Origin of the sequence: Candidatus Protochlamydia sp. R18 (genome assembly GCF_000648255.1) — a bacterium.
Lineage (GTDB): Bacteria > Chlamydiota > Chlamydiia > Chlamydiales > Parachlamydiaceae > Protochlamydia > Protochlamydia amoebophila.
In genome coordinates this window covers 115,344-173,014 of the sequence record NZ_BASL01000611.1, presented here as the reverse complement: position 1 = coordinate 173,014, position 57,671 = coordinate 115,344, and the positions used below count along the sequence as shown (strand labels likewise).

Annotated in this window: 43 protein-coding genes, 1 tRNA gene and 1 pseudogene (1 of these 45 only partly in view); 25 read left to right on the top strand and 20 right to left on the bottom strand. The window is 35.5% G+C overall.

All coding sequences use genetic code 11. The features are described from left to right. Positions 1-252 carry the end of a class I SAM-dependent methyltransferase gene (locus tag TY19_RS01755; RefSeq protein WP_042279490.1) on the top strand. The gene continues 519 nt to the left of window position 1, outside the view, so only the last 252 of its 771 coding nucleotides appear in the window; the start codon falls outside the window, past its left edge; it ends in the stop codon at positions 250-252. 102 nt (positions 253-354) lie between these two features. On the opposite strand, the gene leuS is transcribed toward TY19_RS01755, so the two are convergent. Beyond that, positions 355-2,892 (bottom strand): leucine--tRNA ligase, encoded by a 2,538-nt coding sequence (gene leuS / locus TY19_RS01750; RefSeq protein WP_042279488.1) that lies wholly within the window; start codon positions 2,890-2,892, stop codon positions 355-357. 250 nt (positions 2,893-3,142) lie between these two features. Here leuS and rnr point away from each other — a divergent pair, with 250 nt between their 5' ends. The 4 genes from rnr (at position 3,143) to TY19_RS01730 (ending at position 7,358) form a co-directional block, all read left to right on the top strand. Further along, positions 3,143-5,458, top strand: coding sequence for a ribonuclease R (rnr, locus tag TY19_RS01745; protein WP_042279486.1), 2,316 nt, complete (start codon positions 3,143-3,145; stop codon positions 5,456-5,458). A 121-nt stretch (positions 5,459-5,579) separates the two neighbouring features. Next, positions 5,580-6,287, top strand: a complete 708-nt coding sequence (locus TY19_RS01740) for a DUF502 domain-containing protein (protein ID WP_042279484.1) — start codon at positions 5,580-5,582, stop codon at positions 6,285-6,287. A gap of 5 nt (positions 6,288-6,292) precedes the next feature. After that, positions 6,293-6,949 carry a DUF502 domain-containing protein gene (locus tag TY19_RS01735; protein ID WP_042279482.1) on the top strand — a complete coding sequence of 219 codons (657 nt, stop codon included), beginning with the start codon at positions 6,293-6,295 and terminating at the stop codon, positions 6,947-6,949. After that, complete coding sequence (locus tag TY19_RS01730) at positions 6,939-7,358, top strand: DNA polymerase III subunit chi (protein WP_158383101.1); 420 nt, start codon at positions 6,939-6,941, stop codon at positions 7,356-7,358. Before TY19_RS01735 ends, TY19_RS01730 begins: the two co-directional genes overlap by 11 nt. A gap of 9 nt (positions 7,359-7,367) precedes the next feature. Here the strand turns inward: TY19_RS01730 and TY19_RS01725 are convergent, their stop codons facing one another. Then, positions 7,368-8,873, bottom strand: a complete 1,506-nt coding sequence (locus TY19_RS01725; RefSeq protein ID WP_042279478.1) for a hypothetical protein — start codon at positions 8,871-8,873, stop codon at positions 7,368-7,370. A gap of 241 nt (positions 8,874-9,114) precedes the next feature. Between TY19_RS01725 and TY19_RS17780 the strand changes: the two genes are divergently transcribed. The 6 genes from TY19_RS17780 (at position 9,115) to TY19_RS01705 (ending at position 16,143) form a co-directional block, all read left to right on the top strand. Next, positions 9,115-9,288: a hypothetical protein gene (locus TY19_RS17780; RefSeq protein WP_162831831.1), complete on the top strand. Its 174-nt coding sequence runs from the start codon at positions 9,115-9,117 to the stop codon at positions 9,286-9,288. A gap of 33 nt (positions 9,289-9,321) precedes the next feature. Then, positions 9,322-9,480, top strand: a complete 159-nt coding sequence (locus tag TY19_RS12570; protein WP_011175603.1) for a small basic protein — start codon at positions 9,322-9,324, stop codon at positions 9,478-9,480. Between the two features lie 237 nt (positions 9,481-9,717). Beyond that, a complete protein-coding gene (ybeY, locus tag TY19_RS01720; RefSeq protein ID WP_042279539.1) occupies positions 9,718-10,164 on the top strand; it encodes an rRNA maturation RNase YbeY in 447 nt (148 codons plus the stop codon). Between the two features lie 373 nt (positions 10,165-10,537). Beyond that, complete coding sequence (locus TY19_RS01715; RefSeq protein ID WP_042279476.1) at positions 10,538-11,911, top strand: hemolysin family protein; 1,374 nt, start codon at positions 10,538-10,540, stop codon at positions 11,909-11,911. A 539-nt stretch (positions 11,912-12,450) separates the two neighbouring features. Next, positions 12,451-14,010 carry a ribonuclease Y gene (rny, locus tag TY19_RS01710; protein WP_042279473.1) on the top strand — a complete coding sequence of 520 codons (1,560 nt, stop codon included), beginning with the start codon at positions 12,451-12,453 and terminating at the stop codon, positions 14,008-14,010. Positions 14,011-14,145: 135 nt separating this feature from the next. Then, the gene (locus TY19_RS01705) at positions 14,146-16,143 is read left to right on the top strand and encodes a DUF3604 domain-containing protein (RefSeq protein WP_042279471.1); all 1,998 of its coding nucleotides are present in this window, start codon (positions 14,146-14,148) and stop codon (positions 16,141-16,143) included. A 90-nt stretch (positions 16,144-16,233) separates the two neighbouring features. Here TY19_RS01705 and TY19_RS01700 read toward each other — a convergent pair whose 3' ends face one another. Continuing rightward, positions 16,234-17,019 (bottom strand): carbonic anhydrase, encoded by a 786-nt coding sequence (locus tag TY19_RS01700; RefSeq protein WP_052354722.1) that lies wholly within the window; start codon positions 17,017-17,019, stop codon positions 16,234-16,236. 361 nt (positions 17,020-17,380) lie between these two features. Here TY19_RS01700 and TY19_RS01695 point away from each other — a divergent pair, with 361 nt between their 5' ends. Genes TY19_RS01695 through TY19_RS01685 form a run of 3 tightly spaced genes read left to right on the top strand, consistent with a single transcriptional unit; the run spans position 17,381 to position 18,870 of the window. Beyond that, positions 17,381-17,650, top strand: a complete 270-nt coding sequence (locus TY19_RS01695) for a hypothetical protein (RefSeq protein WP_011175609.1) — start codon at positions 17,381-17,383, stop codon at positions 17,648-17,650. Positions 17,651-17,694: 44 nt separating this feature from the next. Next, positions 17,695-18,423, top strand: coding sequence for a bifunctional demethylmenaquinone methyltransferase/2-methoxy-6-polyprenyl-1,4-benzoquinol methylase UbiE (ubiE, locus tag TY19_RS01690; protein ID WP_042279468.1), 729 nt, complete (start codon positions 17,695-17,697; stop codon positions 18,421-18,423). Between the two features lie 33 nt (positions 18,424-18,456). Further along, entirely contained in the window at positions 18,457-18,870 is a 414-nt protein-coding gene (locus TY19_RS01685) for an acyl-CoA thioesterase (RefSeq protein WP_042279466.1), read from the top strand. Positions 18,871-18,878: 8 nt separating this feature from the next. On the opposite strand, the gene TY19_RS01680 is transcribed toward TY19_RS01685, so the two are convergent. From TY19_RS01680 to menB, 3 genes are read right to left on the bottom strand one after another with little or no spacing between them, the layout of a single operon-like run. Continuing rightward, complete coding sequence (locus TY19_RS01680) at positions 18,879-20,012, bottom strand: AMP-binding protein (protein WP_042279464.1); 1,134 nt, start codon at positions 20,010-20,012, stop codon at positions 18,879-18,881. Between the two features lie 18 nt (positions 20,013-20,030). Continuing rightward, entirely contained in the window at positions 20,031-20,933 is a 903-nt protein-coding gene (menA, locus tag TY19_RS01675) for a 1,4-dihydroxy-2-naphthoate octaprenyltransferase (protein WP_042279460.1), read from the bottom strand. 20 nt (positions 20,934-20,953) lie between these two features. Further along, positions 20,954-21,781 (bottom strand): 1,4-dihydroxy-2-naphthoyl-CoA synthase, encoded by an 828-nt coding sequence (gene menB, locus TY19_RS01670; RefSeq protein ID WP_042279457.1) that lies wholly within the window; start codon positions 21,779-21,781, stop codon positions 20,954-20,956. Between the two features lie 1,433 nt (positions 21,782-23,214). Between menB and TY19_RS01665 the strand changes: the two genes are divergently transcribed. From TY19_RS01665 to TY19_RS12565, 3 genes and pseudogenes are all read left to right on the top strand, one after another. Then, positions 23,215-27,630 carry a DUF294 nucleotidyltransferase-like domain-containing protein gene (locus tag TY19_RS01665; RefSeq protein ID WP_042279455.1) on the top strand — a complete coding sequence of 1,472 codons (4,416 nt, stop codon included), beginning with the start codon at positions 23,215-23,217 and terminating at the stop codon, positions 27,628-27,630. Then, complete coding sequence (locus tag TY19_RS19460) at positions 27,620-27,805, top strand: hypothetical protein (RefSeq protein WP_042279452.1); 186 nt, start codon at positions 27,620-27,622, stop codon at positions 27,803-27,805. The genes TY19_RS01665 and TY19_RS19460 overlap by 11 nt, the downstream gene beginning before the upstream one ends. Positions 27,806-27,954: 149 nt before the next feature. Next, positions 27,955-28,686 (top strand): annotated as a pseudogene (locus tag TY19_RS12565) (transposase); the annotation flags it as partial. A 177-nt stretch (positions 28,687-28,863) separates the two neighbouring features. On the opposite strand, the gene TY19_RS01655 reads toward TY19_RS12565, so the two are convergent. The 14 genes from TY19_RS01655 to TY19_RS01590 form a co-directional block, all read right to left on the bottom strand. Next, the gene (locus tag TY19_RS01655) at positions 28,864-29,574 is read right to left on the bottom strand and encodes an alpha/beta fold hydrolase (protein ID WP_042279450.1); all 711 of its coding nucleotides are present in this window, start codon (positions 29,572-29,574) and stop codon (positions 28,864-28,866) included. Beyond that, entirely contained in the window at positions 29,574-31,139 is a 1,566-nt protein-coding gene (gene menD / locus TY19_RS01650; RefSeq protein WP_042279448.1) for a 2-succinyl-5-enolpyruvyl-6-hydroxy-3-cyclohexene-1-carboxylic-acid synthase, read from the bottom strand. Before menD ends, TY19_RS01655 begins: the two co-directional genes overlap by 1 nt. Next, a complete protein-coding gene (locus TY19_RS01645; protein ID WP_039358935.1) occupies positions 31,136-32,191 on the bottom strand; it encodes a chorismate-binding protein in 1,056 nt (351 codons plus the stop codon). The genes menD and TY19_RS01645 overlap by 4 nt, the downstream gene beginning before the upstream one ends. A 200-nt stretch (positions 32,192-32,391) precedes the next feature. Then, the gene (locus TY19_RS01640) at positions 32,392-33,486 is read right to left on the bottom strand and encodes a DUF7507 domain-containing protein (RefSeq protein ID WP_042279444.1); all 1,095 of its coding nucleotides are present in this window, start codon (positions 33,484-33,486) and stop codon (positions 32,392-32,394) included. 93 nt (positions 33,487-33,579) lie between these two features. Then, positions 33,580-35,007: a DUF7507 domain-containing protein gene (locus TY19_RS01635; RefSeq protein WP_042279443.1), complete on the bottom strand. Its 1,428-nt coding sequence runs from the start codon at positions 35,005-35,007 to the stop codon at positions 33,580-33,582. A gap of 605 nt (positions 35,008-35,612) precedes the next feature. Continuing rightward, the gene (locus TY19_RS01630; RefSeq protein ID WP_042279441.1) at positions 35,613-36,722 is read right to left on the bottom strand and encodes an AAA family ATPase; all 1,110 of its coding nucleotides are present in this window, start codon (positions 36,720-36,722) and stop codon (positions 35,613-35,615) included. Beyond that, positions 36,719-37,396, bottom strand: coding sequence for a dTMP kinase (tmk, locus tag TY19_RS01625; RefSeq protein ID WP_042279440.1), 678 nt, complete (start codon positions 37,394-37,396; stop codon positions 36,719-36,721). Before tmk ends, TY19_RS01630 begins: the two co-directional genes overlap by 4 nt. Positions 37,397-37,398: 2 nt before the next feature. Beyond that, complete coding sequence (gene gyrA / locus TY19_RS01620; protein WP_042279438.1) at positions 37,399-39,969, bottom strand: DNA topoisomerase (ATP-hydrolyzing) subunit A; 2,571 nt, start codon at positions 39,967-39,969, stop codon at positions 37,399-37,401. Positions 39,970-40,056: 87 nt separating this feature from the next. Next, a complete protein-coding gene (gene gyrB, locus TY19_RS01615) occupies positions 40,057-42,564 on the bottom strand; it encodes a DNA topoisomerase (ATP-hydrolyzing) subunit B (protein ID WP_042279436.1) in 2,508 nt (835 codons plus the stop codon). 35 nt (positions 42,565-42,599) lie between these two features. Continuing rightward, the gene (locus TY19_RS01610; protein WP_011175626.1) at positions 42,600-42,938 is read right to left on the bottom strand and encodes a DUF721 domain-containing protein; all 339 of its coding nucleotides are present in this window, start codon (positions 42,936-42,938) and stop codon (positions 42,600-42,602) included. A gap of 333 nt (positions 42,939-43,271) precedes the next feature. After that, a complete protein-coding gene (locus TY19_RS01605) occupies positions 43,272-44,312 on the bottom strand; it encodes a hypothetical protein (protein WP_042279433.1) in 1,041 nt (346 codons plus the stop codon). A 71-nt stretch (positions 44,313-44,383) separates the two neighbouring features. Next, positions 44,384-45,325, bottom strand: a complete 942-nt coding sequence (ispH, locus tag TY19_RS01600) for a 4-hydroxy-3-methylbut-2-enyl diphosphate reductase (protein ID WP_042279432.1) — start codon at positions 45,323-45,325, stop codon at positions 44,384-44,386. A gap of 70 nt (positions 45,326-45,395) precedes the next feature. After that, a complete protein-coding gene (locus TY19_RS01595; RefSeq protein WP_226988457.1) occupies positions 45,396-45,881 on the bottom strand; it encodes a low molecular weight protein-tyrosine-phosphatase in 486 nt (161 codons plus the stop codon). A 72-nt stretch (positions 45,882-45,953) separates the two neighbouring features. Further along, on the bottom strand, positions 45,954-47,921 hold the full coding sequence (locus TY19_RS01590; protein ID WP_042279430.1) for a bifunctional serine/threonine-protein kinase/formylglycine-generating enzyme family protein: 1,968 nt from the start codon (positions 47,919-47,921) through the stop codon (positions 45,954-45,956). 383 nt (positions 47,922-48,304) lie between these two features. On the opposite strand from TY19_RS01590, the gene yidC reads away from it, so the two are divergent. From yidC to TY19_RS01550, 8 genes are all read left to right on the top strand, one after another. Beyond that, positions 48,305-50,818 carry a membrane protein insertase YidC gene (yidC, locus tag TY19_RS01585; RefSeq protein ID WP_042279428.1) on the top strand — a complete coding sequence of 838 codons (2,514 nt, stop codon included), beginning with the start codon at positions 48,305-48,307 and terminating at the stop codon, positions 50,816-50,818. Positions 50,819-50,883: 65 nt separating this feature from the next. Continuing rightward, on the top strand, positions 50,884-52,239 hold the full coding sequence (gene dnaA / locus TY19_RS01580) for a chromosomal replication initiator protein DnaA (protein WP_042279426.1): 1,356 nt from the start codon (positions 50,884-50,886) through the stop codon (positions 52,237-52,239). Positions 52,240-52,371: 132 nt separating this feature from the next. Then, a tRNA-Pro gene (locus tag TY19_RS01575) sits at positions 52,372-52,446 on the top strand. A 64-nt stretch (positions 52,447-52,510) separates the two neighbouring features. Continuing rightward, on the top strand, positions 52,511-53,635 hold the full coding sequence (locus TY19_RS01570; RefSeq protein ID WP_042279424.1) for a prolipoprotein diacylglyceryl transferase: 1,125 nt from the start codon (positions 52,511-52,513) through the stop codon (positions 53,633-53,635). Between the two features lie 131 nt (positions 53,636-53,766). Further along, complete coding sequence (locus TY19_RS01565) at positions 53,767-54,033, top strand: 2Fe-2S iron-sulfur cluster-binding protein (RefSeq protein ID WP_011175634.1); 267 nt, start codon at positions 53,767-53,769, stop codon at positions 54,031-54,033. Positions 54,034-54,169: 136 nt separating this feature from the next. Further along, positions 54,170-54,874, top strand: a complete 705-nt coding sequence (locus tag TY19_RS01560) for an iron-sulfur cluster assembly accessory protein (protein WP_011175635.1) — start codon at positions 54,170-54,172, stop codon at positions 54,872-54,874. Positions 54,875-55,298: 424 nt separating this feature from the next. Then, the gene (locus tag TY19_RS01555) at positions 55,299-56,474 is read left to right on the top strand and encodes a hypothetical protein (RefSeq protein WP_042279422.1); all 1,176 of its coding nucleotides are present in this window, start codon (positions 55,299-55,301) and stop codon (positions 56,472-56,474) included. Between the two features lie 100 nt (positions 56,475-56,574). Beyond that, on the top strand, positions 56,575-57,639 hold the full coding sequence (locus tag TY19_RS01550; protein ID WP_042279420.1) for a hypothetical protein: 1,065 nt from the start codon (positions 56,575-56,577) through the stop codon (positions 57,637-57,639). The last annotated feature ends 32 nt before the right edge of the window (positions 57,640-57,671 follow it).

Sequence of the window (57,671 nt, the reverse complement as noted above, 5' to 3'; positions counted from 1 at the left end):
CGTTATATGAGTGAAATGAAAATTCCTATCCAAATGCATCCTGGCCAAGGAACCGAATCTCAACAAACATGGTCATTTCATCATCCCCTTTCTACTTATACATACTGGCTTCAAGAAGCTGGTTTTACACTAGATCGAATAGAAGAATGGTGTTCCAATAAAATCAGTGAAGGGAAAGCTGCAAAGATGGAAAATAGAGCTCGCGAAGAATTTCCCCTTTTTATGGCACTCATTGCAAGAAAAAAAGGATAATTTGTATTAAAATAATATTTTATCATTTAGCACCAATGAACTGATGTTGAATGAATTTTTTAAATTTAAAAATTCTTATTCATCCAACATCAGCTCATATTTTTATCTTAAAACAATGCTTAAGAGTTTATTAGGAACAAAAACAACTTTTCCAATTTCTTTTTTGTTAATGTATTGCTGAATATGAGGGTTATTTTTAGCCGCTTCTAAAACATTTTCTTGCGTTTGATCTTTAGGTAAATCAAATCGACCTCTTACCTTACCATTAATTTGCACAACATAAGTAATTACATTCTCTTGTAAGTATTTTTCTTCCACTTGCGGATATGGAGTAAAAGAAAGAGATCCTTCACATTTTAAATGTTCCCATACTTCCTCTGCAAGATGAGGTGCAAAGGGAGCTAATACTTGAGTTGCCATTTGAATAACTTGTTTTGGATAAGTAACCAACTTAGTAAAGTCATTTATAAATTCCATCATTTTAGCAATTGCCGTGTTAAACTGAAGCAATTCCATATCTTTCGTTACGCTATGAACAAGACGGTGTCCCAATTTAAGCCCTTCTTCAGATGTTTCGTTGGTAACTTTGTCGGAAAATGCCATTTCATAAAATCGATTAAGAAACCGCCTTGTTCCTGACACAGCATCTGTATTCCAAACTTTTTCTTTTTCAAGAGGGCCCATAAACATTTCGTATAAACGAAGTGCGTCAGCTCCATATTCCTGGATGATTTCATCTGGACTTTCCCCATTGAGTTTACTTTTAGACATTTTATCAATTTGGCTAGTTAACTCTTCCCCTGTTCGGCTATCAAAATATTTGCCATCTTTTTGTTCCACATAGCGAGGTTCAACATACGCATGCATCTTATTTTGATAGGAACGGGCAACAACGAGGCCTTGATTACGAAGGGTTTGAAAAGGTTCTAGAGTATGCACGTAACCGCAATCATACAGAACCTTATGCCAAAATCGTGCATAAAGAAGATGTAAGACAGCATGTTCTACTCCACCTATATACAAATCAACAGGTAACCAATATTTTTCTTTTTCTGGAGAAAATGCTTCTTCTGTATTGTGTGGGTCGCAAAAACGAAGATAATACCAGCAAGATCCTGCCCATTGTGGCATAATGTTTGTATCTCTAAAGGCTTTTTTTCCTGTTTTTGTATCAATGATCTCTACCCATTCTTTAATTTGCGTTAATGGTCCTTTTCCATCGCCAGTGGGTTTGTAATTTGTAATTGCAGGTGGACATAGGGGAAGCTCATCTTCATCAAGAAGTCGGATCGATCCGTCCTCAAATTTGAGTAAGGGAAAAGGCTCTCCCCAGTACCGCTGGCGAGAAAACAACCAATCGCGTAATTTATAAGTCGTGGCAGACTTTCCTTTATGGTTAATTTCCAACCAGTTGATAACAATTTTCTTTGCTTGGTCTAGATTTAAACCATTGAGGGATAGATCGTCACAAGCACTATTGACACAAACACCATGGCCCGGCCAACATTGCTGTCCAGCCAAGACTTGATTTCGAATGGTTATTTCTTCACAAACAGGATCATAGACAGGAATGATTGGAAGCTTAAAAGTCGTCGCAAATTCAAAATCTCTCTCATCATGAGCGGGAACAGCCATGATAGCCCCTGTTCCGACATTCATCAATACATAATCAGAAATCCAAATGGGTATTTCCTTATGATTAACGGGATTGACTGCATAAGCTCCTGTAAACACCCCTGTTTTATCCCGATTAAGCTCGGTTCGATCCAAATCACTTTTACTTGCTATTTGCGCTTGATAAGCGCGAACTGCTTGCTGCTGGCTAGAAGCAGTAATGTGAGATACCAAAGGATGCTCGGGAGCTAAAACTAAATAAGAGACTCCAAATAAAGTATCTGGTCTCGTTGTAAAGACAGAAAAAGCTTCTTGGGTTGTTTTTTCGATAAATTGAACATAAGCTCCTTCGCTTTTTCCAATCCAATTAATCTGCAATTTTTTTAAACTTTCAGGCCAATCTAATAAGTCTAAATCTTGAAGCAAACGATCTGCATAAGCCGTAATTTTTAAAATCCATTGTTTAAGAGGCCTTCTTTCAACAGGATGGCCTCCATCTTTTGTTTTTCCATTTTCAATTTCTTCATTTGCTAATACAGTTCCCAAAGCTGGACAATAATTAACAAGCATTTCAGCTTCGTAGGCCAGTCCTTTTTCATAGAGCTTTGTGAAAATCCATTGCGTCCATTTATAATAATTTGGGTCACTTGTTGCCAGTTCTCTATTCCAGTCATAGCTAAATCCTAGAGCTCGAAGTTGGCGACGATAATTATTAATATTTTCTTGTGTAGATTCGGCAGGATGTGTTCCTGTTCGAATTGCGTATTGCTCTGCTGGAAGACCAAAACTATCCCATCCCATTGGATGCATCACATTATAGCCTTTAGTTCGCATATAACGGGCAATAATATCGGTTGCGGTATACCCTACAACATGACCTACGTGTAACCCAGCTCCCGAAGGATAAGGGAACATATCTAAAACATAGTATTTGGGTTTCTGAAAATTATCGTCTGAACGATAGGTTTGATTATCTTGCCAAAACTTTTGCCATTTTGCTTCAATTTGTTGATGATCGTATTTCATTTTGTTCCATAAGTTAATTAAGTTTTCTAGCGAAGATTAGGTATCTGTGTTATACACAAAATACCGAAAATGAGTATTTTAACTGCTAAACATGAAATGATGAATAAAAAAACAAAAAACATCTTAAGCAATTTAAGCTTAAAATATTTAGTTTTTATCATGAGGATATGTTTAAGAAAGAGTTTAAAAGCTCAGAATCTATATTTTCTCGCGTTTTTTAAATCACATCGTAAGGTATTTGATTAATTCTATGGTAAAAACCAGCAAAAAGTCAAAACAAAAGGCTCCCACAACACGGAGTGCAAAAGAAGAAAAACTATTCAATAATTTATTAAAAATTACAGAACAGTTTATGCGCGGTAAAAGCTTTATGCCTTTATCCCTAGAAGTTTTGATGCAACGTCTCGCCCTTCCTCCTCAACACAAGGAAATTTTTCAAGAAGTTCTTAATAAATTACAGCAACAGGGATTAATTGAATCGAAAGAAGAGAAATATGAATGGAAAAAATCCCAAGCAGATGTGGTGACGGGAATTTTAAAAATGCATCCTCGAGGATTTGGTTTCGTTCAAGTTACGATTCCTAAAAATTTTGAACAAGACATTTTTATTCCCAAACATTTAACAAAAAATGGTGTAGACGGAGACGTTGTCGAAGTTATCCTTAACCAAGAAGTTATCTCTGATAAGGGACCTGAAGGGAAAATTGTTGCTATTCTTTCTCGTGGAAGAACTCATATGGCTGGAATCATCCGCCAGCTTGATAAAGATAGGATGTTCATTGCTCATGTTCCGCTACTTGGTACTCAACAACGAGTTGTCGTTCATCCAACCGAAGAACATCAATTGCAAATTGGTGATCGCATTGTCATGGAAGTCATCGATTGGGGGTCAAAAGAAACAGAAACAATCTGTCGATTTTCTCATTATTTAGGTCACATTTCAGATCCTTCATGTGATGTCTATGCAGCAATTGAAGAATTTGAGTTAAGGTCTGACTTTCAAACAGCTGCGATTGAAGAAGCTAATAACCTGGGAAAGAGTGTTTCTAAAAAAGATATTCAAAATAGAGAAGATTTAAGAGAACTGATTTCACTGACTATTGACCCAGATACAGCAAAAGACTTTGATGATGCTCTTAGTTTAACACGTGACGCAGAAGGTATCTATAATTTAGCCGTTCACATTGCCGATGTTTCTCATTATGTGCAGCCTGGAACAGCTCTCGATGAAGAAGCTAAAGCACGATGTAACTCTACTTATTTTCCAGGATATTGCGTCCCCATGCTTCCTGGGGCATTATCTGAAAATTTATGTAGCTTAAAACCAAATGTAAACCGGTTAGCTGTTTCTGTTTTAATGCGCATTGACAGTTCGGGAAATTTACTTGACTATCGTTTTACTCGTTCTGTGATTAAAAGCGCGAAACGCTTTACCTATAAAGAAGCCAAAAAAGTCTTAGATGGGCAAAAAAACAGCCCTTATAAACCGCACTTAGAACTAATGGTTGAATTATGTCGTTTATTAAAACAAAAACGTTACGAACGCGGTAGTATTGAATTTTCTCTACCGGAACTCGTTATTTTAGTAGATGAAAAAGGAAAGCCTTATTCAACTGAATATATTACTTATGATATTACACATCAAATGGTTGAAGAATTCATGTTGAAGGCTAATGAAATCGTTGCATGGGATTTAAGCCAAAAAGGGAAAAATTTGACTTATCGTATTCACGATGAACCTTCAGAAGAAAATCTTCGTGATTTTTCCACGTTAGCTGCCGCTTTTGGATTCAAATTACCTGATCTTCCAACTCCTCAAGATCTTCAAAATTTGTTTGAAAAAGCTGCAGAGACAGCTTACAGTAATTATTTAGCATCAAGCTATATTAGGCGAATGCGTTTAGCTGCTTATTCAGCAGAAAATATTGGTCATTATGGATTAAGCTTAACCCATTACTGCCATTTTACCAGCCCCATTAGACGCTACGTTGATTTAGTTGTTCACCGTATTTTATTTGGCGAAAGTGACCATTTTGATGATCTTCAAGAAATTGCTAATTATTGTTCGGAGCAAGAAAGAATCAGCGCAAAAGCTGAAAATAGCGTTGTGATATTAAAAAAACTTCGACTCCTAGAAGAAAGACATCAAAAGGCCCCGGAACATGAGTATCAAGCTATCATTACTCGAGTCAAAAATTTCGGCATTTATTTTGAGATCATTGATCTTCTTTTGGAAGGGTTTATTCATATTTCCGATTTGGGTGAAGATTATTTTGTCTATGAAGAAGAAAAAATGCTTTTGAGAGGTGCTAAACACGGAGCAAGATATTCTCCTGGTGATAATCTCATTGTTATGTTAGAAAAAATCGATTTTATTTCTCAGGAAACAAAATGGTATGTTTTACCTTCCGTTTCTACACCTAAGGAATCCATTGCACGTAAAAGATCTGCGTCCAAAGAATATCAAAAACATTTAAATAAGAAATGCTCAACTGGCAAATATAATCTCAAAAAAAAACAAGCGGCTTCTATGACTAAACTTGGGAAGAAAAAACGGAAAAGATAAAAAATTAAAAGTGAAGCAAGATGATGAAAGCTCAAGCATTTGATAACAAATGTTTTAAACTATTCGATTATCTCATTATTGTTTACAATGATTTTATCCAAGTATTTAATATATAGGACTCATGAAAAAATATTTTATCACGGGACTAGTCATTCTCCTTCCTGCCGCTCTAACCCTAGGTGTCGTTATTTTTATCTTTAATCTATTGACGACGCCATTTTTAGGGATTGTTAAAATAGTATTTGAACAATATGGTCTATTCGAGAGAGGTTTTTTATTCCTGAATTCTGAGCAACTCCAAAATATTTTGGCACAAATATTAATCTTAACAAGTCTATTTTTTATCACAATTTTGCTTGGATTAATTGGAAGGTGGTTTTTCTTTCGTAGTGTAATAAAATTTGCCGAATATCTTTTTAAAAATATTCCTTTAGTTAATACAATTTATAATACCTGTAAAGACGTGATTAAAACGCTCTTTAATTCAAAGGCTAATTCCTTTAAACAAGTCGTTCTTGTCCGCTTTCCTAATCCTTCTACTTATTCGATTGGATTTATCACGAAAGAAGGTTTGCTAGGCCTTCACAACACTCCTTTTGAAAATTCCTCTATAGTTTTCATTCCAACAACACCTAATCCTACATCTGGTTTTCTTTTAGTCTATCGCCAGGAGGACATCCTTTATTTAGACATGAAAGTTGAAGAAGCATTTAAATATATTATTTCTTGCGGAATGATTACCCCTTCATTCCATCCTATTCAAAAAAAGACCGATAGCGCTCCTTCTTACGAATTAAATTCTCCTCCAATTTCTTTTCAAGAAACATAAGAGATATGAAAAAAAGTTTCTTGACTGGTTTTGCTATTTTATTTCCCGTGATACTCACTATCACTATCATTGGCTTTTTCATCAACTTTTTGACTTATCCTTTTTTGAACCTTACTAAATTTTGGTTAAATCAATTTAATTGGTATGAAAACTCTTCTATTCTATTTGTAAATTTAGGGATCACTCATTTTATCAGTCAATTATTAATTTTAGGATTACTAATAGGTATTATTTTTGTCGTTGGATTACTAGGACAACTTTTTTTAATTAATTACATTTTAAAATTAGGGAATAAATTAATTTTAGCCATCCCCTACATCAATAAAATTTATAAGTTTTCTCAAGAATTTGTCTTCAGTTTGTTTTCCTCCCACTCTAAATCCTTTGCTTATGTAGTACTAGCTCCCTATCCCTCAGTAAACCATTTAAGCTTAGGATTTATCTCGAAAAGTCTTTTAAATTTTCAAGAGCATGAACGTTTAATCTCTGTCTTCATTCCCGGAACACCTAATCCTTCTATTGGATATACGTTAAAATTTAAAAAGAAGGATCTTCTTTTTCTCGATATGAAGATTGATGAAGCAATGAAATTTGTGATATCTTTTGGAACTATAACGCATGATTTTAAACTTCTCGACCCAAATAAATGCCATGAAATCTAAAGTTTATTTTTTTAATGTTAAAGATAACCAAGCTAAAATTCATTTGATTTGCTCAAAAGCAAAGGAATCTTTTGAGCAAGAGAAACGACTACAAATCCTCGTCCCAACAATAGAAGCGGGCCAATATATTGATTCGCTTCTTTGGCGTTATCCCGAAGACAGCTTTTTAACTCATACATTGACTACAAATTTATCTCCTGAATGGATTGTAATTACAACAGAGGAAACTGTGAATCTTAATTTAGCTGCTTGTTTGCTTAACCTTTGTCCTCACCCCGTCAAATATTTTTCTTTATTCGCAGAAATTTACGAATTATACGACGAAAGCCACCCTCAAAAATTAGAAAATTCTAAATTACGTTTTAAGAATTACCAAGATTGGGGGCTGGCTTTATCCCTTCTCAAATAAACTTTAAATTTAGCAATCGGCACTTGATTTTGTGGCGCGTGGAAATAATTTGACTAAAGAAGACATTTGCTCACCTAATAAACTAATCCCCCAAATTGTCACAATGCTGAGCATCATAAAAACAAGCAAACATGAGTAAACGAATTTTCCTAGGTATTTTCTTCCATGATTGAGGAGTAGTATTAAACAACGAGAGAGAAGAATGTAAATTTTATAAAGAAAATTGAAAATATAATTAATTATCCGAGATAAAGTTCCTAATCCTTTACTGATAATCTGAATTCCTTTACTGATAACTTTAATAAAATAGCGACTCCCCTTTAAAGAGAGGTAGATTCCATAAGCAATGCTTCTGAATAAACTCCTTAGAATAAATTCAATGAATTTATTCTTGGCGAAGCGTTGAAAATTTCTTCGCAAAAAATGGGGCCAAAAATTAAACTCTAAATGCAGTAAAATATAATTTCTAACCTGTTCAAATGTTAAATTTTTTAATTGCTCTTGTTGATCTGCTAGATATTGCAAAATTTTTTGATGATGTTCTTTCGTCCAATTCAATAATTGTTGTTTTTTCTTGAAATAACTTACTTTCAAAGTATCCCAAAAAGGTTTGATAGATTGCAAATAAATTTTTTTGATCGGATAAAACTGATAAGCAATCTTTTGAAAGCCCATTTTTAATAAATTCTCTGATGCACTTAACCATTTTTGAGCAAAAGTTTGAGCCAACTCATATTTACTGTGCCATTTTTCCTTCCATGCAGAAGCTTGTTTATTCACGAAATGAAATGTATGCGCACTTAATTTTGAAATTTGGAGCATTGATAATAAAGTTTGGAAAGTGTTAACTGATTGTAATTTCCAATTTTGTGCTTTTTTTATTCCTTTTATTATCATTTCATAAGTTGTTGTTAAGAAATGCTCCGCTTTCTTTTTTAAAGGGTTTAATACTCGTCTTGGAGTTATTTTTTTTAATTGATGATTCCACAGCTTTACCTGAGCAAGTATTTTTAATCGTAAACGTTGAAGCGCTTGATTGATATCTAAACTTAAACGAGTAATCGGGCTAATCAATTTTTGTAGAGCTTGTTGCATAACTAAAACAACTTCTTTTATTTTCTGCTTTAAAGCAGAAACTTGCTTTTGTATTTTTTGTTTAGTTTTTTTCAAGAATGTGGATAAGGTATGCACAAGGGCGGGGATTCCTTCTACAAAGATCCATTTAGGTAGACCATAAATCACAAGATAAGGAGGAAAAGCTACTGCTAAAAATAAATATTTTCCAATCCGCATAAATCCAGTGTGAATAATCGTATATTTTGAATGATGGCGTAATCGATTCAGTGCCTCTTTTTTTAAATTTTTACGACTCAGTTCCCACGTGTCTTTACAAATGAATTCAGTACTTTGAATCGATGAATGTCGAAGATCTATTCTTTTAGAAGCATCATAGAAATTGGAATAAATTTGAGGATCACACTGCGTTAAACGATCAGATGTCTTATAAATTCCCACCGTAGCTCCCTTTTTTTAAAAATAATAACATATTTAATTGATTTTTTAAACTATGTAATTAAATTTTATCAAAAATTAATTTGCTAGATTCAAAAATAACATAAAATAAAAAAATTCACAAACAGAAAAGGGGAAACGGAAAGTTCAAATGATTCGATTATTCGGATTATTAAGAAAAATATCTTGCGCATTTCAATCACCTTCCTTATAATATAGCCTTGTATTTATAAGGAGAATTCACATGACCCGCATGAGTAAACAAGGCGAAAGACGAAATCGTTTTCCTCGCAAACATCGTCAGCCCAGCACTAAAACAGGCCCAGTTAAAGACAATTTGCCAAATGGTTTTAAAGATCATACTAATGCAATCGAAGGTGATCTTGCTGCAGCCGTTTTTATTCCAAAAATTAAATAATTGACTGCTTAAAAACAGAAATAAGGTTTAACAATGTCTAGACACCCAAGTTTTGGTAAGGCAGGAAAAACTGCCACAAAGCGAAATGTACTTAAACGCTTTGAAAGAATTGATGTTTTGAAGAAAATTGGCCGTTGGAAAGATTCAGAAAACAAGCGAATTACAGGCCTTCCTAAAACACCTGTTCTATAATTGTCTATCTTTCTCGATTTTTAGAAACCAGAGTTTTGTTTTTCTTTTTGAACCCAATTCGCTATGAAAACTTAAAAAATAGTTTTTATTAAGTTGATTTTTCGATTTGCCAAAAGAAAATATGGAACATCAAAAAGAAATACAAAACTCTGGTTAAACTTCTCGCCTGGTTATTGATATTTTTCTACACATAAACTTAAATTAATTTTTTTATAAACTAACAAATCTTTTTTGATTGTGATTATTAACGCCTCCAACGAACAGCATGATTTAAAATTTTCGCTTGCAAATTTAGATGCTATTGTTAAAGAAGTTATTCAAAAAGAGCAGCAAACATGTGATGAAGTCAATATTTACTTTGTCGATACTGCTACTATCTGTAAGCTTCATCTAGATTATTTTAATGACGACACACCCACAGACTGCATTTCATTTCCCATGGATAAAGACGAAAATTCTCCCTATAAGATCTTAGGGGAAATTTTTGTTTGCCCTCAAACCGCAATTGAATACGCTCTTTCCCATGAACTAGACCCGTACGAAGAAACAACGCTATATCTTGTTCATGGCCTATTGCATTTAATGGGATATGATGATTTAGAAGAAAATGATTTCCTCATAATGAAAGAAGCGGAGATAAGACATATGACCCATTTAAAAAAACTTGAGTTATATATAAAATAATTGATTTTTAACTTGCGAAATTTAATTTTTGCCATTACTTTAAAAGAACTAGTTTTTGAAAAATTAACTATAAATTCTCCCTCTTTTTATCTTCTTCACAAAACAACTAATTTAAAGAAAAAAGCATCTCTTTTGACTGGCTTATATTTTCTAAAATTTTAAATGTTTTATATTAGGAAACAGGTTAAAGTGATCCGAATATCACAAAATAAACTTTGTATACTTTGAACGAAATAAAATAATAACTGCAATATTAAAAACTGAAGTTTTTTTAATCTACTGTATCTCATTCTTTTACATAAATGAACTTTTAAAAAACTTTTAGATTTTTATTAAACTTCATAACAAGGTTCCTTTTAACAGGAGAATCGATTTGCCTCTCAATCTCACCCTTTTCTTACTTATTATATTAATCATCGGACTGTTTTGTCTTACAGCGATTAATACAGCTCTCCGTAGACTTCATAAAAAGAACTCAAAAAAACAACTGAGTTTAAGTGGTAAACTTTTCTTCTATCGACGTTTTCACGCTATTTTCTTCCGTAATCAAGAAGCTGAAGAATTATTTTTTATAACCACCCTTGCGCAAAATATTTTGCGCTTTATTTACGTCATATTTTCATTAACAATTTTAATCCAATTAAATTTGATTTCTTGGTTAGTCAATCCTATAACACACAGCTCATCTTTGATCATTAATTGGCCTGCCGGCTTGTTGTGCTTAATAAGTTTATTTTTCCTTTTTTTTATTGTAGGAGACTATCTCGCACGTATTCTTGGTGGACGTTATCCTGAAATAGCTATTCAGGTCTGTGCTCTAGTGTCCTCTCTATTTATGGCTCTTATTTTTCCACTAACTTTCTTGTTTTTGAAATTTTCTCAAGCATTTGCACGAACTATTTATTTTAATCCTTTATCTGAAACTGCTTCTAAGGCCAAACAAGAAATTATAGAAATCATTGAAGAATCCAATTTTACAGCAAGCCTGGACCCCCATGACAAAAAATTAATTGAAGGGGTCATGGATTTTAAAGATCGCATTGCTCGAGAAGTGATGGTTCCTCGCGTTGATATTTTTAGCTTAGCTCACGACACAACAATAGAACAGGCCGCAGTTCTAATATATAATGAAGGCTATAGCCGCATACCAGTTTTTAAACATACTCTTGATAACATCATTGGTGTCCTAATGTATAAAGATGTTTTAGCTAAATATATGGAATTTTCTCGCACACAAGATACTAAAATCTTACAAGCACCTATTTCAGGTTTAGTTAAAAATGTTTTATATACGCCTGAAACAAAGAAAATTTCCCATCTTTTACAAGAATTTCGCAAAAAACAAGTTCACCTTGCAATCATTGTTGATGAATACGGAGGGACAGAAGGAATTGTCACTATTGAGGATATTTTAGAAGAAATTGTTGGGGATATCGCAGATGAATATGATGAAAGTGAAGAATCTCTTTTTGTTGCTTTACCTGAAGGAGGATGGTTAATTGATGCCAGAATGACTATTTTTGATATCGAAGAGCAATTTGATATTGAAATTCCTCAAGATGGTGACTACGATACAATTGGAGGATATATTTTTCATGAAACAGGAAATATTCCTTCTAAAGGATTTGTTTTAACAAAACCCAATTTTGAATTAAAAGTAATTCGCTCAAATGATAGGCGTGTAGAAAAACTTAAAATCAGATCAATTCGATTAGATTCGGAAGAAAAGGATGAATTTTCATCATAGCTATTGGTTTTCCCTCTTCCAAAAAAAAAATTTTTTTTGCTTAGCAAAATCTCAAAAAGTTCAGATTAATCCCTTTAGGTTTAAACTAGATTTGGAAATCAAAATTATTTATGCTGCATCTAACTTGAATCACGATAAATCCAAGACTTAATAGAGATAAATCCAATTAATTATTTAAATTTAAACAATCGAATCATTTGTAAATGTTTGTGTCTAGTTTGTGTGATAGTGCCTCTCATATAAATGAGAGGTGGTAGATTTAGTTGTTGAAGTGAAAAAAAATAGATTTTTCTTCTAAATATGGTCTATACCAGCTAAAGACAAATCTTTTTTCTGACTAAATAGGGCCTAATTTCGCATCAATTAGTTGATTTATTCTCATACATATTTGATGAATAACAGAATTTTGAGCTAAACGACCTAACGAATACGGGTCTAATCACAATTACTTTTAATTTAGACGGCTTTTTGCATCGCCTATAACATAAGACATGAATTGCCCATTCAAATTGATTTGATGATTAAGGACACAACAATCAATGATTGAAAATCAAGTCCCTTTTTATCTCCTGATTTTTCTGGTTGGAATTGGTTTGGGAGTATTAACCTTTTGGGCTTATCATCGATTTGCCTTAGGAGGATTTAAACGCATATCAAAAGACATAATCAGTCGAGCCGAGCAAGAAACATCTGAGCTGAGGAAAACAAACGAGTTAAGCCTAAAACAAAAACAAGTGGAATATCAACGTGAACTTGAACATATGTGGCAGCAAGAAAGAAAAAAACTTCAACAAGAAGAAGAGCGTTTAAAGCAACGAGAAGATAAGCTTGAAAGTCGCATGAATCTCGTAGAAAAAAAATTGTCGGACACTGAAAAAAGAGAGGCCATATTAATTGGGCGCAAAGCTCAATTGGATGAGGAAAAGAAACAAACAATTGAATCTCACTCAAAACTACTTTCTATTTTAGAAAAAGCTTCTGGCTTAACTTCTTCTGAAGCTAAGGAAATACTTTTATCACGTTTAAATAATGAAGTTAAAACTGAATCTGCTAATTTAATTCGTAGAATTCGAAAGGAAGCTGAAGAAGAAGCTGAGAAAATAGCTTCAACAATTATTGCAACATCCATTAATCGATTGGCTGTTTCTTGTGCCTCTGAATCTACTGTTTGTACAGTCACTATTCCAAATGAAGACATGAAAGGTCGTATTATTGGACGTGAAGGACGTAATATTCGAGCTTTAGAAAGAGAAACAGGCGTTAACTTTATTATCGACGATACACCAGGTGCAGTTGTCTTGTCAGGTTTCGATCCGGTTAGAAAACATATTGCTAAAATGGCTTTAACAGAACTTGTTCAAGATGGGCGGATTCATCCAACAAGAATTGAAGAAGTCGTGGAAAAAGCGACTATTAATGTTCATAAACAAATTAAGCAATATGGTGAAGACGCGGCTTTAAGAGCCGGGGCGATGAACTTACATCCCGACCTTATTAATTTATTAGGAAAATTAAAATTCCGTTTTAGTTATGGTCAGAATGTTTTAGATCATTCCCTTGAAGTATCCCATTTAATGGGTTTAATGGCAGCGGAACTCGGATTAGATATTCGACTTGCAAAAAGAATTGGTTTATTACATGACTTAGGAAAAGCTGTTACTCATGAAATTGAAGGATCTCATGCAATTATTGGACATGATTTGGCTCTTAAATTAGGTGAAAATAAAGAAGTTGCTAACGGGATAGGTTGTCACCATCATGAAATGGCGCCCTTAACCATTGAAGCGGATTTATGTAGCGCTGCCGATGCTATTTCAGCTTCCCGGGAAGGGGCTCGAATAGAGGCGGTTGAAGAATACATTAAACGATTGAGAAAACTGGAAGAAATCGCTCTTGAATTTGCAGGTGTTGATAAAGCCTATGCGATGCAGGCAGGCCGAGAAATACGCATTGTTGTCCTACCGGACCAAGTTGATGATGCAGGCGTTGTCAATTTAGCTCGCGATCTTACAAAACGAATAGAGCAAGAATTAAGTTATCCAGGAAAAATTAAAGTGACAGTTATTAGGGAAAAAAGAGTTGTTGAATACGCTGTGTAATCTAAATATGATGACCGAATAAAAAATTTATTTTCAAACAATTAATTCAGCATCAACTAATCGGTATTACTTGAAAAACAATTAGTTTTGAGGCAAAATACCTTCAATTTAAGATCTAAAGGGAGTTCATCTTTCATGCGTCGATCGATCTGTTATTGCGAACCCGCACATGCATCTGCAGGTGAAACTAGAACATGGAAATTTATCTATACACCTTCCATTAAATTGCCTAAAGGAACCCGCTTTAAGTTTGATCTCCAATCCAAAGGAAGAGAAATAGACTGGGAAATTCCTAGCGCAAATATGAAAAAGAATGGCAGCGTTATCTATGCAAAGATGGAGAATGGCAAAATTCTTCAAGCCACAGAAATTGAGGTTCCTGATAGTTTTGCACCTCATTATGAATTTATTCTCCCTACTATTCTAGAAGCGGGTGAACACCTTACTATTATACTGGGAGCGAAAGATGGCGAAGTTGGAAAAAAAGGGCAAGGAACAATTCGTGCTCAAACAAGTGCGCAACGAAGAAAGCCTTTTTTCCTGTACGTAGATTCCACTGGTAAAGGCAATTATGATGAACCCGAAACTTTTTCACTGGACATTCGAGGAGGAGATTTAGCTAATATACGTGTTTTAACACCTTCATTTGTAGTTAAAAATAAACGCTTCGATGTTGTTGTTCGATTTGAAGATCAATATGGAAATCTGACTAATAATGCTCCTGAAGACACTTTAATTGAATTATCTCATGAACATTTGCGTGAAAATTTAAATTGGAAATTATTTATTCCTGAAACGGGATTTATCACTCTCCCCAATCTTTATTTTAATGAAGAAGGAATCTATACAATCCAACTATTGAATACAAAAACTAATCAAATTTTTCGCTCTGCGCCTATTAGATGTTTTTCAGAAAATAATAAACATCTATTCTGGGGCCTTCTACATGGAGAATCTGATCGCTTTGATTCGACTGAAAACATAGAAAACTGTATGCGACATTTTCGTGACGATAAAGCATTTAACTATTTCGGAGTATCTCCATTTGAAAGTCAAGAAGAGACTTCTAACGATATGTGGAAATTGATTTCTCAAAACGTTTCAGAATTTGATGAAGACGAACGGTTTTCCACACTATTAGGCTTTCAATGGAGTGGGGAAAACAAGTCAGAAGGGATAAGGTTACTTGTTTACTCAAAAGAAAATAAGCCTATTCTTCGAAAAAAAGATTTAAAATATAATACTCTCAAAAAAATCTACAAAAGTTTTTCTCCAAAAGAATTAATTTCAATTCCTTGTTTTACAATGGCAAAAGGAATGGAGTATAATTTTGAGAATTTCGATCCAGATTATGAGCGAGTGGTTGAAATTTATAACGCCTGGGGTTCTTCAGAAACCACTAAAAAAGAAGGAAATACTCGCCCTATTAAGTCGAATTCAAACGGAGTACAAGAGACAGCTGAAGGATCGATTCAAAAAGCTCTTTTAAAGAATTGTCGTTTTGGATTTACAGCAGGTGGATTAGATGATAGAGGCATTTATAGCGGATTATACGAAAGCGATCAAGAGCAGTACTCTCCTGGTTTGACAGCTATCATTGCTTCTTCTCATTCTCGAGAAGCTTTAGCCGAAGCTCTCTACCAACGCTCATGTTACGCCACAACTGGGGAAAGAATGATTGTTGGTCTTTATTTAGCCGGAATTCCAATGGGTAAAGAGATTAGTACGATGGAAAAACCTGGTTTAGCAGTCAACCGTCATTTATCAGGATATGTAGCCGGAACCACAAAATTGAAAACAGTAGAAATTATTCGTAATGGTAAAGCTTTAAAACAATACGAGCCTGATGATTATCATTTTGAATTTACTTTTGATGATTTATCTTCATTGGAAAAAATTTGCGTTGACGCAAAAGATAAAAAACCACCGTTTGTTTATTATTACCTCAGAGCAATACAAGAAGACGGTCATATCGCTTGGAGCTCTCCTATTTGGGTTGATTACATTCCCTTGTCTGCTATCCCTAAAGCAGCAAAAAAAATAAACCAAAAAATAGCTCAAAAAAAACCTCTTATAGAAGAGAATTTTGATGTAGATGATGAGGATGACGATTTTGATGATTACGAAGAATAAAAGCTAAGTTATCTCTCAACTTTAATTATTCAAATATAACTCTGCTTAGATTTAATTGAATCTAAACAGAGTTTTTTTGATAAAATGAAATTAATTCAATATCGACTGAAGAGCTTGAGTTTTTAACTTTTTTAAAGGTTTGAAAACAAAAGTTTCTGGGTCATAATATGAAACTTCTCCTGTTTCTATTTTGTAATACCAACCATGCAAGTCTAAAGTTTTTTCATCTACTTTTTTCTTAATAGCGGGAAATGTCATAAGGTGTGCTAGTTGATACACAACTGAAATTTGTTCTGCAACAGTATACAAATCTTTTTCAGACGTTTCTGGTTTAACAATTTTCATTGTAGCCTCTTTAGCTTCATTACCAAATTGAAGCCATCGCTTTAAAATGCCAAGCTGAGTTGAATTAATCGTCTGAAATAAACCTTTAATAGCTCCACAATGCGAATGACCACAAATAATGATATGCTTAACATCTAAAGCTTCAAGAGCATATTGAATAGTGGCAGAAACGCCATCCCAACCATTTTGATCATAAGGAGGCACAAAATTTCCTGCCGTACGAATAACAAATAATTCTCCAGGCTTTGTCCCTAAAATCAAATCTGGTACCATGCGAGAATCGCTACAACCAATAAATAACGTATGGGGATTTTGCCCTTGTTCAGCTAAACGAATAAATTCATGCTCATGTTCTTTAAAATAAAGATTTTTAAAGTCTTGATGATTTCTTGCAAATGTAAGGACTTGATTAACCAGATCTTGGGTTTGTGGTATTTCACTATTGGCAGGCTTTTTTTCTTCAGTTGCGGGCACATCAACTAGCGGCAAAATATTCAAAATAGTTGCAAATAAAAATAGCTGAAGTTTCATAACTTTCCTCTGTTTGGGGATAATAAAATTTGATAGTCATCATCTTATACTTATTGCTATCTATTCAAAACAAATTCGAACTAAATTTATGCTATTCAACACACCTATTAAATCGAAATAAAATATTTCTAAAACCAATTTATTAAATAAAAAAATTTTATTAAGTATGCAAGCTAAAACATTCTATCTATGCCTCAATTGTATTTTACAATGTCAGAAAAAACTAAATTTTAGCAAAAAAATTTAAGCATAGATTGCTAAAGCAAAAAGAATTCCTAAGAAATGGCCAAGCTATAAGATTCAAGATTGCACACTATCCCCTCCTTTGCTATCTTATCTTCAAATTTACCAGGAGATTTGAGTGTCCAATTTATTTGTTACTTTAGTCATTGCTTTTGTAGTGATTGTTATCGCAATTGCTTGTTTAGCTATTGGTTGGTTGATTACAGGCAAGACAAAAATTGAAAGAGGAGCTTGCGGTAGAGATCCTCATCAAAAACGAGAGGATACTTGTGGATCAGTACTTTCGTGCGATCTTTGTTCAAATTCCCTCGAACAAAACATTCTTGAAACGAAGGAAAACTTACAAGAAACCTCCGATGAATTAAATAATCCTTTATCCAAACAATAAAAAAATGATTGTTTCCTAGATTTTTTAAATACGAGGCTATTTTCATGTCGAACTACAATAAAAATCGCCCTCAGACGATCCAAATCATGTTTAATAGTATTGCTAAACAGTACGATCGGACAAATGCTGTTCTTTCCTTCTGTCTTCATAGACGATGGAATCTAGAACTTGTCAAAAAAGTTCAATCCCAACAAACTTCTCATACCTTGCTTGATCTTTGTGCAGGGACAGGAGATGTAGCTTTTAGCTATCTCAACCAAATTTCAGCCCCTTGTCAAGCCTATTTAGTTGATTTTTCTTCTGAAATGTTAGCTTGTGCTGAAGAAAAAGCAAAAAGTTTTGGGAAAACACCTCACTCATTTCAATACGTTTTAGCAGATGTTCAGCGCCTTCCTTTTTCGAATCAAACGATGGATTGTGCAACGATGGCTTATGGAATTCGTAATATTCACCACCCTCTTCAATCTCTTCAAGAAACTTATCGAGTTTTAAAGCCCGGTGGTTGCCTGGGAATTTTAGAATTAACACGCCCTGAAAATAAATTTCTTCAAATAGGACATCAACTTTATTTAAAGACATTACTTCCATTATTAGGAAAATGGCTAACGGCCAATGAAAATGCTTATCAATATTTAAGAAAAAGCATCCATACTTTCATTCCCCCAGGTGAATTGGAAGAACTTGTAAAAACAGCGGGATTCATTAATACGGGTCGTTATTCATTAGCAGGAGGTATTGCAACGATCATTACTGGTTTTAAACCCATGAAATAAACGATATATAAACATATTCCATGTTGAGAAAAGATGCCTTCTGTTAGTTTTAAACAAGAAATTTTCATTCCTTTTCATTATGTAGACGCCGCAGGGATTCTATTTTTTGGACATACATTTACTTTAGCTCACCAAGTTTTTGAAAGCTTCGTCGTACAAGCACTTTGTTGCTCGTGGGCACAATGGTTTCAAAATCCTTCTTGGATTGTCCCTATCAAAAACGCTGAAGCTTCTTTCCAAGCTCCTTTATTAGCAGGACTTTCGTGTCAAGTTCAACTAAGTATTGAAGAAATTAAACAAAGCTCTTTTTCTATTCATTATGAATTTATTCAAAATGATCGACTTTGTTGCATGGTCAAAACCATTCACGTATTTTGTAATCGACAAAGTAAGGATAAACTTCTAATCCCCAATGAAATTAAAAGCCAATTAGAATTATATTTTTGAGGATTTGTTTATTCGCTCAAAGTTATTAATTTAATCAGCTCGCTTTTTAATATTTTCCCTAGAGGTGAACGGGGAATATTTTCAACAGCAATAACGTTTCGAATCCGCTCAAAAGGAAGAACTGTTTGCTGATAAAGGTCTATTAATGGCTTTAATATCTCCCGCTTATTTTGTTCAACAGCTAAATATAAAATATTTCCTAATCTTTCATCTGGTACCGCCACTAAGACAGCCATTCCAGCAGAAGAATTTTTTAGTAAAATTGATTCCAAATGAGCCTCTAATTGACTCAAATCAACACTTTCCCCCCCAATTTTAAGCAAATGATCAGAGCGACCTTTCACATTCAATATATTCCCTTGTAGATGGCCTAGATCCCCACATCTAAACCACCCCTCAACTTTTGGGTCGTGTAAATAAATTTGATCTTGCTCAAAATAGGCATAACAGGTAAGTAAAGAAGGGCTTTTATATTCCAAATGTCCATCCCTTTCTCTCACACTAATGTGAGTTAGAATTTGCAAAGAGGGATAAGTGGAAAACTGCCAGCTTCCAAGGTTAGCTGTCGCGACTTGAGAACAGCATTCTGTCAAACCATAACTTGGCATTAAAGGCCACCCTAATTCAACAGCTTTCTTATATAAGTCAGGTAACAACCTTCCCCCTCCTACTATAACGGCCCTTAAACTATTGGGAGCTGGTAAAGCTAATTGCACTAAATCATAAATTTGAGTCGGGACTAAAGCCGTTAAAGTTCCTTTCATTTCCCTTACAAAACTCCAGAAAATTTTAGGATCCCACTTCCCATTTTGAATTGTTTTAAAATCAAAAACCTGAGAATCACTCAAAAAGGCTCTAGCCCAAATTCCAAGTCCTCCGACATGAAAATCGGGTAAGGCAGTCACCCAGCGATCACAAAAGTTGGCTTCAATATGTTTATTCACAGATTCAGCGGAAGCTAAAATTGCTTTTTTGGATAAACCAACCCATTTTTGGCTAGTGGAACCCGACGTAGAAAGCCAAAAGTGACTATCAAGATTTTCGGTTTTCTTGAGTATTTTTAAGTAAAATTGTTGTTTCTCAACGCCATAACTGGGATTTAAAAAAACTCTTGATTCGGAACTTATCCAATCAATTTTCATACAAATTATTTCCAACGTTCATTCGGCTATACGCATCAAACAAGCTACGGTCAATAATAAACCAAAACTAAAAATTAACAAAATACTTTGCGCAAAACTAGCTTGATAAGAAGTTCCTTGTTTAGTTTCCCAAATTGTTTTAATTAATCGAAAAGCGAGAGGTGATGATCCTAAAGGAAATAGTGTTAAATAAGGCTGGTTAACAAACCACCAAGCAATGCCGATAATGAAAGGAATAATTGCAAAGAAAGTAATTTCCCAACATGCAAATGTTGTTCCAAAACGAACCGCAAGCGTTTTTTTATCAACTTTCGCATCGCTTTGTCTATCTCTTAAGTTATTCACGGCATTAGGAATCATGGCTAAAAATCCCATTTGAATCGCACCAATAAATACTGTTTGATTGACAAACTTTGTTTGCAAATAAAAAGCAGAGGGAATGGCAACGAGTCCATAGAAAATAAAAATAAAAAGCTCCCCAAGGCCATGATAAGCTAATGGAACGGGGCCTCCTGTATAAAGATAACCACACAGAATAGAAAAAAATAAAATAGCGGCAAAGGGCCATCCCCCTGTTATCATTAAAGGAGTACCAATCAAGATGGCTACTCCAAAACATATCAATCCACCTCTAAAAGTTTGTTTAAATGACAGTAAGCCCGCTTGAGTCATTCTTTTCGGCCCTAAACGCTCTTTTGTATCCGCTCCTTTTGGAAAATCAAGGGCATCATTGACTAAATTCGTTCCAATTTGTAAGAATAATACACTTAAAAATGAGGAAGTTGCTAAAAACCAGTCGATTCTCTGCACAATAGCAAACGCCAAAAAAGTTCCTACCATGATAGGCGCTAAACAAATCGGTAAAGTTCTTGGCCTGCTTGCCAACATCCATGGCTTTAGCCTTGTCAATTGATCAATCATTAGAAACACCTTTACCTTTTTTAAGGTAACCGAGGAAATTGATTAAAATTAGGCTTCCGTTTTTCTAAAAATGCTTGTTTCCCTTCTTGAGCTTCTTCAGTCATGTAATAAAGCATGGTCGCATTACCTGCTAAGTCAAGAAGACCTACTTGTCCATCACAATCAGCATTCAAACAAGCTTTTAAACAACGAAGAGCTAAGGGAGAATGCTGTAAAATTTCACGACACCATTTTAAAGTCTCTTTTTCAAGCTGCTCTAAAGGGACAACACAGTTGACAAGTCCCATTTCTAAAGCTTCTTTAGCATCATATTGACGGCATAAATACCAAATTTCTCGCGCTTTTTTTTGCCCTACAATACGAGCTAAATAACTGCTTCCCAATCCACCGTCAAATGATCCAACTTTTGGCCCAACTTGCCCAAAACGTGCATTATTTGCTGCAATTGTTAAATCACAAACGATGTGTAAGACATGCCCACCTCCAATTGCATAACCAGCCACCATGGCAATGATAGGTTTTGGCAAAGAGCGAATTTGTTTTTGCAAGTCTAAGACATTTAAACGTGGAACACCGTCTTGTCCAATGTAGCCTTCTTCTGCACGAACTCTTTGATCACCTCCTGAACAAAACGCGTGAGGCCCTTCTCCCGTCAATATAATCACGCCAATTGTTGAGTCATTACGACAGATATCAAAAGCTTCTTGCATTTCTTGAATCGTTTCAGGACGAAAAGCATTTCGCACCTCAGGTCTATTAATAGTAATTTTTGCTATTCCATCTTCTGTTTTTTCTAACTTAATATCCTGATAAGTTTTAACTTTTTCCCAACTTACTGTCATTAACATATCCCCTCATATTCTTAAAATGCTGAAAATGAAATTACAATTCCTATGGAATTATCTGTGATTGAAAAGATCTATATCATTTTATGTATTTATACACAAAATACTTGAATTTGTTTTCCAATATAAAAATTATAAGTAATTTTATATATTTTAAATATATTAATGTATTATTTTATAAAATAATAACCAAACAATCTGAATTTATATAACTAAATTTTAATATTATCCTGTTTACATAGAATCAAAAAAGATAAAATGGACATAATTAAATCTAGTCTAATTTAAAAATCGATAAAAAAAGGCATTTTCTCCCCTAACGCATTTATAATACAGCTGAAAAGCTGATTGGCTGCTGTTTGCCTAGAGAAAGCAATAAATTTATCAGCCAACATAGCGCTTGTATTTTATGTATAAGTACTGTTTTTTTAAGGGTGTTAAAAACATTTTGACGAAGATTTTCTCATAAGTAGAATAAAACATTTGTTTTAGTGCGAAGGAACTTTTTAGGATTTATGCTCAGGTCAATAATCAATTTAAAGTTTGACAGTTTATTCAGTTGCGCAAGCTGGGACAGAAATGTTCTAGATAATAGAAGAAGCCAATCGAGAATTTTTAAAGAAGATTAATGATAATTTCATGCTTATGGTTCCGAGTGTGGACAAGTTAAGAGCGCAACTTTTTGATATTTAATTATTAGTATCTGAAAGTGGATGTGAATTTGAATCACAAAAAAATAAAACTTCTAAACTTTATGAAGAAGCGCAAAAATTATTTGCTCAAGCTCAGCAAGCGTTTAATAAAACTCGGGAAGAAATTGTATTAGTTCAAATCCATAGTTTACGTAAGCTCTTAAACAATTTGGATGATTGGTTGAAAAAACTCAATTAAATATGACTACTGAAAAAGAGAAATTGGAAATCAACATCAACTGTTAAGGTGGAAAGCGTGTAGATAATGCCAGAAATTTGCTAGAGTTTTTCCCAGTTTTTGAAGCAAATAAGGGTGATGTGATGATACTGAGCACTTTAAAGACAAGTTATTAAAGGGTAAAATTTATCCCTGGATGTATAGGCGTAAAAAGCCCAGATAGGTAATTGAGAAAAGTGTTTCAGCTATAAAAGCGTAGGTGGAAAGTTGAAAGAGCCATCTCTTAGCTGCGAAGGAATTTCAGAAGATTTGTCACAAGTTGGAATTGAAAAGTAAAATATTGAATAAAATTTCTATTTTTTAGCTTGATAGGATTTTGGGTCGATCGATTAGGGGTCTAGATTCACAAGCTTTAACAATTGAACGAAATTTTAGCAACCTAATTTTTTTCATTCTTTGGTTAAATCTTCATAGTAAATTTTTCAAATTTTAAATTGTTTTGGGGTGTTTTTTTCTGATAATATACTCCTAGCGCGAATTTTTCTTAACCAAAGGATAGTCAAATCATGCAAAGCACTCATTCTATCCCCTCTCTATTCTCCTCCCCATCATTTAGTGAACAGCCATCGAAATTTCGATACTTAGATATCCTCGATGCGATTGCGGCGACTATCATAAAGAAAAAATATTCCCAAGCCATCGAGCAGTTTAATGTTTTCATGGCCTATTTACCACTTCATGTAGAAAAAGAAGTGCTTGAAAAGGCTTTTGACTGCCTCTGCACGCTCATCCCTGTTATAAATGCTCCTCAAGAGGTGGAAGAGAGTTTACGTTTACTACTCTATATGACATCAAGCTCTTGTTTTACACAACACCAACAGCTACTAGCTATCGAGCTGGCCAAGTGGCACTATAAAAAAGGAAAAGAAGAGGAGCAAGAGAATAAACAAATTAAATATTTCATCGATGCCATTCACTATGTAGGAAAGGCTCAGATTATCTCGAAGGATTCCTCAGATCTCCAATATTTAGCTTCGCGCCTTTTTAAAGCCGCTTCAACGTCTCTTGGTATTTTTAAGCAGCGTTTAGAACAAGCGGTGGGGAAAAATGATAGCCAGCAAGTCGTGCAACTCGTCACAAATCTTGAAACGCGCTTTGAACCTATCTGCTGTACGAGTGAAAAGTATGCTTTTATTAAATTATTCTATAAGCAAGTGCATGCAGTTGTCTCGCATACGTTAGTAACACGGGGACCAGAACGGATAGAGACAAGTGGGCTGCGTACTCTGCATGAAACGATGCGCCATTACTTAACAAGTGACTCTCTTCCCACTAATTGTTTTGTCACGGCTAGATATCGAAAAGAACTAGATACTTATCGCGAAGATTTTCACACGCTCTATCAGACGATTGATCTGCAAAAGTTCAAGATAGAAGAGGTGCGTGCTTTTCAAAGAAAAGTTTCCGCACACTTGCTCTCTTTTCTGCACGCTTTAGTCGAGGATGCCATCGCCATTTTAGGAGATCCCCCTTGCTTATATGATTTACGGGCGATGGGATCTTTAGCCAAAGAAGAGGTTTGTCCCCGCTCAGACTTGGAATGGTGCATTCTCATTGAAGGGATTGAGCATCGATCTTACTTTGTGAAATTGGCCCGTCTGTTAGAACTACAGATGATAGGCTTAGGAGAAGATCCAGCACAAGGGTTGCCCGTTTTTACTTGCATCGCAGCTAAACACCGCTCCGGTTTGCATATCGATTCTGGCGGTAATCCAGCTATAGTCACCGATCTTATCAACACGCCCGATGGATTGGCTCAGATGCAAAAAATGGAGGACTATTCATCTAATTCGCCTAGTAATACGCTGCGTAAGACAATTTCCTTTCATCAAAATACCCCTACGCTCTTTAACCTCTACCAAACGAAAATGCGTACCTATCTCGATGAAGAGTTGCCACAAGTAAGAGAAATCAGGCGCAAGAGCCAGGCGCTACAGCTGCTGACAGACCGATTAAAAACTTATGAAGAGATATGGCATGATCCTTTTCAAGACAAGGTCATTGATCTAAAAAAACACTATACGGAACTGCTCAATCATCTTTTAAATGATTTATCTCTTTATTTCGGCATGGAAGAATCCAATACACTCGATCTCATCGACGCACTTGTAAAAAAAGAAATTTTCACGGTCGAAAGTGGCTTCTTATTGCAAGAAGCGGCCGCGGCCATTTACCTAAAAAGAGTGGGCCTGCATTTTATTTATGAGGAACAAAAAGAAGAAGTTAGCATAGGAGATTTTGGTAGTGAAAAAGGAATCCTTGTAAAAATTTATTGGCTTGTGCTGCGCCCTCTTTACCGCAAATTAAAGCATTGTATTTCCGATCTGGGCTCTCATTTCCAGCAAATCGATCTACTTCAAGAGGCTTATTATGAAGAAGAGCTACACCCCGATAAAATAGAAAATCTAAAGCCCTGGATCGCTCATTTCGTGCATCACCTAGTTTCCAAACAGCGAGCTAATGCGTTTGATCAGGCTTGGCATTGGCATGAAGTTTACTATCAAAGGCTTTCCCAGATGACATTTACAGAACCTCTAAGAGAAATCTATCTTAATGTTTTGAATAGTTATGCAGAGGAGGGAAACTTGGCTGCGTTAAGCGCTCATCTAGCCTCTATCCCTAATCCAAGCGGAGTTAGACAAAGCCAGCGCTTGGAAGAAGAGCAATTTCAACAAGCGATTCTCGCGATGACAAGCGACCAACCGGACGGTCCTTTTCAAGTAAAAATCCGCTGTCCAACATTGCCTGATGCCCGGTATCTTAGACAAGCAGTAAGCGAGCAAATTTTAGAAGAAACAGGCAATCTCAAACGTCAATACAAAAATAGCGCTCACCCCGTTGCGAGTGCCTCCTATGGCGGATACCAGCTGCATTTTAAACAAAAACCGACGCATCCTCTGCTGGAATATGCCATCCATGCGCTGACGGCACGCATTGCGGGGCACTTAAGTCCTCCAACTGAGCTAACACGCTTTGAGGTCGAAGTAAAAGGAAAAAAACGGATGTATCCCGTCTTAATTTCAAAAACAATTCAAGGGCAAACGTTAGAAAACGTTGACCAGCTAGAAATCAAGCAACTGACCTGGGCTTGCCTTGTTGCCTTATTGACACGTCCTGGGGATGGTCGCTTCTCGAACTATGTCGTCGAAGAAGGGACGTGGCGTATTTTCTGCGTGGATAACGATATTTCTTTTGTCGAACCCGTCATCCACCACTTCGTCGGACATAAGGTACATTTTTCCTCAGCTCTTTTTTGCTTACCTTCTAACTACCACCTAGATCCTGAAGTGTTGCAGGCTTTTCTTCGTTTAGAGCCTAACCTCATCCTCAATAGTTGGCTCGAAAACTTAATCAAAAAAGACGAGACTTATCGCACTCTTCACCTTTTTACCTCCGAAGAGGAAAAAAATTTATACGAGGAAGATCGTGAAGATCGCTTTAAAGGAACGCTTCTTTTACGCAGCGGGACGGTGACGAATCTACTTATTCAATTTTACCATTTGCAAGACTGCTTGAACCAAGCCTTAAAAGACAAAAAGGATCTCATCCCTCTCGATCTTTTACACTATCTCGTCAACTTACGGGGCAGTCAAAAGCAAACTTTAGACCGCTGGGTTTACTCTAAATATAGGCAAGCTAACGCAAGCAGCTTAAATCCCAAACAAAGGCTACAGCAAGCGATCAATCGTCAGGTAGACATTTCTCTCACTTCCGCCCAAGCCGACGCAGCCAGCTTTGGGAAGCCCCCAACGTTTGAAGAAATTCAACAGCGCGAAGAATACTCTCCCGAGAAAGCCCAGAGCGAGCTTTTTGCTTTTACCTTAAGTCGGTGCTCTTCCCATGTTCTGTTTGGGGAAAACAAAGAGGGGGAATGGATTGAAGCAGATTTTAAACACATGGCCAAAGGGAAAACTCTCGATCGAGAGCGGCAGCGCCTCGTTTTAAATGCCTTAATCTTTTTAATGAAAAATAAAGGTCTTCGACTCAGAAAAGTCACTTTGATGAACTGTGCTGTTTTAGATCACACCACTTTAAAATCTTTTTTGCATGTTGAGCTTGAATATTTAAATTTAAACGGTTGCCCTTTTGTTAAAGAAGAGACCATTCAGGAAATTGAAAAGAGCTGTCCTAACCTTAAAACGCTTTATTTAAACCGTTGTGCGCAGTTACGTGCGTTTGAAAAATCACGCTTTCCCCTCGCACCTACTTATTTGCAGTTTGCCAAATTAGAAGAATTACAACTCATAAGGTGTGAAGCGCTTGCCTCGATTCATTTAGATGCTCCTCTTTTGCATACCCTAAAAGCCGATAAAAATCCCCACTTAAAAACGCTCTTTTTCAAAACAGGTGCTCCCTATCTCAAAGGAAGTTTTACAAGATGCCCGGCTTTAGATTTAGAAATAACCAAAAAAGAAGGGATCAGTAAAATTTTAAAAGAAATAAAAAATCCAGAAATTGACTTCAAACTATTATTTCAACTTTATATGAATGAGTCTGGGCTCACCTCGCTTGATCTTTCTGGCATGGGAATAAGCGATAAGGAAGCAGAAGTTATTGCTAATGGACTTGTTTCCAATACTGCTCTTGAGATACTCTGGCTTAACAATAATCAAATAGGCGATAGGGGATTAGAAGCACTTGCACAGGCTTTTGCTTCCAATACTACCGTTAGGATGCTCTATCTCAATGATAATCAAATAAGTGATAGAGGAGCGGAAGCGCTTGCTCAAGCTCTTGCTTCCAATACGGCTATTAGGGAGCTCTATCTCAATGATAATCAAATAAGCGACAGGGGCGCGAAAGCTCTTACTTCCAATACGGCTCTTCAAATACATCATCTTAGATATAAGGAAATAAAAAATAGGGAAACGGAAATATCTGTTCTGGTTCTTCTTTCTGAATACCATCCTTATGGTCCTTAAGCTTGGTGGTAATCAAATAAGCGATGATCAGGGAGCAGAAGCGCTTGCTCAGGCTCATGCTTCCAATAATACTCTTAAGGCGCCCTACATTGCAACCAACCAACTAGAAGTGAAACAAGGACGCATTAACAATTCATATCAGTTTAAGGTTATTGAGGATCTTCGATGGTCTTAGCCCTTCCAAAACCCCTTTTCATTACGATGAGCTCTAGTGATAAAATTTGGATCTATATCTTTAATGAATAAAAGAAGTAAAATTTAAATGACAAAAGATTTCTACATTATTTAAATTATTTATTTTCAACAACCAATATTTAAATAAGGATTATTATTTTATTTTATCAATCGCATTATTGAATATTTAAGTCCTTTTATGAATAGGTTATAAGTACTTAGACAAAAATTTTCTAAGCTTAATGAGCTATAGTCGCTTTGTTTATTTAAAGAAGAATCTCTTTATTCTTTTATTTGCTTACCTTCTAGGCAAAAGAGGCGAAATAACAGGGATTGCTTTTAAAGAATGCTTTTATTGATTCTACAGCAATAGTTGTTTGCCATCATAAACAAACACCTTGAAAGGAATAAGGTCTTCAAAGGTTTGATAAAGAGAGGGAAAATAACCTCAAGACGGTTTTTTCGGATTTAAATTACAACTAATTATCAATGAGATTGGAAATGTTTCTGATGTAGCTGTTGCCGAAACCTTATCGAAAAGAATTTTTAGGAAGCTATTTGATGATAAGGGATATACTTCGGCAGAACTTGCAAAGAAGCTTTTAAAACAAAGTCTTGAACTATTGACGACCATAAGATCGAATAGGAAACAGAAGGTGATGATGAAGTTGACAGACAAAATTATTCTTGGAAAACTAGCTGTAGTTAAAACGGTAAATGATCAATTAAAAAATATTTCTTAAATTGAACAGAGATGCCACAGAAATGCCGGAAATTTTTTAATTAAACTTTTAGCCGGGATTTTCCACTTATACTCAATAATCTAAACAGCCATTTATAAGATTATCAGAACAACAGCGTCTATTGTTAATGGCTGCCTAAAAACCAAAAATTCAGGTTATTTATTTGGATAAATTGAGGTAGTGCAGCAAATAATTTGGCTACTCATTACTATTTCCTTCATCTTTGCCTTCTTCATTTTTTCTGCACTTGATCGCTCAGAAAAATGGAAAGAAATTTTCTACTTACACAACAATTGATTAAAACCTATAAATAAAATCAAATTGTCACTGCTTCAATAAAAATTGATAACTGCGATTTAAAGATATCAGGACAGAGCCAAGGAACTCTATGCCCCGCTCCTTTAACAGATAAGTGGGAAGATAACGGATGTTTAAAATAAAGCTGTTGGCCTAATTGAGAAAATTTTTTATCTTTCTCACCAGTCATCCATAAAATGGGAAAAGGAAGTAGACCTATTTTTTCTTTTAAATCTTCTTGTTTCCCCAATGAGAAATTTTTTAGGTGCATAGCTAGATTCGACCGTTGATAATCATGATGGAAACGATAAAAAATGAGGTCTTTCGCAAATATATCTTGTGCATTCCATTGCTTTATTAAAGATTCCCATTCTTCAGTTTCAAAAAGACCGGCCCATTTTTCATCCTGATCCAACCGTTTTTCTTTTTCGTTTTCTTGAGATAAACCTGGATGGGTAGAAATCAGAATTCCTCCTTTCCATAAAAATGGATCTTGACACAACGCATGTAATCCCAATCTTCCCCCCATCGAATAGCCGAGCAAAATAGGAAAATGAGGAGGTTGTTTTCTAACAAATGCATTAAAATGTTCTGCCCAACTTGATAAATCTGTACACGAAAAAGAGTTCACATCGATTTTTTTTATTTGTGTAAATTTAAACAGGTCCCAATCCGATGGGAGGCCTAAAAAGCCGGGAATTGCCCATAAAATATAAGGAAGATTCCCCATTACATCCTCTGCATTTTCTTTCTTAATCGATCTGTAGCAGAGGGATCAGGGATAAGTTCAATTAATCGACTTGTTTGACTACCAAGAATAGTTGTAGGAATTTCATGCCAACAATCGTATTCCCAACCCCAAAAATCTGCGAAAGCTTTAAAATTTAATTGATGGGAGTTAAGAAAGGACAGATGAGCAAATTTAGGTGCAAAAATTTGTCCACCACTATTATTGACAACCACAACATTCACTTTTAGTGGCTGAATTTGGTGGATCACCCAAGGGGCAATCATGTCATAAAGAGTGGTTAAATCTCCCAAAATTGCCCAATTGTTTTGCTCAGGACTTGCCAATCCAAGAAATGTTGATAACTGTCCCTCAATTCCATTGGCACCTCGATTAGCAAAAACTTGGAAGTGCTTATTTGTCCAGTCTGCAGCTTGATCCCATTCTCGAATCGGAAGGCTATTACCTACATATATTTTCGATTCTTCCGAAATTTTTTTAGATAGTAAATGAAAAAGGCTTAGCTCAGCAAGCGGCTCTTCTTCAAAAAGTTTCAATAATTCCAATTGATACGATCGATTAGCATCTTTCCAAGCTTGAAAAGAATAAATAGGTTTGGAACTGAGTCTATAATTTTTAAAAAATTCTCTTAAAGAGGTATGAATAATATTTCCGTTCGTTAATCCAGCAAACGGATTTTCACTAATAGAGCAAACCTTCACGTTATTTGTCTCTTCCAAATCTCTCCATAATCTCGCTGTTGGAATTCCTCCAATCCGAAGAATTCCATCAATAGGATAACCATGCTGACTCGAACAATTCCAGACATCTTCCACCGATTCGATTCTCAAATTTTCTAACAAAGAGTTTTCTCTTAAACCTGATTGTGCCTCTAAATACACTGGTGCTTTTAAATGGCGTAAAAACGAGAGAATGGGTGTTGTTTCATTTTGATTTAAAGCCCCAACAATCACCAATGGAAACTGACACTTTTGAATAAATTCATCGAGTAAATGACTATCATCACATAAAATAGGTTTTGGTGTAAAAATTCCCATCGAAAAACTTCGAGCACATTCCAGGTTATCATTTTTGGAGGGTTCTTCAAAACAGACATTTAAATGACAAGGGCCTCTACCTGACCATTGATCAAGTTGAAAAAACTCATTTTCTGCTAAGTCTTTCTCTAAAATTGTATAACAACTAAAAATTCCTACTTGCTCAATGGATTGAGGTGCTCCAGACAATCGAAATCGCCTTGGACGATCAGCTGTGATCAACAGCAAAGGTAGGCTTGTATAATACGCTTCAATGGTTGCTGGAAGGAGCTCCGCAACAGCTGTTCCTGAAGTTGTCACGACAGCAATAGGTTGATGAGTGGCTTTAATTCGACCCACAGCGAAAAATGCCGCTGATCTTTCCTCACTCCAATAATAAACTTTAATAGTTGGAATTTGCGCTAAAAGATAAACGAAAGCTGCATTACGAGCCCCGGGCGCTACACAAAATTCTTTGATTCCATATTGAAGGGCTTGTTCAATAACGTTTAAAGCCAACTCATGATTCATAAATCCAATCCATTTTTAACAGCTTGTAATTTTAAACAAAGCTCCTCCCACTCTTGATCTAACCGACTTTCTGATACCACACCACAACCAGCTCCTATTTTCATTCCTTGATCATTCCATTGGACATTGCGTATAGCGACATAACAATTTTTAATCCCTTTTTCTGGAAAACTGAGCCCGACTGGCGCTCCAAACGAATTCCGATCCAATTGGTTTTGATAGTGGCACAACCACTCCTCTCCTTTTTGTCTTGGAAAAGCTCCAAGAGCAGGTGTCGGATGCAAAGCTCTAACTAGAACTTCAAAAGAAGTCGGTTGATACAGAGACATTTCAATAGGGGTCATTAAATGAGTTAATATAGGAAGTTGTAAAAGCTGTCGCTGTCCTATAGAAACCTTCCCAAGCGATGCTAAACTTTCACAAATTCCTTCAACAACTACCTGATGTTCAAACAACTCTTTTCTATCTAATGAAAAAGGGTTTGCATTTTCCAATTTTTTAGTCCCTGCCAAAGCCATTGTTTTGACTAAATGGGTATTTTGGTTATTCCATTCAAATAATATTTCCGGAGTTAGACCTAAGATGCCTTTTTCGTTATCCCAATATCCATATAAATGAACGGATGATATAGAGAGCTGTTCTAATGCTTTTTTAAGAGATGTTTTTAATTGATTTAGTGTCATCTTTGTATGAGAGTGAGCAAAAATATAGGGAACGGCTTTTTCTAATTGTTTTTGTTCAAATAATTGCTTTAATTGATAAAAGTTTTCTTGAAATAAGAATTGATTTTCAATCATCCATTCCGGCCGTAAAATAGCGGGTGGATTCAAAAGTTTGATTAAGTATTTAGTTTCAATTATTTTCCAATCAGAAAATTGAATCCAAGGAAAAGAAGACTTCAAAAAAAAATCGGGATAATAGAAAGCCGGCATAGTCAGATCCAAATCTTTAGAAGAAGCGTATGATTGCCGAGAGCCAAAAGCCAGCAAAATCAAATCTGGACTCAGACTTGCGATAGCTCCTGACTTCAAAAACCGTTGATCTATTATCACAAAATTCCTCTGAAGAATCAATTTAAAGATCATAACCCAAAGGATTATTCAGGTTATGAATCAATCACTATTTTTAAAAGTTGATTCTATCAAAATATCAGCATAAATACTGAATTTCAACGAGGAAAAATATTCCTAATTCTACCTAACGACATATTTTTTATGTTTTACCAATTAATTTAAGCATCAATCAACTAATTTTAAGGTTTTATCTTTACTGAAATAGGTAACGATACCCTTCCAAATTGATCGACGGAAACAATATAATAGGTATAAGAACTCTGTTTACGGCGATGATGAATATAATACTCAGTTGTATTATAAGGAATTTTCGCGACCAATTTTTTCAGATTTTCGTCAGAAAAAATTTTATATCCAATAGGACTTTCGCCACTTAAAGGAAGTTTCCATTGTAACACGTCAATATAATCTGTTTGATTAACAAATCGATTAGAAGTTCGATAACCATGTAAACTTCTTGGCGGTAAAATTACTTGGTTTTGATTGACCGTCACAGCTGCTGATACTTCATTAGAATTGACCAAATTTAAGTTCAAATTAATTCCCTGGGCAATGGCTGTGTTCGTAATAGTCCCTTGCAAAATATCACTTTCAGTGACTACATAAGAGGCTGTAGTTGTCAACGATTGATTAGGGAATAATGTCGTGCTAGGAAGACTGACAAAGGGAATTTTATTATCCTCAATTTTTATAGATTCAATCTCTTCATCTCCTAAATTAGTTACTTGATAAGTATAAGTGATTAGCTCACCAACTGCAGAAAATAGCGTAGGGTTAGCTTTCTTTGTCAAATTAAGAGGAAGAAATGGCAAAGTAATTGAAGAGTTTGCAACCGCTGTATTATCATTACTTGTGTCCCCCCCTGCTATTGCACCACAAACAATTTCTTTTAGATCAATATCATATTGTGTCACGACATATTCGCCCATTCCTGTTGCAGGTTGATCTATTTTGACTGTTGTTTGGTCAAGAAGAATGTCTCCTTCCAGCAATGGACAACTTACAGTGACATTTGTATACGTCTGTGTTGATGATGTCGTAGATACAATAAATGTATACTCAATGACTTGGCCCACTTTTACAAAAGAAGAGATATCAGCATTAATCGTTAAATTGAAAGGCTCTTCTTGCTCAAGATAGGATTTGGAGTCTAATAAAGGGTGCTTTCCCTCAATTGCAGATGTTGAAGCACTCAAATATTGATTAAGAAATAGACTTATCCAAAATAATAAAAATGTTAATGATTTGGTTGGATAGATGAAATAGGTTTTCATTGTTCACCTTTGTGATATGGATTTTTTAGCTCAGCGAAACATACGAACTTTTGAAAATCCATATCAAATTTCACCTTTAATTTCTTCGTTTAATTATTTTTTGCTATAAATTTTTATTGAAATCGGCGCCGACATTTTTCCAAATTGGTCCTCTGAAACCATGTAATAAGTATAAGACCGATGTTTGTGGCGATTATGAATACGATACTCTGTTATATGATAACCAGAAACTTTGGCAACAAGTTTCTTTAACCCAACATCGGAAAAAATTTTATATCCAGTTGGAACTTCTCCTGCAGAGGGAATTTGCCATTGCAACACGTCAATATAATCCGTTTGATTGATAAATTGATTAGAAGTTCGATAACCTCGTAAATCTCTAGGTGGTAATATTGTCTGAATTTCATCAACCATCACAGTCGTTGTTGCTGAATTAGATTGAATCGGGTTTAAACGCATATTAGTTCCTCTAGCAATTGTCGTATTCGTGATGCTTCCTTGCAAAATATCACTTTCAGTGACTACATAAGAGGCAGTAGTTGTCAAAGATTGTCTAGGGAGTAATGTTGTAGCAGGAAGATTGACAAATGAGATTTTATCGTCTTCAATTACAATATTTTCAAGGGTCACATTCCCCTGATTGGTTAAATCATATCGATAATTAATAATCTCTCCTATGGTGCTGATAACTGCCGGAACAGCTGTCTTAGCTAATGCAAAATCAAACGTTTCTTGAGCATTGACAACGCATGTCACGTTGTTAGAAAATACTTCATCCTCAAATTGATTCTTACCCGATGCTCGGGCAATATTAACGATTTCTCCAGCATCTAAATCTGATTGAGTCACATGATAAGTTTGCGTTAAAGTCGCTAATTTACCTGCTTCTAAGAGTGCGGCGATTTTCATAGTTCCTAATTTATCATCTTCAATTTCAACGGATTGAAAGTTCTCATCTCCTAAATTCGTGACTTGATAAGTATAAGTAATTTTCTCGTCAATAGTAGAAAATAGCATAGGACTAGCCTCCTTTGTCAAATTAAGCGGAAGATAGGGTAAAGTGAGAGAAGCCGACGCAGTAAATGTCTCACCAGACTCTGTAGAACCTACCGCTAGTGCGGTGATGACAATTTTTTGTTGGCTGATATCCTCTGCCGAGGCAAGATAGAGGCCAGAACCTGTTGCTGATTGGTTAAGGCTAACTGTCTTTTGGTCGAGCAGAACAACCCATCCCAACAACTGACAAGTGACGTTGACATCTTTGAAAGTCAAAGTAGGTGAAGTTGTTGATACAACAAAAGTAAAATTAATGACCTGACCCGTTTTTACAAAAGTGGAATGATCGGCAGTGATCGTTAAATTGAAAGGCTCTTCTTGCTCAAGATAGGATTTGGAGTCTAATAAAGGGTGGTTTGTCTCAAGCGCAGATGTTGAAGCACTCAAATATTGATTAAGAAATAGACTTACCCAAAACAATAAAAAAGTCGATAATCTGGTTGGATAGATGAAATAGGTTTTCATTGTTCTCCTTTGCTATGGATTTTTTAGCTTCGCGAAGTATACGGAACTTTTGAAAACCCATATCAAATTTCATCTTTAATTTCTTCGTTTAATTATTTTTTGCTATAAATTTTTATTGAAATCGGCGCCGACATTTTTCCAAATTGGTCCTCTGAAGCCATGTAATAAGTATAAGGCCGGTGTTTGTGGCGATTATGAATGCGATACTCTGTTATATGATAACCAGAAACTTTGGCAACAAGTTTCTTCAATCTAAACATTGAAAAAAAAATTTATATTCAGTTGGAATTTCTCCTGCAGAGGGAATTTTTTTTCATTTCAATACATCTGTATTATCCAGTTTGTTCTAGAAAACTATTAGAAGTACAATAACCTCGTAAATCTCTATCCGTGAAAAACTGCTTGGCCAAAACCATCGGAGTAGCAACGAGGCTATTAGAAATAGTCAGTTTCCCTGTGATTATACTCCATCTACAAAGGTGATATTAAAGTTTGTTTTTCTAATTTAAAATAAATTTTAACAACAAATATTAAAGATCTATAATCAAACTTTTAACTTAAAAACTTTCTCTAGGTACGAAATGATGGAAAAAAGGTCAAAGATTTTAAATCCAGGCCAATTTTAAGAATAAATTTTCCAGACAAATATTTAAAGATGTCGAACGTTGAAGTGATAGACGGGCTTCTTCAATACTTTTTTGAACTATTTCTAAGGGTAAAAGATTTCCTCTTTGTAATATCTGCTCAATATTTTCAGCATAATCGCTGTGAATTAACAATGATTTGTTTTGAGTCAGTTGTAAGAGATGCAAATCCCGATACCAAGCAAAAAGTTGATCAAACAGAGATTCTACGTCTTGTAGAAAAATCTGCGTGCACCTTCCCTCGATTTCTTTTTCAAGATGTTGTTGATGCGCTGTGGATAATTGCTCACTAAATAACTTTAGAAATTCCTCTTTGGCTTTTTCTTCAACGAGTTTTTTAGAAAGTTCAATTTGTGCCACCAATTCTCCAACAATTTGAGTAAATTCTTTATAACTCGTTAAAGGCAACTGGGAAAGTGTATTCAATAGAAAAATACGACTTTCATCCCCTTTTTTTTGAATCAATTGAACAGCTCTTCCTAAAGATCCTTGTGATAAGCTTGCTATGTTTTGAGCAAATTCAGTTTCTAAATACATTCGTTCGACTAATACTTTTTCAATTTCACTTGCATGAATTGGTTGAAAATGAAGGGTTCGACAACGAGAGACAATTGTTGGTAAAAGCGCTGCTTGTGATTGACTTAGTAGAATGATCACCGTTTTTGGTGGAGGCTCTTCAAAAGTTTTTAATAGCGTGTTAGCGCTAACACTCAACATGCGTTCAGCATCATGAATAATAAAAATCTTCCAAGAGGCTTCATAAGGAAGTAAGTGAACTTCTTCACTTAATTCTCTAAGCGATTGAATACTATGTAGGCCTAACTTTCCTTCAGGACGATAAATATGAATATCAGGATGCAACCCATTTTCTATTTTATACTTATTTTTTTCTTCTTGTTCACAGATTAATTGACTCGCCAATGCATAGGCAAACAGCCCTTTCCCAACTCCATTTGGTCCAGCAAAAAGTAAAGAATTTCCGATAGCTTTTTTTATAAGCATTCTTTGCAGATAAATTTTAATAGGATCATTACCAACGAGAAAAGAAAAAGAAGAGGGAAATTTGTTCAAGTTTTCAACTCCGAGTCAAACCATTGCTCTTCTAAAAATTCAAGCGCTTTTTGTAAAACTTTTGATTGACTTTCATTAGCATCAATACGATATATTCGCTGAGGTTCTTGCTGGACAAGAGATAAAAAAGCCTGACGAACACGTTCGTGAAATTCAATTTTTTCGGATTCGATGCGATCTAATTGCCCCATTTGCGCATGATCTTTTTGAATTTTTTGAGTACGTGCTAAGCCAATCTCTGGAGACACATCTAGAAATAATGTCCAATCAGGAAGTATCTCTCCGCAAACAAGTTGGCAAAAATCTTGTATTTTTTTAGCATTTAATCTTCGTGCTGCTCCTTGATAAGCAATCGTAGAATCATTAAAACGATCACAAAGCACAATTTTTCCAGCTTTAAGCGCTGGTTGGATTAACTCTTCAATGTGTTGAGCTCTTGCAGCCAAAAATAATAATAATTCTGCTTGGTGTCCAATAGAGATGCTATCCTCATGATTCAACAACAAATGTCGAATTGATTCACCAAGCTTTGTTCCTCCAGGTTCACGTGTTTGAATGACTTCAAACCCTTTATTCCGAAAATAGTCTCCTAATTGGTTGAGAAGGGTCGATTTACCAGATCCCTCTCCCCCTTCGATTGTGATAAAATACCCCTTAAATTTCGTTGAAGACATGACTATTCCGATTGATCAGTAATTTCTTCTGAGCTGGGCTCTACTGACATTTTAATTTCTGGTGGTTCAAAAGAAACGTTGTTTTCGTTAGGTTCAATTGTTTCTGAAGCTAATAACTCTTCACTTTGATTTTCACTACCTTGTAATTTCTGAATAGCGACAAGATAATCATTCTCTTTTAAATTTGCTAATTTGACGCCTTGCGTATTGCGCCCCATGACCCGAAGATCATTCATATTAATACGAACTGTTTGCCCAGTTGCAGACATCATAACCATGCCATCTTCATCTGTGACACAGAGAGCTCCGATTACCTTCCCATTACGTTCACTTGTAATAATAGAGCGAACTCCTACACCACCTCGATTTGTTTGGCGGAAATCATCTACCTGAGAACGTTTACCGAAGCCATTTTCACAGACGACTAAGATAGACTCATCACCGTTAACAACTTCACATCCTACGATATAATCATTTTCACCACGTAAGGTTGCCCCTTTGACTCCGCGTGCTGTTCTTCCCATTGGACGAACGTTGCTTTCTTCAAAACGGACTGCCATCCCCTGATGAGTAAAAAGCATTACTTGCTGCTCAGGTTTAACAAGGCGAGCGGCAACAAGTTCGTCTCCTTCATCGATGTCAAGAGCCCAAATCCCTTTTCTTCTGGGGTTGCTAAATTCATTGAGAAGCGATTTTTTAACAACAGCACGCTTAGTAGCCATCAAAATGCACGCTTCTTCTTCAAAAGAAGAGACGCGTTGAATAGTCGCAATTTTTTCTTCCGGACGAATATCTTCTAAAAGATTGATAAGAGGTTTTCCTTTGGATTTGCGTCCCGTTTCTGGAATTTGCCATACCTTTAACCAATAACAACGACCTAGATTAGTGAAAATGAGCAAATAATCGTGCGTTGTTGCAACGTATAGACCCTTAATCACATCTTCTTCTCGCTTGAGCTGCATTCCTGTCACGCCCTGGCCACCTCTTCGTTGCTCACGAAATGTATTGACAGGCATACGCTTAATATAATCATCTTGAGAAATTGTAATAATCACAGGCTCATTCGCGATTAAGTCTTCCATATTGACTTCACTTTCTGCCGCAATGATTTGTGTCTGTCTCTCAGATTTATGATGCTTTTGAATATCTAATAGCTCCTCACGAATAATCTCTTTAACCATTGCTTCGCTTGCTAAAACGGCTCGTAAATAATCAATCTTTTTTAACAATTCTTGATATTCATCATTAATTTTATCTCTTTCAAGCCCAGTTAATTGATATAGCCTTAAATCTAAAATTGCATTGGCTTGACGTTCAGTGAATTCAAATTGTTTTATTAATTCAATGCGAGCCTCATCCCGATTACTACTTGCACGAATCAGACGAACAACTTCATCTAAATGATCAATTGCTTTTAAATATCCTTCTAGAATATGAGCTCGCGCTTCTGCTTTATTAAGCTCAAATCGAGTACGTCGACGTACCACATCAATGCGATGATCAATCCAAACAGAAATTAACTGTTTAACATTCATGGTACGAGGTAAACCTTTATCTAATGCAAGCATGTTGCATCCAAAGGTAATTTGCAAATCACTAAATTTATAAAGCTGATTGATGATGACTTCTGGAACTTCTCCACGCTTTAATTCGATAACAATACGCATTCCATCTTTATCGGACTCATCGCGTAAATCTGAAATCCCTGTAATCGTTTTATTATTGATGAGTTCTGCAATGTGTTCGATTAAACGGGATTTATTTACATTGTAGGGAATTTCATCGATGGCTAAACGAGAACGATCCGGATTATCTTCGTTTTCCTCAACTCGAATGACTCCTCGCAAAATGAGCTTTCCCCTTCCTGTATGGAAAGCTTCTTTAATCCCTCGATAACCGCAAATCATCCCTCCTGTCGGAAAATCTGGGCCGGGCATCACCTTCATAATGTCATCAATTGAAGTTGTGGAATTTTCTAACAAAAGTAAAGTTGCTTTGATCAACTCATTTAAATTGTGAGGAGGAATATTCGTAGCCATCCCCACCGCAATTCCAGATGAACCGTTGCAAAGAAGATTAGGAAATTTAGAAGGAAAAACAGTAGGTTCTTTCTTAGTCTCATCATAGTTAGGAACCATTTCAACAGTGTCTTTATCCAAATCGTCCATCAGTTGGACAGCTGCTGTTGTCAAACGAGCTTCAGTATAACGCATCGCAGCCGGAGGATCTCCATCAACAGAACCGAAGTTTCCTTGTCCATCTACCAAATTGTATCGCATAATCCACTTCTGAGCCATTCTAACTAGAGTTGGGTAAATGACCATTTCTCCATGTGGATGGTAGTCACCCGACGTGTCACCCGAAATTTTGGCACATTTTCTATGCTTTCCATTAGGACCTAGATTAAGTTGTCGCATAGCATAGAGAATTCGACGCTGAGAGGGTTTTAAACCATCACGTGCATCCGGAAGAGCGCGAGAAATGATGACTGACATTGAATAGCGTAAATAGCTATCTTTCATTTCATCTTCTACGTTTCGAGAAACGATGACTTCGTCTTTAGTGTAGGACATATAACCTCTATTTAGGCCAGTTGCAAAATTCCTTTATCACTCGCATCAACAAGTTTTGTGACTAAAAGAAAGTGAACTGATTCACGATTAAACATCTAAATTTTTAACTGACAGAGCATGTTGTTCAATAAAAGCACGTCGGGGAGGAACATCTTCTCCCATTAACATCGTAAACATGTGATCGGCTGCAATTACATCCGGTAACGTCACTTTAATGAGAGTTCTTTTAACAGGATCCATCGTGGTTTCCCAAAGCTGGTCCGCATTCATCTCGCCAAGACCTTTGTAACGTTGAATTTCAATTCCTTTACGTCCATTATTTCGCAAAAAATCAATGACTTCGCGTAGTGTGTAATAAGTGTAAGTTTTTCCCCCTTCTTCCACAATATCCAAGATCGCTCCATTTGCACACATGTAGTAACTAAAATCCAGTCCATATTCTTGTAAAGGTTCTTGAATTTCTTCAATTCCACTTTCTTCATAAAGCTCAATAAAATGAAGTCGGCTAGGTTTAAAAGTACGCATTTCAGGAGTAATTTCATCTGCTGGAATGGAAGCTAGCGTCTCTTGATGTCGTTGACGCTGACTTTCTTCTTCAGACTGTCTCAAAGCTACAAATTCATCTTCTGAATAAGCAAAACGAGCTCCCTCCATTAAATTCATTTGAAAACGAGGAAGTAGACCTTTCTCATTTTTTAAAGCTAAAAATTCTCTAAAAGGAATTCCTTTTTTTTCTATGCGATCTATAAAAATCTCAACAGCCAAAATTGTAGAAACTAGTTTTTTAGTTTCTTCCAGACTTAAAATATTTTCTCGGGAAGCAAGCTTTATTTGTATATCACTTAATCCAAGCTCTAGTAAATAATCATCCATTTCTCTTTCTGAGTGTATGTAACGACTCGTTTTTTTACGGGACACACGATAAAGAGGAGGTTGAGCAATATAAATAAAATTGTTTTCTACCAACGCCGGCATATGACGATAAAAAAAAGTTAAAAGGAGTGTACGAATGTGAGATCCGTCCACATCCGCATCCGTCATGATAATGACTTTATGATAACGAAGTTTTTCCAAATTAAAACCGTCTTTCCCAATCCCGCAACCAAGAGCAGCCACCATGGTTCCTACTTCAGTATTTTGTAATACTTTTTCTAAACGTGCTTTTTCAACATTTAGAATTTTTCCTCGAATCGGTAAGATTGCTTGAAAACGCCTATCTCTTCCAGATTTAGCAGAACCACCCGCAGAATCCCCCTCAACAATATAAATTTCACAAAGAGCTGGATTTTTTTCTTGGCAGTCAGTCAATTTTCCAGGAAGCCGCGCACTATCCAAAGCCGATTTACGTAAAGTTAATTCCCTTGCTTTGCGAGCAGCTTCACGTGCCTGCGCCGCTATGATAGCTTTATCTGTAATTAATTTAGCCATGGAAGGATTTTCATCGAGAAATATCGCTAACTCTTCTCCGACAATTTGCTGGACAACAGAACCTACATCACTATTACCAAGTCTTTGTTTCGTTTGCCCTTCAAATTGAGGATTAGCGACCTTGACAGAAATTACAGCTGTCAATCCTTCTCTCATATCTTCTCCGTTAATGGAGATTTTATCCGACTTCAAAAGGTTATGATTTTTAATGTAATTATTCAAAACACGGGTAAGAGCTGTAGAAAAACCAGTTAAATGGGATCCACCTTGCCTTGTTGGAATATTATTTACATAAGAAAAAATGGTTTCGGAATATCCATCATTCCATTGCATTGCAACTTCAAATTCAATCGGAGCATCATCCCCAGGTTTTACCCCATGAAAATAAATAGGATTAGAAAAAAGAGGTTCTTTATTTTCATTGAGGTAAGAAACAAATGAACTTAACCCCCCTTGATAGCAAAAATTGACATCTTCTTTTTCAGCATGTTTTTCATCTCTAAAGAAAATATTAATTCCTTTATTCAAAAAAGCTAATTCTCTGAATCGCTTAGCTAAAATGTCATAGTCGAAGTCAATTGTTGTCATCACTTCAGAATCAGGCCAAAACCAAACTTTGGTTCCTCGTTTTGTCGTTTCTCCAATTACTTGAACCGGTTTAACGACCTTCCCTTGAGAAAATTCAATTTCGTGCATAAGGCCATTTTTACAAACTTGCACGATCATTTTTTTTGAAAGAGCATTCACACAAGAAACACCGACGCCATGCAAGCCCCCTGAAACCTTATAAGTATCTTTATCAAACTTACCCCCAGCGTGCAGAATAGTCATAACAACTTCTATGGCAGACACTTCTCTTCCTTGCTTGCGAGACTCATTCTCATGGCGTTCAACTGGAATCCCTCGTCCATCGTCTTCAATACTAATAGAATTATCTTTATGTAAAACAACGTCGATAGCTGTACAGTAACCAGCCATTGCTTCGTCTATACAATTGTCTATTACTTCATAGACAAGATGATGAAGACCATTGACACCTGTATCACCAATATACATACCAGGGCGTTCTCGAACAGCCTGAAGTCCTTCTAAAACAGTGATGGAGCTAGCATCGTACTCTTTGAGTTGAATCTTGGGTTTATCTGAACTAAGTGTATCTTGAGACATTCGATTACCTTAAATATTGAAACTTTATCTCTGTATCAACCAATTCGAAATAAAATCGTTTTGATCTCTACTCGAGGAAACTTTTGTCTAAGCTGGCTTAAGAGGCGCGGCTTATCATTTTGACTTAGCAAACTATAAAGGGTTGAATTTTTCACCTTAACAACAAGCACTCCAGATGAAAAAGAAACGGCTTGTGTCAACGCAGAAAGCTTGGGACCAATAATGATAGGCCACATCGCCAAAATCAAATCAGATCGTTGTTCGTAAGCTTTACCAATTTTTGATAGAACATTTGGCAGTAAATCGTTGATATGATGACTCGTCACCTCTGTTCCATCATAACTTCTAGATGTGCGAGAATAGGGCTTGCTCACAGCTTTATTTCCGCCTTGATTTGAAAGCTCTTAAGAGAAAAATTAAAGCCAAATAATATCATAAACCCCTGTCTGAAACAACATTTTTATGATTAATTTCTATTATTATCGAATAAACAAACTTTTTAACTCATACTTATATGTAAATAGAGCTGAAGTAAAGCAAAACCCAAAAAATTTTTATTCAATTCTGTCAAAATCCAACCCCTTCTTAGCACTATTAAATTGATTAAATTTTTTTGAATTCAAAAAAATTGCTAAATTTTGAACATAAAAAAAAGAGCCTCACCAAGAAAACTTAATGAGGCTCAGAAACAAAGAGAAAAAAAGAAATTAGAATGCCATTCCTACATCAAATGTAACGCTACCAGAGCACCACTTAACATCTCTAAGTGGGATTGATACGAAACATTTTGTGTCAACATTACCCACTTCAGTTTTAGTAACTAAAGAACGATCATGTCCACGTCTTGCATGGAAATACTGAATTCCACCTTTTAAAGCAAGCGTCCAGCACTCATCCAAATCCCATTTCACACCAAAGTCAAGTACATGACCCTGAGAACTTTTTGAGCGGTGGTGAAAACCGTTTGGAAGATCATTACGTAATTTCCAATCAGCTTTTGCATGATATTTTGCAAAATGAAATTCATAATCTAAGAACAATTCTAAATCACAGCTAATACGATAGTCAAAATCAACTCCAACAAATGGTCCATTCCAACGTGTGTTATAACGGTTATGGAAATTTGAACTAGAAGAAGAAGAAGAAGAAGAAGAGCTGTAATCGTAGTAGTCGCTAGAAGCACGAAGAAGGCTGCTGCTACTGCTGCTTTCACCTATAGAGCTAGTTGCAAATCTTAAATGACGATCTTTCAAGTGTTGGCCTTTCCAAGAATAACCAACGACTGGTGTAACAGAAAAGCTATCGTCACACAATTTAAATTGATATCCAAGAGCAACGTCTACATCGTAAACATGACCTCTTGTTTTAGCATGCGTGCGAGAAATTTCTAATTGAGACTCTTCACCTGCATTAATGTAGTCAGAATCTCTATTCTTTCCACTCACGATCCAACCGTAATCTCCACTAGCACGCAAGTAAACATTGTCACAAGTGACATACTCACCTCTAGCTTCGATTTGCCAGATATTTAAATTTTTCCATTTTAATGTCGATTGAGCTCCAAATGGTGATGCTGCCGAATAGCCACTATCTGAGCTGTCGAGACCAGTACGGGTTTTCCACTTAAGTTCATCTCTACGATAGCCAAAGCCAACTTCTAAAGATGAATCTGTTGCTTCAGGCCAAAATGCTTGAGCAGCAGAACAACTTAAAAGGGATGCCATAATTGTCAAAAGGATTTTGCGCATATATGTCCTCTTAATGATTTTTAATGGTTCAGGGATCTTAAAAAAATACACTTTAACAATAAATTCTAGAATTAATCAACACTAAAACGTGCGTTAACAATAGGTTTTGGTAATTGGAAGACAACATCTTCGTGAGTATAAACGATGTCTTCCACTTCATTTACACCTAATTCTATCAAACACTGGATGCATTTTTGAACAATTTCTTCAGGAGTTGATGCACCAGCAGTCAAGCCTATGACTTGCTTTCCTAATAGCCATTCAGGATGAATTTCTTTTTCATCATTAATTAAATAAGATTCTATTCCTCTTGTCGAGGCAGCTTCTCTCAATCGATTTGAATTGGAACTTTGCGGATCACCCACGACTAACACAAGATCTGTTAGGTCAGTGATTTCCCTAAGGGCCATTTGGCGGTTTGTTGTCGCATAGCAAATGGAAGAACTCGGTAATGTTTCTACATGAGGATATTTAACAATTAGGGCTTGCGTAATCTCTTTCACATCATCCAAACTCAAAGTTGTTTGTGTAATATAAAAAAGTTTGTCCTGAGAAGAGAAATTTAAATTTTTGACATCTTCCACAGACTCTATGATTGTTGTTACATCAGGTGCTTCACCTGCGGTTCCAATAATTTCGACATGGTTATGATGGCCAATCAAGATAATTTGATAGCCTTGTAAAGCATATCGTTTTACTGCAGAATGAACTCTAGTTACTAAGCCACATGTGGCGTCTATTTCTACCAATTGTCTTTTTTTAGCTTGTTCTCTGACTGCAGGCGATACACCATGTGCTGAATAAATCAACCTAGCTCCCACTGGTACATCTTCTACATCTTCAATAAAAATAGCTCCTTTCGTCTTTAAATCTTGAACAACATATCGATTGTGAACAATCTCATGCTTGACATAAATAGGAGATCCCCAAAGAAGAAGAGCTTTTTCAACTGTTTCAATCGCTCGCTCGACTCCAGCACAAAAACCGCGGGGCTTAGATAATAACAGTTTCATTTTCGACCTAAACATCTCTTGAAATTAGAAGGGGAATCATAAAGAAAATGGGAGTATTTGACAATCCTTATCATTTTTTTTCTTTTTTCACTCGAATATGATTTAGTAGACCCACACAAGAATCTTCTAAAATATCAAGGACTAATTCAAAAGCACCACCGGGTTGATAATAAGGGTCTGGGACTTCCTGTCCTTGATAAAATTGACTGTACTCTGTCATGAACATAATTTTAGATTTTTGCTCAGTAGATTTAGCATGTTGATAAAGTGATTCAAGAACTTCTTTATCTGCCACTAAAATGTAATCAAATCGATTAAAAAATTCTTTTTGAAATTGCTGAGCTTGACTAGTCAAAATGATTCCTCTTGATTTCGCAGCTTCTTGCATCCGTACGTCAGGACTATGACCAACATGCCAATCTCCCATTCCACAACTTTCGATATGGAAGGCTAGATCGGGCTCTTTCTTTGCAAAATGACGTAAAATTCCTTCCGCAGCAGGAGACCTACAAATATTGCCCATGCAGACAAAGAGTACATTTATTGTTTCCATCATTCATCTATTCCTAATTAAAATTTACTATAAAGTATCGCTGTAGCTTTGGTTTTCTTCTTTACAATCAAATTATTAAGAAATTTGCACATCAGCCGCACAGCGAAAGCCATAGGTTCCATTAACGGTGCCGGGATTATTGCGATGTCTTCTAGAACATCGAAGATCTTCTTTTAAACTCTTCCAACAGCCTCCCCTTAAAACACGATAAACGCCTTGTAAAGGCCCTTGAGGAAAATCTGGTTCTTGCATGGATAATTCATAATAATTATAACCATACCAATCGTGGCACCACTCATAAACATTACCTGCCATATCATAAAGGCCACAATTATTTGGAGCATAACTCATCACAGTCGTGGTATCTGAACTAAAGAAATTGGCCTGTGTTTTTTCAATCTCCTCACCCGTCGGATAAAGAACATTTTCTTGTCCACCTCTAGCTGCAATTTCCCATTCAGCTTCAGTGGGAAGGCGTTTCCCTATCCATTTAGCATAAGCAATCGCTCCATACCAAGTCACCCCAACAACTGGATGTTTCGCATATCCAGATTCAATACTAAGCTTACCTCCACTTCTTTTAATACGTGAATCACGTAAACGAATAATGTCATTATGGTTGCTGTCTTTTTCTCCTCCCATTACTTCTAGAAAACGAACAAATTGCTCATTAGTCACAGGATGGACATCCAGAGCAAAACTTGAAAGAGTGATTTGATGCCTTGGCATTTCGTCGCGATTTCCATCTTGGCTTCCTCGATAAAAATTCCCCCCTTCAATGATAACCATATCAGTTAAAATCGGTTTAACATTGGTCACATCTTTTCTTTCGGGGTTATAAACTTTTACAGCTGAACTAATTTGAAAAATTGCTGCAGGATCGTGATCAGTTTGAGGGCGTTCGAGTAATGGATTTTGTAATACTGGTCTTAAGGTTGAAACAGCCTCTTCAATCACAGGTGGAACTTCTTCTATTTTTAATGTAACTAGAGACTCGCTAACACCTTTTTGAACATTGCATTTTACCTCATCAAAAATAATTGATGCTTCATTATTGAAAAAAATCTCTTCTTTACCAAGAGTTAACTCTTCAATTTTGGCATTCTTTGATTTTGGCTCTTGAAGAGTTTCTTTTAAAGCAGTTACTAAAGAATCTGTTCTTTTAGCAGGTTGATTTTGTAAACATTTTTCTAATAAAGTATCCCATTGATAACGATAGCGTGAAGAGTTGGAAGGCATTTCAAAAATTCCTTCCGGTAGCTCGTTCATCAATAAATAGTACACTAACACACCAAATGCAAACACATCTGTCTTCATGCTGATCGAATGGGGAAAATCCAGCCTTTTTTGTTCTGGAGCAAAAAAAGCATGCGTTTGTAAAAAAGAAGCATGTAAAGGAATTAATTTTTGAGAATCGATAGAGGGACTAGGATAGCGATCTTGGCCCATTTTTTGCCATAAATTTTGGGAGCCAATCTCAAGGGCTTCTGCCACATTTTTATAAGTTCTGGTCAAAACTGCGCCTGGTCCAATTATCCAAGACAAACCAAAATCAGACAAATGGACTTCTAAGTTTTGACGCCTTTTCCCAATTAATATATTGTTAGGTTTTAACCCTCGATGAATCAGTTCTCTATTTCCCATTTTTTTACTATGAGCGTAATCTAAAGCTTCTGCAATTTGCATGAGAATATTAATAATTTCATCCTCTTCTAATCTCCGGCCAAGCCCCATTAAGTATTGAGCAAGATTTGTCATTTCTCCCATTTGATCCACAACACAATCAGTGACTAGAAAATAAACCCCTTGAGCAAAAGAAATATTATGTGTTTTAACAATATTTGGATGATCTAGCGTAGATAAAAAACTAATATCTTCTTGGAAGCGTTGAATAAAACTACGATCTGTAGACAATTCTTCCGGAAGGATCTTAAGGATATATTGAGTTTTCATAAAACGGTGTTCAGCTAAATAAACTTCCCCCAAAGTTCCATGCCCAATCGATTTTATGATTATGTAATCGCCTAAAATACGCTGTTCCATGCTAAATCCTTTTATCTTAACTCTTAGATGTGTAAGTTTTAATTTAAAGTTTTGGTCTTATTTAAATCTTACATAAGTTATAAAAGATAACCTCTCTTTAAATTAATTTCAAACCTCTTGAAAACAGCTCTCATCAAAAAAATTTAAACAATAACTTTTGATGATTATTGTCTATTAATAATGACATAAGCAAAAACCGCTTCAAATTATTTAAATTTCGTGACCAAATAAGATGCCAGCTAATAAAGAAATGATAAATTTGAGCGACCGTACTAACAAAGTAAACTTGAGTTTTTCTTGTCTCTTTCAGTCAGGTATGCTAACCTCCTCCTTTTAACTTTCGTTTTACAATTTTATTTAAAAAATTTACAGGTTATTTGTTCATGGATAAACGCACCACCTTGTTCGTGATAGCTCTTTCTTTAACGTTATTTGGAATGAATCTTTTCTTTCAGCATCAAAATACTCAGCAAAAGCAAGAATGGGTTACACAGCAACAAGCCAAACAAATTCAAAAAAGTAAAAAATTAGAAGAAGAAATTAAATCACGGACAGCTAATCCTGAGTCCTTTTCTTTAACAACTATTTATGATGGAGAGCAAAAAGAAGCGATTGCACGTGGATTAGTGAAAGATAATTACCTTTTAACTTTCCGCTGGAGTGAAAATCTTCCGACGGAAATTTACATTCGTACTAGTCCCTCGAATGAAATGCAAGCTTATGAATTAATCTATAATGAATCGGAACAACAAACTCCTGCTATTTATAAAACAAAAACAAGCTCAAGTTTTTTACCCATTGCAACCATTCCCGATTTTGGACGTTATGATTTACAACTCGTTTCATTTAATTCTTCTGATAGTCAATATCCTGCACACATTGCACTTGGAGAGTATACAGACGGACACCTTTCTATTTTAAATCCGCAAAATTTACAAATTGATAAAGAAAATAAAAATTCTCAACAAAATCACTATGCCGCAATTGCTTTATTAAAAACTTCTCAAGGCTATTTACCAGTTGGATTTTATGATTTCACTAGTCAATCACTTGTTCGCTTTAATAAAATACAAGAATTGTCTTCCTTTATCGCTCCAACTCAAGACACTCAAATCAATTCTGCAACCAATGGTAAAAGAGAACAAAAATTTTACGTCTTAGAAAATAATTACCAACAATTGGTTTTCTCAAACTATGGAGGGGCACTAGCAGAGATTAATCTTCCTTTTAGAACAGACGAAAATCAAGCAAGTGTTGTCAGAGAAATTGAATTTGATCGCAATATGGTTAAACATCACCCTTATAACGCCTTGTTCCCTAGCCACGCTTATTATACTCACGCAAAAGATCAAGGAAAAGATTTTATTTTTCATGAAAAAGGACAATTAGGAGGGTACTATCCCCTACTTAGACGCGATCTTATCCAAATTTCTCCTCGAAAAAGTGTTCAAATTAAACCTCAACACTATGCTTTGAATATTGTATCTGAATATCCAGAATTAGCTGAGCTTATCTACGAAGTTATTCATTTTGACGATCGATCCATTACTTTTGAAGCTGTTCAAAATCAACGTCGCATTACTAAAACTTATTCTTTTGGTGATTCCTTACAAGAAGGACCTTATTGCCTTAATCTTGCCCTTCAAATTGATGGGGATGCGAGAGGTTTATGGTTAACGTCAGGGGTTCCAGAGGTAGAATGGATTTCTGGTGGACCCGCTCCCTCTTTAAAATATCGCATCACTCGTAATCAAAAATCTGAAGTGGAAAAGATTGATCTACCTAAAGATGCGTCAACAATCACTTCCATCTATCCTGATTGGATTTGCAATTCGAATGGATTTTTAGGAATGATTTTAGATCCTCTCAAAGAAATCGATCCCGGATTTAAAATTCAAGCAGTTTCAGGAACAAATGTCCCATCTCGATTAATAGAAATTGATCAAGAATATAATCTTTATCAAGCTGCTAATTTACCGGGCTACATGGCTTATCTTCCCTTGAAATCTCAAGGTGGGTTGATGAATTTCCGGTTTTTTGCAGGGCCATTTGATGATGAAACTTTAAAAACGATCGATGCTAAATATTCCAATTCTGAAATAGGTTATAACCCCGACTATATTGCTTGTCAAACAATGCACGGATGGTTCACTTTTATTTCTGAACCGTTTGCCAAGTTTCTTCTAATTTTAATGAAATTTTTTCATTATTTAACGAACTCTTGGGCACTATCCATTGTTCTCCTTACAGTTAGCTTGCGTTTGATGCTCTACCCATTGAATACGTGGTCCACTAAATCTATGGTTCGCATGCAACAAATAGCACCACAAGTTACTGCTATTCAAGAAAAATATAAGAAAGATCCCAAAAAAGCTCAATTAGAAATCATGTCTCTTTATCGAGAAAGAGGAGTCAATCCAGCTTCTGGATGCTTACCTCTTTTGATTCAAATGCCTTTTTTGATTGGAATGTTTGATCTTTTAAAATCTAGTTTCGCTCTTCGCGGTGCTCCATTTATTACTGGATGGATTGACGACTTGACAGCTCCCGATGTTTTATTTAGCTGGAGCAAGCCTATTTTTTTTATTGGAACAGAATTTCATCTGCTGCCCATATTGCTAGGTTTAGTCATGTTTCTTCAACAGCGTTTTATGTCTTCTGGTCCTAAAGACCTAAGTCAGATGACAGATCAGCAAAGACAACAACGAGCAATGGGAACCATGATGACAGTCGTTTTTGCTGTCATGTTTTATAACTTCCCATCAGGATTAAATATTTATTGGCTTTCTTCTATGTTATTAGGAATGGTACAACAATGGTTTGTATCTAAACAAATACAAAAAACGCCTAACCCTATTGCAGTGAAAACTGTTCCTAAAAAAGCTCGGTCTCGTTAGAACAATTTTAGAGGAAGAATTTTCTTCCTCTAATTAATTTTAAGAGATTGACAAGAGTAAAAACTATGCAAGCATGGGAAGAATTTCTAAAGGCACAAGAAGTTGAACTTGGTTTAGAAACGGTTCAAAAATGGCTCAGAACGTTGAAAATACAACGATTTGATGCTTGTAATCTTTATTTAGAAGCCAAAGATTCCTTTCAAGCACTCTGGTTTGAGGAACATGTTCGCAATAAAGCTCAACAAAAATTTATTAATGGAAATAATAAACGAATTAAAATTCATCTTTCCGTTGCTAATATCCCCCAAAAAGCAAAAAAAACTAAAACGGCCAATAAAGAAAAAGATTTTAAAGCTCCTTTTGAACTAACCTTCGATGAATTAGATCCTCTTTGTTTATTTCCCTATTTCATTTCAACGGAAGAAAATCTCCTCTCTCATCAATTACTTCTAGAAATTGCCGGTCTTTCTCCGCAAATTCATTCAACCCAACTTGGTACGTTTAACCCCATTTATTTGTATGGGAGCGGAGGTTCGGGTAAAACTCACTTATTGATGAGCTTAGCTCATGCTTTAAAAGCACAGGGGCTAAAGGTTATTTATGTTCGAGCAGAAACATTTACTGATCACGTCGTTACCGCCATCCGTGCAGGAGAAATGAGTGTATTTAGACAAGCATATCGCAATATCGATGTCTTGCTAGTGGACGATGTTCATGTTTTTTCTAGAAAAGGCGCCACGCAAGAAGAATTTTTCCATACCTTTAATACATTGCATTTAGAAGGTAAGCAAATTATTTTAGCTTCTGAATGTTCCCCTCAAGATCTACAGCTCATTGAACCGCGCTTGGTCAGTCGTTTTGAATGGGGAATTGTTCTTCCTTTAAAACCGTTAAGGCCTGGGGAAATGCGCAATCTTCTTATAGCTAAAGCTAAAGCTTTACATTTTGAACTTCCCTTAAAGATTGCCGATTATCTTATCGAAACGTTCAAAAGCAATGCCAAAGCATTAATAAAAGGTTTGGAAGCCCTCGTTCTCCGACTGCATCTGGACGCAAAACATTCCATAACAGCCCTATCTGTAACAGCAACTAAAGCACTATTAATCGACTTAATCGAAGAAGAACAGAAAACTGCGATTACCCCTCAAAAAATTATTCAAGCAGTCGCTGAACAATACGGCATTCGTACAGAAGATATTTTAGGTAAGGCTCAAACAAGAGAATGCGCACTTCCTCGTCAACTAGCTATGCATTTATGTCGTGAACAACTAAAAATGCCTTTCATGAAAATTGGAGATCTTTTTTCTCGAGACCATTCCACCGTGATGTCAAGTGTGAAGAGTATACAAAAATCATTAGAGCAAGATGATCGAGAAATCTCAGGAATTTGTCATCTCATTTTGAAAAAACTACAAGGATAGTTTTCTTTCTCAAAAAACATAAATTCGCTAAAAAAAATTTTACTTTTATGTAAAAAAATTCTTAAAAAAATACAATTTCGTTTGTCAAAAAATTCAACCTTATGCTAATTTTTTATTCTCTTTGAGAAAAATCGGAGTATAGCGCAGCTTGGCTAGCGCGGCTGCTTTGGGAGCAGTAGGTCGGGGGTTCGAATCCCTCTACTCCGATCCCACCCTATCTTTGGAAACAAAGATAGGGCTTTTTTTTGACTCTTTTATTTCAAGGATGTTCATGTTAACTGAACACTGGCTTGCTTGGCTTTATTGGAATCCTCCTCGAGAAGCATTTACTCTACCTTTTATTGATCATCCTGTCATGTGGTATGGCATCTGTTTTATTACTGGTTTTATCTTAGGCTATTTTATTATTGTCCCCATTATTGCTCTGTTTGTCAATCAATCAAAACATCTAAGCTCCATGGATATTCAAGATTGGAAATCATTAGTTAACCAGTTAAAAACTTCTTCCTCTCCCTTAATTCAAAAATGTCAAAATGCATTAAATAAACAAGAGAGACAAAATTTAAACTCAGAAATTCAGCCATTAAACATCTCTTCCGATCTCAAAAATGCTTTGTTAATCAAATTAAATACCGTTTTAAAAGAAAACTCAATTCAACGAAAAGATTTAGAACAAGCCTTTCAAGGAGCCATAACTTCTGCCAAACAAATAAGTTATTTTTTAGCAGATCGTCTTTGCTGGTTCATTGTTTTCGGAACATTGATTGGAGCTCGTTTAGGCGCTGTTTTTTTTTATGATTGGAACTATTTTAAAAGTCATCCTTTAGAAATCTTTGAAGTTTGGAAAGGGGGATTAGCAAGCCATGGTGGAGCCTTGGGAGTGATGTTAGCCCTCTTTTTTTATACTAGTTATATAAAAAAATGGGCGCCAACTTTATCATTCCTTAGGGTGTTAGATTTTGTCGCTATTCCAAGTGCATTAACGGCTGTATTTATTCGAATAGGAAATTTCTTTAATCAAGAAATTATAGGAACTCCTTCTGGCTATCCTTGGGCTGTGTTATTTGCTCAACCAGCTGATGGCAGCTTACCCATCCCTAGACATCCTGTACAATTATATGAAGCTTTTGCTTACTTAATGACTTTTTTCTTATTATTTACTCTTTGGAAAAAATGCAACACTTGTCTCGCGGCAGGCACCTATGCCGGTTTTCTATTTATCTTTAACTTTTCTAGTCGTTTCCTTTTAGAATTTTGGAAAGCCAACTTAGATTCCATTTTAACAAACCCTATCTTGCAAATGGGACAATTGCTTAGCATCCCTTTCATATTATTTGGAATTTGTCTTGTTTGGAGAAAACAAAACTGGCAAAATTTATTTTGCTGTCACAGATAGTTAGGGGTAAATTTAAACTAAGCATGATTCATAAACCCCTTGCTTTTATAACTAAATTAACCGATAATTTTTATATTAAATAACTAATTACGAATTTATTAAGTTTTAATTGTTGTTAGGAGTAAACAAGCATGGCGACGCTAGTCTTTGACCATAATGAAGAAGAAATCGAATTACCAGATGATTCACCGATAGCTGAAATTTGCGAAGAAGCCGGAGTCCCTTTTGCTTGCACAGAGGGTGTTTGTGGAACTTGTGTAATAGAAGTTAAAGAGGGAAAAGAAAATCTTTCTCCTCCCACCAAAGAAGAAGAAGATTTTCTTGGAGAAGGGACTTGCCATGAACGTTTAGCTTGCCAATGTCGCATTAAACAAGGTCGCGTGCGTATTATTTTTTAATTAAGCATTTCAGAAGAACATAGGATTCTTCTACTTAAAAAACTCAGGTTAAAATTATTTAAGTGCCGATTCAGATTTTGCCTGTCATAATTTAGAATCTGAAGACACTTTAACTGTTATCAAAGAGGTTAATACTATGTCTTGTTGTTCAAAACCCCACCAAGATGATCATCATTCTCACTCTCATTCCCATTCGCACTCTGGAGGCTGTTGTTCGCCTGCTCCCTCCCCGCAAGAGCATCAACATTCTGGAGGATGCTGTTCTCAACAACCGAAGAAAGCAGCGACTGAAATTTCTCGCTCTATGACTATTGAAGATATTTTAGGCATGTTTCCTTACAAAGCTCAAAAACTTTCACAAGAAATTACGAATGCTGGGCTTCATTGTGTGGGTTGTCACGCGGCCGTATGGGAAACGTTAGAGGCTGGAATGATGACTCATGGTAAAACAGATGCGCAAATTGATGAGCTCGTTCGACGCTTAAATGCTTTATTACAAGAACCTGTCGATCAATCCTCTATTTGCATCACACCACGGGGAGCTTCTAAATTTTTAGAAATTTTAGCGGATGAAAATAAGCAAGGCTGGGGCATGCGCTTTGCTGAAGAAATGGCTGGCTGCAATGGCTTTGAATATGTGCTCGACTTTTCTGAAAAAGCAGACGCTGAAGATGAAATTTTTTCTTCCAACGGAATTGAAATTCATGTGAAAAAAGCAATGGTTCCCCGACTTTTAGGGTCAGAAATTGATTTTGTTGACGGTCTTCGCGGATCAGGCTTTAAAATTTCTAATCCTAATGTTCGCTCTTCTTGTGGATGCGGAAGTTCTCACAACTATTAAAATTCTTAAGGCCACTCTGTTCTGAGTGGTCTTTCAAATGTATTCAAAAAAATTTATTTTTCCATATCAAAATGTATAAAACTAGATATTAAATATAATTTAAATAATTTATCTCCCTCTTTTAACAGTCGCATAACTATTTTGCAATCTTTTTATAATCAAACATTTATGATTAATTTTCCTAAAAAATAAAGAAAATAACTAGTCAATTAAATTAAGAAATGGTTAAGCTATTTTTAAGTTTAAATAAAGAAAAAGGTTAAAATGAATTTTAAATAAAGCACATAAAATTTAGTAAGGAGGCGCAAAATTAAAAATATATTTTTCCAAAAAGAAATGAAAGTTGTTTAATTTATTTAAACACGTTTTAGTTTTAACAAATCTAAAAACAGGCGATTTTTAGATTAAATTTAGGAGAATTTTTATGAATTTAAGCAGCCCTACTACAACCTCTAATTGGGATTTAGGAAATGACTGGCATATCATGTCTCCTCAGGAACAAATGCAAGACGTTTACGCTCGATTAAATTCTTTGTCAGATAAAACTCAACAACAAGATAGGACAATTACCGCACAAAGTGAAGTTATAGAGAAAATCTTAAAAGAGAATGGCATATTGAAAACTAATAATGAACATTTACATTCGCAAATTATTCATTTAACAGAAGGTCAGCAAGAAGTAGTAAAAGAGAATCGACAAATTTCTACAAAATATCAGGCATTAAAGGATAAGTATGAAGAGGTCCAAACTCAATTACGAGAAATGGAAAATATGTTTGTCAGATTTTATGAAGAGCGTGATGAACTAAATGCAACAATTGAAAAGTTATCGGAAGAAAAAAAGACATTGGAAGGAAGTAATCATCAAAAGGATGAAGTCATCAATAAGCTCAATGGACAATTAAGAGATGTCACACATGAAAGAGATGCAAAGCAAAGAACAATTGATGAATTACAAAAAGAAATTGTTAGATTAACAAATGAAAATAAAAATAAAGAAAGAGAAAATGGCCAACTTACTGCTGAAAAACAGCAGCTTCAACAAGAGAAGGATCAAACTACTAACGATAATTTACAACTTTCGGACCAAAATCAACTTCTTAATCGTGACAATTGGCAACTTCGAGAGTCAAAAAATGAGCTAGAACAAAACTTCAGCCAACTTCAGGAAGAAAAAAATAGTTTGGCACAGCAAGTATGTCATAAGCAAAATGCTCTTATAGATAATGAATTGAGATTTAATCAGCAGCTAAAACAATTGCAAAATCAATTTGACGAGCTTTCTGCCATTAATGCCAATAGCCAACTTCAACTGAATAATTTAAAAAACAAATTGCTGGAGATTTTTACTTTACCCTTAACTCCACAAAATTTGGACAAATATCAACAGTGTTTATTAGACACTGTACGCTTGTTAAATCTCCCAGAAGAAAAACTAAAAAAAATTAATCCCGAAATTATAAAAATTGTCAGCCAATTAAAGCAAAGTGCTAAAAATCCTAACATTTTTGGCATGCGAACTGAGACCCTCAATGCTTTAAGTTTTATACTTGGTATAGTTGGCGGTGGTATAACAGTGTTAGGTTATTTGCGAAAATAATTCAATTAGGAAAAACCAACTTGCGAACCAGGACTGGTTTTTTTAAAATAAAAGTTTAAAATTAAGTGAACCAATAATTTACCAATTAAGAGGTATTATTATGATTCCCAAGCCAAAAGATTATTTTTTTACTCCAACTGATTTACAAGGAACTATAGATACTTTTTTAAGACCTAATGCAATTCTTACTCAACAAAGACAACGACAACTAGAATTAGTTTTGGAAAATTTTTTCTTAAAAAAAGACCAAGAAAAACTTACTCAGCAATTGACAGATATCAAGTGCAATATAACTAGCAAGCAAATTGAAAATAAGGAATTGGAAAACAAAAATCAGCAGGAATTACAACAAATCATAAAAATAAGCGAAAAGTTATTAGCTGCGTGTAAAAAGGAGTGCGAAGAACATGCGCAGTTTAAGAAAGAAGCAGATCAAAAAGTAGCTTCTATCTCCCAATCTTTTGCTAAGTTGCGCGAAAATGATGCTAAACAACTTCATGAACTCAAAAGAATGCAACAGCAATGTGATGACTTACAATTATCACATAAGCAGGATATGCAATTACTTGGTCAACTCAATGAACAGGTCCAAAAAATAAAAGAATCCTTTCACTTTCTTGGACAAGAATATAAGCAACACTTCAAAGACTTTCAAGTTCTTAAGCAAGAGTTTGGCCAAATTCGCAAAGATTTAGAACTTATTAAAAATCAATTAGACTACATGAGAAAGGATCTTGAAGACATTAGACAAGATTTTAAACGTCTTAAAGAAGAGATGAACAGCTTAACTCAAGATTTTCGAGTAATTAGAGCCGAAATAGAAGAATTGGACCACCGAGAAGATATTAGCAACAAAGCTATTGCGGATCGATTAGAAAAAATGCAAGTTGCGTTTGATCAACTTGCAGCTCAGATGAATAAGGACAAACTTGTACAGCCAGTAAGCCTACCTCAAATTTCAGAGAGTTCTTTTGATCAGTCAAATTCAAAAAATATTTCAACTTTTAGTTTTTTTCGGTCTCTATTTAAATGGAATATCTTCAAGATAATTTGTTTAAATCACTTTAATCATCACCATTTATTTCGTCGTACTTCAAATATCTGGGCTTCGAATATCTGGGCAAGAAAAATCCCGATGTCAGTTGATTCTAAAGAACTGGGTTAGCTATTTAGTAATAACTAATGCCAAGGTGAAAC

What these genes read in the sequence shown, in the direction of transcription:
- leuS (WP_042279488.1), bottom strand. Translation starts at nt 2,892, where the DNA reads ATGAAATACGATCATCAACAAATTGAAGCAAAATGGCAAAAGTTTTGG.
- rnr (WP_042279486.1), top strand. Translation starts at nt 3,143, where the DNA reads ATGGTAAAAACCAGCAAAAAGTCAAAACAAAAGGCTCCCACAACACGG.
- TY19_RS01740 (WP_042279484.1), top strand. Translation starts at nt 5,580, where the DNA reads ATGAAAAAATATTTTATCACGGGACTAGTCATTCTCCTTCCTGCCGCT.
- TY19_RS01735 (WP_042279482.1), top strand. Translation starts at nt 6,293, where the DNA reads ATGAAAAAAAGTTTCTTGACTGGTTTTGCTATTTTATTTCCCGTGATA.
- TY19_RS01730 (WP_158383101.1), top strand. Translation starts at nt 6,939, where the DNA reads ATGAAATCTAAAGTTTATTTTTTTAATGTTAAAGATAACCAAGCTAAA.
- TY19_RS17780 (WP_162831831.1), top strand. Translation starts at nt 9,115, where the DNA reads ATGACCCGCATGAGTAAACAAGGCGAAAGACGAAATCGTTTTCCTCGC.
- TY19_RS12570 (WP_011175603.1), top strand. Translation starts at nt 9,322, where the DNA reads ATGTCTAGACACCCAAGTTTTGGTAAGGCAGGAAAAACTGCCACAAAG.
- rny (WP_042279473.1), top strand. Translation starts at nt 12,451, where the DNA reads ATGATTGAAAATCAAGTCCCTTTTTATCTCCTGATTTTTCTGGTTGGA.
- TY19_RS01705 (WP_042279471.1), top strand. Translation starts at nt 14,146, where the DNA reads ATGCGTCGATCGATCTGTTATTGCGAACCCGCACATGCATCTGCAGGT.
- TY19_RS01700 (WP_052354722.1), bottom strand. Translation starts at nt 17,019, where the DNA reads ATGAAACTTCAGCTATTTTTATTTGCAACTATTTTGAATATTTTGCCG.
- ubiE (WP_042279468.1), top strand. Translation starts at nt 17,695, where the DNA reads ATGTCGAACTACAATAAAAATCGCCCTCAGACGATCCAAATCATGTTT.
- TY19_RS01685 (WP_042279466.1), top strand. Translation starts at nt 18,457, where the DNA reads ATGCCTTCTGTTAGTTTTAAACAAGAAATTTTCATTCCTTTTCATTAT.
- TY19_RS01680 (WP_042279464.1), bottom strand. Translation starts at nt 20,012, where the DNA reads ATGAAAATTGATTGGATAAGTTCCGAATCAAGAGTTTTTTTAAATCCC.
- menA (WP_042279460.1), bottom strand. Translation starts at nt 20,933, where the DNA reads ATGATTGATCAATTGACAAGGCTAAAGCCATGGATGTTGGCAAGCAGG.
- menB (WP_042279457.1), bottom strand. Translation starts at nt 21,781, where the DNA reads ATGTTAATGACAGTAAGTTGGGAAAAAGTTAAAACTTATCAGGATATT.
- TY19_RS01665 (WP_042279455.1), top strand. Translation starts at nt 23,215, where the DNA reads ATGCAAAGCACTCATTCTATCCCCTCTCTATTCTCCTCCCCATCATTT.
- TY19_RS19460 (WP_042279452.1), top strand. Translation starts at nt 27,620, where the DNA reads ATGGTCCTTAAGCTTGGTGGTAATCAAATAAGCGATGATCAGGGAGCA.
- TY19_RS01655 (WP_042279450.1), bottom strand. Translation starts at nt 29,574, where the DNA reads ATGGGGAATCTTCCTTATATTTTATGGGCAATTCCCGGCTTTTTAGGC.
- menD (WP_042279448.1), bottom strand. Translation starts at nt 31,139, where the DNA reads ATGAATCATGAGTTGGCTTTAAACGTTATTGAACAAGCCCTTCAATAT.
- TY19_RS01640 (WP_042279444.1), bottom strand. Translation starts at nt 33,486, where the DNA reads ATGAAAACCTATTTCATCTATCCAACCAAATCATTAACATTTTTATTA.
- TY19_RS01635 (WP_042279443.1), bottom strand. Translation starts at nt 35,007, where the DNA reads ATGAAAACCTATTTCATCTATCCAACCAGATTATCGACTTTTTTATTG.
- tmk (WP_042279440.1), bottom strand. Translation starts at nt 37,396, where the DNA reads ATGTCTTCAACGAAATTTAAGGGGTATTTTATCACAATCGAAGGGGGA.
- gyrA (WP_042279438.1), bottom strand. Translation starts at nt 39,969, where the DNA reads ATGTCCTACACTAAAGACGAAGTCATCGTTTCTCGAAACGTAGAAGAT.
- gyrB (WP_042279436.1), bottom strand. Translation starts at nt 42,564, where the DNA reads ATGTCTCAAGATACACTTAGTTCAGATAAACCCAAGATTCAACTCAAA.
- TY19_RS01605 (WP_042279433.1), bottom strand. Translation starts at nt 44,312, where the DNA reads ATGCGCAAAATCCTTTTGACAATTATGGCATCCCTTTTAAGTTGTTCT.
- ispH (WP_042279432.1), bottom strand. Translation starts at nt 45,325, where the DNA reads ATGAAACTGTTATTATCTAAGCCCCGCGGTTTTTGTGCTGGAGTCGAG.
- TY19_RS01595 (WP_226988457.1), bottom strand. Translation starts at nt 45,881, where the DNA reads ATGATGGAAACAATAAATGTACTCTTTGTCTGCATGGGCAATATTTGT.
- TY19_RS01590 (WP_042279430.1), bottom strand. Translation starts at nt 47,921, where the DNA reads ATGGAACAGCGTATTTTAGGCGATTACATAATCATAAAATCGATTGGG.
- yidC (WP_042279428.1), top strand. Translation starts at nt 48,305, where the DNA reads ATGGATAAACGCACCACCTTGTTCGTGATAGCTCTTTCTTTAACGTTA.
- dnaA (WP_042279426.1), top strand. Translation starts at nt 50,884, where the DNA reads ATGCAAGCATGGGAAGAATTTCTAAAGGCACAAGAAGTTGAACTTGGT.
- TY19_RS01570 (WP_042279424.1), top strand. Translation starts at nt 52,511, where the DNA reads ATGTTAACTGAACACTGGCTTGCTTGGCTTTATTGGAATCCTCCTCGA.
- TY19_RS01565 (WP_011175634.1), top strand. Translation starts at nt 53,767, where the DNA reads ATGGCGACGCTAGTCTTTGACCATAATGAAGAAGAAATCGAATTACCA.
- TY19_RS01560 (WP_011175635.1), top strand. Translation starts at nt 54,170, where the DNA reads ATGTCTTGTTGTTCAAAACCCCACCAAGATGATCATCATTCTCACTCT.
- TY19_RS01555 (WP_042279422.1), top strand. Translation starts at nt 55,299, where the DNA reads ATGAATTTAAGCAGCCCTACTACAACCTCTAATTGGGATTTAGGAAAT.
- TY19_RS01550 (WP_042279420.1), top strand. Translation starts at nt 56,575, where the DNA reads ATGATTCCCAAGCCAAAAGATTATTTTTTTACTCCAACTGATTTACAA.